The sequence below is a fragment of the Allokutzneria sp. NRRL B-24872 genome (assembly GCF_002155965.1).
Lineage (GTDB): Bacteria > Actinomycetota > Actinomycetes > Mycobacteriales > Pseudonocardiaceae > Allokutzneria.
Map to the genome: position 1 here is coordinate 1 of NZ_MUMH01000102.1, position 48,559 is coordinate 48,559.

Consider the following 48,559-nt stretch of genomic DNA (forward strand, 5'->3'; position numbering starts at 1 on the left):
GCAGCGGCGGCGTGGGGCGGAGCGGCGATCGGCTTGGCGCCGCTGCTGGTCGGAGTGCTCGTCGTCGGACTGCTGGCACTGGCCACGCGAGGCATGCACGTGGACGGGCTGGGCGATGTCGCGGACGGCTTGGGGTGCTACGGGCCGCCGGAGAAAGCGCTCAAGGTCATGCACGACCCGGCCGCCGGACCGTTCGCGGTGGTCGCGCTGATCGTGAACCTGGGCGCGCAGGCCGCCGCGATCAGCGCCCTCGTCGGCCAGAACCGTTGGGCCGCAATCGTGATCGCCGCCGTGGCGGGACGCGTGGCCTTCGGCTGGGGTTGCCGTCGCGGAGTGCCGCCCGCGCAGGAGAAGGGTCTCGGAGCGCTCGTCGCGGGCACGCAACACATAAGTGTCCCGATCGCCTGGACGGCGGCCCTCGCGGCAGCCTCAACACTCGCGCACCCGTGGTTGGGACCGCTCGCGGTGCTCGGCGCGACGGGCGCTGTGCTCGGCCTGCTGAAGCACACGACCAGGCGCTTCGGCGGCGTGAACGGTGACGTTCTCGGAGCCTGCTGCGAGGTCGCGACGACGGTGGTTCTCGTTGTCCTGTCGGTGAAACTGGATTTTTGAAGCACCGGCGCCATCGGTTATGAGTGATCAATGACCAAGCCGCTCATCGTGATCACCGGGGCAAGCTCCGGGATCGGCGCAGCGACGGCGCGGGCCTTCTCGGAGCTGGGCCACCCCCTGCTCCTGCTGGCCCGCCGCCTGGACCGCCTTGAAGACCTCAAGCTGCCCAACACCCTCTGCCGCGCCGTGGACGTGACCGACGCCCGAGCCGTCGCCGACGCGGTCACCGAGGCCGAGGACCAGCACGGACCCGTCGACGCCATCGTGAACAACGCGGGCGTCATGCTGCTCGGCCGCTTCGGCGACCAGCCGACCGACGAGTGGCGGACGATGTTCGACGTCAACGTGCACGGCCTGCTCAACGGCGTGCACGCGGTGCTCGCGGGCATGGTCGAGCGCGGCAGGGGCACGGTGATCAACGTCAGCTCGGTCGCGGGCCGCAAGGGGTTCCCGAACCACACGGTCTACTGCGGCACGAAGTTCGCGGTGCACGCGATGTCGGAGAACCTGCGCGAAGAGGTCGCCGCCAAGGGCGTGCGCGTCACCACGATCGCGCCCGGCGCGGTGGAGACCGAACTGCTCTCGCACACCAGTGACGAGGGCATCAAGGCCGACTACCAGGCGTGGAAGGAGGCCAACGACGTTCTGACCGCCGAGGACGTCGCCGCCGCCATCCGCTTCGCCTACGACCAGCCGCAGCGGGTGTGCGTCCGCGAGATCGTCGTGGCCGCCACCGGACAGCAGGCGTAACCAAAAACAGGGGCTCCGCCGACACCTCGGCGGAGCCCCTGTCCCGCAAACAGATCAGCCCAGGCGGGTCATCCACCGGTGGCCGTCCTCGAGCGCGCCGCGCTGGAGGTCGGTCAACCGCTTGCGCAGCTTCATGGTCAGCTCGCCGGAGCCGCCCTCGCCGATGGTGAACTCGCCGCCCGCGTGCTTGACCCGGCCGACCGGGGTGATCACCGCGGCGGTGCCGCAGGCGAAGACCTCGGTGATCTCACCGGAGGCCACGCCCTTCTCCCACTCGTCGGTGGAGATGCGGCGCTCCTCGACGGACAGGCCGAGGTCGGCGGCCAGCGCCAGCAGCGAGGCCCTGGTGATGCCGGGCAGCAGCGTGCCGGTCAGCTCGGGGGTGACCACGCGCGCGTCGGAGCCGGAGCCGAAGACGAAGCAGAGGTTCATCCCGCCCATCTCCTCCACCCAGCGCCGCTCCACCGCGTCGAGCCACACGACCTGGTCGCAGCCCTGCTCGGCGGCCTGGGCCTGGGCCAGCAGCGAGGCCGCGTAGTTGCCGGCGAACTTCGCCGCGCCGGTGCCGCCGGGGGCCGCGCGGACGTACTCGGTGCTCAGCCAGACGCTGACCGGCTTGATGCCACCGGCGAAGTACGCGCCAGCGGGCGAGGCGATCAGCAGGTAGCGGTACTGCGACGCCGGGCGCACGCCGAGCCCGGCCTCCGTGGAGATCATGAAGGGCCGCAGGTACAGCGACTCCTCACCACCGGCGGCGGGCACCCAGTCGCGGTCGATGTCGACCAGCTCGCGCAGCGACCCCAGGAACAGCTCGTCCGGCAGCTCCGGCATGGCCAGCCTGCGGGCCGACGCGCGGAAGCGCTCCGCGTTGGCGTCGGGCCGGAACGAGGCGATGGAGCCGTCCGGCTGCCGGTAGGCCTTCAGCCCCTCGAAGATCGCCTGGCCGTAGTGCAGCACCATCGCGGCCGGGTCGAGCGGGAAGCTGCCGTAGGGCACAACGGCCGCGTCGTGCCAGCCGCGCTCGCGGTCCCAGTCGACGGTGACCATGTGGTCGGTGAAGTACTGCCCGAAGCCGGGCTTGGCGAGTACCTGCGCCCGACGCTCCGCCGAAAGGGGGTTCGGGTTGGAGGTCCGGGAGAAGGGCGCTGTCGTCATGGCAGCACGATAAACCTTCGCGACCGCATCCGAACATCGTGATCCCGAACATCGGACGCCCGACTATTTCGCAGACCTGGATTCGGCCGCGTCGTGCATGCTCACCAGGCGTTGTGGAGCGGTGCGCCGCCACGCCTCGCGGACCAGTTCACCGATTTCCTTCGGATCGGCCAGGCGGAGATCGACGCTCACCCAGCCGTAGCGCCCGACGTAGTCAGCGGCCGCGTAGACCTCGGGCGCCGAGGTGACGAGCGCCTGCTGCTCCTCCGGCGTCGTCTTGACGGTGGCGCGGTGCCCGTCGCCGTCCATCGCGGCGAACATCTTGTCGCGGACGCGGAACGTCGGGTGCCCCCAGGTCTCCACCTCCTCGGCCTCCAGCAGGTTCAGTGCCACGTCTCGGAAGTCCTCGGCGGAGAGCACGTCAGCGTTCCTCCATCACCTCGTCGGGCAGCGTCGGCAGCGGCCAGCCGGGCTCCGGCCGGAACTCGCACCAGCTCCCATCGAAAGGGAAAAGTCCGGATTCGGCCAGACCGATCATCCGTTCGCCCTCCGCGCGCAGCCGGTCAAGCTGCTCCTGGGTGATCTTCCCTGCGGCCAGCGCCTCGACCGCCTCGTCCTCGTCCTTCCACGACCAGCTGCGGTCCGGTAGAACCTCGACGTCCAGCACGCCGTCCACCCGGCAGACCGAGGTGTCCGTGCGCCCCAGCGGGATCTCCAGGTTGACGTACCAGTTCAGGAACGTGCCGTCGGGCAGGAAGAACCACCAGACGCTGGACCACTCGTGCTCGAAGACCACCCGCACGGTGGACGAGCCGATCCAGGCCGAGCGCACGGGCACCCGGCCGAGCCGGAACCGCTGATCCAGCGGCACGTCGCGCGCGTGCACACCGCTCGGGGTCCTGGTGGCGCGCACGGGCGTGCCGTCAGGGACCCAGCAGACCAGCTGGTCCCCGTCGTCGGAGAGCACGCGGGCCGGGGCCACCGAGCCGAGGCTGCCGTCGATGCGCCGGAACGCGTAGAGGACCTCCTCGCCCGGCGCCCAGAGCCGTCCCGCCACTACTTGACGTTGGTCTGCACGAACGGCGGCTTCACGACCTCGCAGCGCAGCGAGCGACCGCGCACGTCGAGGGTGACCTCGTCGCCGATCTTCACCCCGGCCGAGGTGTCCAGCAGCGCCAGCGCGACACCGATCTTCAGCGTCGGCGAGAAGGTGCCGGAGGTGGACTCGCCGACCTTCTCTCCCGCCGCGTTCAGCACGTTCATGTGCGAGCGGGGCACACCGCGCTCCAGCGCGCGCAGGCCGAAGAGCTTGCGGGCCGGGCCGTTGGCCTTCTCCGCGCGCAGGGCCTCGTGGCCCCAGAAGGAGTCCTTCTTCCAGCCGACCGCCCAGCCGGAGCCCGCCTGGACCGGGCTGATCTCCAGCGACAGGTCCTGGCCGTGCAGCGGGTAGCCCATCTCGGTGCGCAGCGTGTCGCGCGCGCCGAGGCCGCAGGCGCGGCCGCCCAGCGGCTGCGCGGCGGTGAGCAGCGCCGACCACAGCGCGGGCGCGTCGTCCCACTTCGGCAGCAGCTCGAAGCCGTGCTCGCCGGTGTAGCCGGTGCGGCAGACCCGGACCGTGCGGCCCTCCCACTCCGCGTCGGCGAAGGCCATGTAGTCCAGCTTCGTCGGCAGGCCGAGCGCTTCCAGCAGCTCAGAGGCCTTCGGGCCCTGGACCGCCAGCACGCCGTAGTCCGCGTGCTGCTCGGTCACGGTGATGCCCTCGGGCGCGGCGGCGGCGAGCATCCGGCAGACCTCGGCCGTGTTGGACGCGTTGGGCACCAGGAAGACCTCGTCATCGCTGACCAGGTAGGCGATCAGGTCGTCGACCACGCCGCCGGACTCCACGCAGCACAGCGTGTACTGCGCCTGGCCCGCGCCGATCTTGCGCAGGTCGTTGGTCAGGCAGGAGTTGACGAACTCGGCCGCGCCCGGGCCCGCGACGAGGGCCTTGCCCAGGTGCGAGACGTCGAAGACGCCGACCGCCTCGCGGACCGCGGTGTGCTCCGCGACGACTCCGCCGCCGGTGTACTGGATCGGCATCTCCCACCCGCCGAACGGGGCGAACGTGGCGCCGAGCTCGGCGTGGGCAGCGGCAAGGGGGCTGGTGCGCAGCGTCTCCGTCACAACGCGAGAAACTACCGCCAACGGTGGGAAATCAAAGCCCCCGCGCACGAACCCGCAGCGAGCACGCCGAGCGTGGTGAGCAAGGTCATCGGCGGCAGGCTCATCGCGAGCATCACCGAGATCCCCAACCCGAAGCACGCCGTGCGCATCGGCCAGGTCCGCTCCTGCTCGACCAGCTCCACGCGGGTCGCCGCGTTCGCGAAGGCGTAGTGCACCAGCACGCAGCACGCCGCGAGGTGGACGGCGTCCGTCGTGGTTCCCAGCAGCGGCAGGGCGAGCGCGACGAACCCGCCGACGACCAGGTCGACCGGCCAGGTCCGGCCCGCGCGGGCGATCGTGGCCAGCGACGTCGCGACCTCACGCTCGATCGCCGCCTCCACCACCATCCGGCGCATCGCCGCGAGCACGAGCACCAGGCAGGACGCCAGCCCCACCCCGGCGCCGAACTCGACGAAGGGCACCATCACCGCCCCGTCAGCGGCGATCACCGCATCTCGGAGAGGCGTCGGGGAGAGCGCGAGCCGGGCCGGGCCGAGCTGGTGCAGCAGGGCGATCGCGAGCGCCCCGTAGAGCACCGTGGCGCTCGCGACGATCACCGGGATGGAGCGGCGCGTGGTGCGCCAGCCGTGCTGCGGCTCGTCCTTCGCGGGCGCGGTGACCCGCTCGAACCCGGCGAAGCCCAAGAACAGGATCGCAGCCGCCGTCATCAGGCTGCGCGGATCACTCGACGAAGGCAGCGCTGACGGTGCGGGTGGGGGCGGGACGGCCAGGCAGGCGGCGATCACGAGGACGAGCACAACCAGCACGACTCCGCCGATCAGCCACGCCAACCCGGTGCGCCACCGCAGCACTCCGCTCGCGTTTCCGATGACTGCCACGGCGAGCACCGCGAACGCGGCGACGCGCGGCTGCTCGGGCGCGACGTACTGGCCGAAGGTCGCCGCGAGCACGACCGCGAGGCAGCCCAGCGCGACGAACCGACCGGTGCCCGCGACACGCCCGGGCCAGCGGCCCATGTGCTCGCGGATCGAGGAGCGCTCAGACGTGGAGTACATCGCGCAGAGCGCGGCGAGAGCGGCGATCGGCAGTCCTGCCAGCAGCCACATGCCCGCACCGGCCGCCGCGGGGGCGAGGAGCAGGAAGGGGCCGAGGCCGATCATGGCGCCCAGCCCGAGCACGACGACGCCGGGCAACCGCGTCTTGGTGTTGGCGTGTTGGCGCGGCTCTAACACGCGCACAACCGTATGCCCCGCATCACGGTCACGCGCAGCCACCTGACAGCCGCGCGGGCATTGTTCGCGTTTACCATCCGGTAGCGAACACGGCCCTTCCAGTGATCGACTCGAAGCACCGACCAGGCTCGGCACCGGCGCCGGGCCACGACGAGGAGCAAGCGTGACCGTCCCCAAGCTAGCGCTGACCGACAGTGACCCCACCACCGCCGCGACCGACACCGTCGTCATCGGCACCGTGCAGGGGCCGGACGGCCTGGCGCTCGCCGACGGCGCGGCCGCGGTGGACGCCGCGTTCGACGGCAAGCTCGTCGAGCTGCTGGAGACCCTGGGCGCCACCGGCAAGGCCGAGGAGGTCGTGAAGCTGCCCTCGCTCGGCAAGCTCTCCGCCTCCCTCGTCGTCGCCGTCGGCCTCGGCGCCGCCAACGACGAGGGCGCGGTCACCGCCGAGCAGGTCCGCCGGGCCGCCGGCGCCGTCGCGCGCTCGCTCAACGGCACCGCTCGCGTGCTCAACACCCTCGGTTCGCTGGACCTGACCGCCGCGGTCGAGGGCCACGTTCTCGGCGGCTACACCTTCACCGAGTACAAGTCCGAGAAGTCCGAGGACAAGGCCGCCAAGGTCGAGTTCACCGCGGCCGCCGGTTCGAAGGACAAGGGCGCCAAGGCGAAGCTCAAGGCCGCGACCGCGATCGCCGAGGCCGTGATCACCGCGCGCGACTTCGTCAACACCCCGCCCAACGACCTGTTCCCCGAGTCCTTCGCCGAGCGCGCGAAGAAGCTCGGCGAGGCCGCAGGCCTGACCGTCGAGGTGCTCGACGAGAAGGCGCTGCGCAAGGGCGGCTACGGCGGCATCCTCGGCGTCGGCGGCGGTTCCTCCCGCAAGCCGCGCCTGGTCCGGCTCAGCTACAAGGGCCCGAAGGCGCGCAAGAAGGTCGCTCTCGTCGGCAAGGGCATCACCTTCGACACCGGCGGCATCTCCATCAAGCCCGCCGCCGAGATGCACCACATGACCAGCGACATGGCCGGCGCCGCCGCCGTCGTCGCGACCGTGGTCCTCGCCGCGAAGCTGAAGTACCCGCTGGAGGTCATCGCGACCGTGCCGATGGCCGAGAACATGCCCGGCGGCGAGTCCTACCGCCCCGGTGACGTGCTCACCTTCCTCGGCGGCAAGACCTGCGAGGTGCAGAACACCGACGCCGAGGGCCGCCTCATCCTCGCCGACGCCATGGTCCGCGCCTGCCAGGACGGCCCCGACTACCTCGTCGACACCGCCACCCTGACCGGCGCCCAGGTCGTCGCGCTCGGCAAGCGCACCGCAGGCGTCATGGGCACCGACGAGTTCCGCGACCGCGTCGCGTCGCTGGGCCGCAACGTCGGCGAGCACGCGTGGGCCATGCCGCTGCCCGAGGAGCTGCGCGCCGACCTCAACTCCAACGTCGCCGACCTCGCCAACATCACCGGCCACCGCTGGGGCGGCATGCTCTCCGCAGGCATCTTCCTGCGCGAGTTCGTCGCCGAGGGCGTCCAGTGGGCGCACGTCGACGTCGCCGGCCCCGCCTTCAACACCGGCGGCGCGTGGGGCTACACCACCAAGGGCGGCACCGGCACCCCCGTCCGCACCCTCGCCGCCGTCCTCGCCGACATCGCCGAGAACGGCTGATCACCCCACCACCTCAATGACTCGTTCATGTGGTTGAACGTGCTGAACGAGTCATTGAGTGCGTTCGTCTTGGCGAACGAGTCATTCAGGCTTCTCAACGTGCTGAACGGGTCATTCGGGTGCTTGCCTCCCGAACGACCCGTTCAGTGCTTTCGGCGTCCCGCGAACGCCTCGTTCGGTCCGCTCAACTCCCTCGCGAACGCCTCGTCCAGTGCGTTCAACCCCCTCAACGGCCCGTTCAGTGCATTCGCCGCCCCCGCCAACGCCTCGTTTGGTGCGCCCAACTCCCCGAACGACCCCTTCGGGTACCTCAACTCCCCCAACGACCCGTTCAGGTCCTCGGAGCGCCCCGAACCGCCCGTTCAGTGCGCTCGACGCCCGCCATGAACGCCTCGTTTGGTGCGCTCTCCGCACCCACCCAATGCCCCGTTGACGCACTCCGCCACCGCGCTCACCCCTGTAAACGCGCTCCCCGCTTGCCGCGAAAGCCCCGTTTGGTGCGCTCAACTCCCTGAATGACCCCTTCAGGTCCTCGGCGCGCACCAAATGGGTCGTTCAGTGCGTCTCAAGGACCCGAATGACCCGTTCAGTGCGTTGAAGTACCTGAATGACTCATTCAGCACGGTGAACCACATGAATGAGTCATTCAGGGGGTTCAACGGACCAAACGAGGCACTCGCGAGGCGGGCGGAGCACGGCGTGGGCCGGACAGCGACGCGGGCCGGGCCGCCACGCCGGAGTGCCAGGCCGAAGCGGCCGGAGCCGGAGTGCGGGGGGTCAGGTGAGGTCGTCGCGCTGGGCGCGCTTGCGCAGGGCGCGCTGCCGTTCGGTGTAGTCGCGCATCCGCTTGGGGTAGCCGACGAGCGCCACGTCGTAGACGGGGATGCCGAGCTTCTTGCCGAGCTTGCGCGCGCCCTCGGGGCCGTCGACGCGCCTGCGGGTCCACTCGCCGTCATGGGCGATGAGCACCACAGTGGTTTCCGTCACCGTGGTCTTGGGCTCGACGTAGGCCTCGACGCCGCGGCGCTGCTTGGCCCACGCGACGAGGTGCCCGGTGTCGTCGTTGGACGATCCCCGCAGCGTCCCCGGCTTCTGCCGCTTCCGGAACCGGTCGAAAAGACCCATCGCGACCCCTCCTTCACCTGGTCGTCAGATCTTGCCAGCAGGCGTGTGGGGCCGCCGTTGCGATCCATCGGTTGTCATCCGGAGGACGGCGAGGGGACTCGCTGACGGGCCGCGTCGCCAACAGAGCCGAACAGGTGACAAGATGGCGCTTGCCCACGCGCCGCAAACGCGCGCGCACGGGCGCACAGACCTTGAACACCGTGACTGAAACCGTTGCCTCCTCAGAGGAGATGCTGTGACCGACACCTCCGCCGACCTCGTGATCCTCGGCGGCGGCTCGGGCGGGTACGCCTGCGCGTTCCGCGCGGCCGAGCTCGGCCTGTCCGTCGTCCTGGTGGAGAAGGACAAGCTCGGGGGGACCTGCCTGCACCGAGGCTGCATCCCGACGAAGGCCCTTCTGCACGCGGCCGAGGTGGCCGACAACGCCCGCGAGGGTGACCAGTTCGGCGTGAAGAGCTCGCTCGCGGGCATCGACATGGCCGGGGTCAACTCGTACAAGGACGGCATCGTCGGCGGCCTGTACAAGGGACTGCAGGGCCTGGCCAAGGCCAACAAGGTCACCCTCGTCGAGGGCGCGGGCACCTTCGTCGGCCCGAACACCGTCGAGGTGAACGGCCAGCGCTACACCGGCAAGAACGTGGTGCTCGCGACCGGCTCCTACGCGAAGAGCCTGCCCGGCCTGGAGATCGGCGGCCGGATCATCACCAGTGACCAGGCGCTCAACCTCGACTACGTGCCGCAGAAGGCGGTCGTGCTCGGCGGCGGCGTGATCGGCGTGGAGTTCGCCAGCGTCTGGCGCTCCTTCGGCGCCGAGGTCACCATCATCGAGGCGCTGCCCCGCCTGGTCCCGTCCGAGGACGAGTGGGCCTCCAAGCAGCTGGAGCGCGCCTTCCGCAAGCGCGGCATCACCTTCAAGACCGGCGTGCGCTTCAGCGGCGCCACCCAGACCGACACCGGGGTCCAGGTCAGCCTGGAGTCCGGCGAGTCCCTCGAAGCCGACGTGCTGCTGGTCGCGGTCGGCCGCGGCCCCAACAGCGCGGGCCACGGCTACGAGGAGGCGGGCGTGCAGATGGAGCGCGGCTTCGTCCTCACCGACGAGCGCCTGCGCACCAACCTGCCGGGCGTCTACGCCGTCGGCGACCTGGTGCCCGGCCTGCAGCTGGCGCACCGCGGTTTCCAGCAGGGCATCTTCATCGCCGAGGACATCGCGGGCCAGAACCCCCGGGTCATCGACGAGGCGGGCATCCCGCGGGTGACCTACTGCAAGCCCGAGGTCGCCTCGGTCGGCCTCTCCGAGGCCCAGGCCAAGGAGAAGTACGGCGCCGGGGTGGAGACCTACCTCTACAACCTGGCGGGCAACGGCAAGAGCCAGATCCTCAAGACCGCGGGCGGCGTCAAGCTGGTCAAGGCCCCCGAGGGTCCCGTCGTCGGTATCACCCTGGTCGGCGAGCGCGTGGGCGAGCTCATCGGTGAGGCTCAGCTGATCTACAGCTGGGAGGCGTTCCCCGAGGACGTCGCCCCGCTCATCCACGCCCACCCGACCCAGAACGAAGCCCTTGGCGAGGCGTTCCTCGCCCTGGCCGGCAAGCCGCTGCACGTGCACGGCTGACGTCGGCACGAAGCGAAGTCAGCCACACGAGCCACGAAAGCGCGAGGAGTCAGCGAGAGATGGCCTTCTCAGTCCAGATGCCTGCCCTGGGGGAAAGTGTCACCGAAGGCACCGTCACCCGGTGGTTGAAGCAGGAGGGCGACCGGGTTGAGGTGGACGAGCCGTTGCTCGAAGTGTCCACCGACAAGGTCGACACCGAGATCCCCTCGCCAGCGGCGGGTGTGCTCCAGCGCATCGTCGTCGCCGAGGACGAGACCGTCGACGTGGGCGCCGAGCTCGCGGTGATCGGGGACGGCGACGGCGGGTCCGCCGAGTCCGCCCCGGAGCCGCAGGCGGCCTCCGCCCCGGAGCCCGAGTCCCAGCCTGAGCCGGAGCCCGCTCCCGCTCAGCAGGAGTCCGCCCCGGCCCCCGCCGCCCAGTCGGGCGGTTCGGCCGAGGGCACCGACGTGACCATGCCCGCGCTCGGTGAGAGCGTCACCGAGGGCACCGTCACCCGGTGGCTCAAGCAGGTCGGCGACACCGTCGCGGCCGACGAGCCGCTGCTGGAGGTCTCCACCGACAAGGTCGACACCGAGATCCCCTCGCCCGCCGCGGGGACCCTGCTGGAGATCGTCGTCGGCGAGGACGAGACCGTCGACGTGGGCGCGAAGCTCGCGGTGATCGGCAGCGCGGACGCCAAGCCTGCGGCCAAGGCCGAGGCCCCGGCGCCCACCCCGGCACCGGCCGCCCCGGAACCGGCCCCCAAGGCCGACGAGCCCAAGCCCGCTCCGGCGGCTCCGGCCCAGGCCCCCGCGCCTGCCGCCGCGCCCGCGCAGCAGGAGCAGGCCAGCACCAACGGTGACGGCGGCGGTTCGCCGTACGTCACGCCGCTGGTGCGCAAGCTGGCCGCGGAGCACCAGATCGACCTCAACGCCCTGAAGGGCACCGGGGTCGGCGGCCGCATCCGCAAGCAGGACGTGCTCGCGGCGGTCGAGGAGGCCAAGGCGGCGAAGGCGGCTCCGGCCCCCGCGCCCGCCGCGGCGGCCCCGAAGTCCGCTCCGGCGGCTGCCCAGCCGTCGGCGCAGGCGCAGGCCCTGCGCGGCAAGACGGAGAAGCTGTCCCGCCCGCGCCAGGTCATCGCGCGCCGGATGCGGGAGTCGCTGCAGGCGACCGCGCAGCTGACCACCGTGGTCGAGGTGGACGTCACCAAGATCGCGCGGCTGCGCCAGCGGGCGAAGGCCCAGTTCGAGGCCCGCGAGGGCGTCAAGCTGTCCTTCCTGCCGTTCTTCGCCAAGGCGGCCGTCGAGGCGCTGAAGCAGCACCCGGTGCTCAACGCCGAGATCAACGAAGAGGCGAAGGAGGTCACCTACCACGCGGAGGAGAACCTCGTCATCGCCGTGGACACCGAGAAGGGCCTGATGGTCCCGGTGATCCACAACGCCGGTGATCTGAACATCGCGGGTCTGGCCCGCAAGATCGCCGACGTCGCCGAGCGCACCCGGACCAACAAGATCGGCCCGGACGAGCTCAGCGGTGGCACCTTCACCCTCACCAACACCGGCAGCCGCGGCGCGTTGTTCGACACGCCGATCTTCATGCCGCCGCAGGTGGGCATCCTGGGCACCGGCGCGGTCGTCAAGCGCGCGGTCGTGGTGACCGACGAGTCGGGCGGCGACACCATCGCCATCCGCTCCATGGTCTACCTGGCCCTGTCCTACGACCACCGCCTGGTCGACGGTGCGGACGCCGCGCGCTTCCTCACCACGATCAAGCAGCGTCTCGAGGACGGTTCCTTCGAGGCCGACCTCGGCCTCTGATCACCCAGCACGACCGGAACGGCCCTCGGAGCACCAGCTCCGGGGGCCGTTCCCGTTCCTCCGTGGCGAGCTATCCGGCGACCAGCTCCAGGGGTGCGCTGCTGGTGATCGGGATGTCCTCCAGCACCTGCGCGGGCACGTCGAAGCCCTCGATCAGCGTGGTCATCCGCGGCGCGAGGTCCTCGAGCAGGGAGTTGACCGTCTCGTGCAGGCTGCCGACGAGCTCGGCGGTGATGTGGCCCTCCACCAGCAGTGCGCCGGTGTGCGCCCCCAGGTAGTCCAGTGCGAAGAGCGTGCAGAGCAGGCGCAGCAGGGTCCTGGCGGTCGGGTCTCCCACCTCGTCGGCGGCGGCGAGGAACGCGTCGGTGGCCAGCAGCCTGGCGTAGGCCTCCGTCGCCTCGGTGGCCGGGCCGACCGCTCCGTTCCACCGCCGCAACGAGTCACCGCGCCGTTCCCGCCGCAGCGCGGTGTGCGCGCGGGCGTGCCAGATCCGGCTGACCGCGGCGACCAGGTCGCGCAGGAACTCCGGGTCGGTCCACTCACCGGCGCCGGAGCGCTCGTGCTGGGCCGCCACCGTCGTGCGGTCGAACTCGAACATCATCTCGGCACTGGCCTTGACCCAGATGACGAGGTTGTCACCCTCTGCGGTGATGGCACCCTCCAGGTCGTTGGCGAGCTCGCCGAGCCGGTTGGCCAGGAACAGCCCCTGCGCACCACAGCGCTCACGGCACTGGTCGAGGATGGCGCGCGACTGCCAGGTGATCCAGCCCTTGGAGATCGCCGCGAGGCGTTCGGCCTCGGCCACCGACGCCGGGTCGCGCTCGGCCCAGCGGGTCTCGACCCACCGGTGCAGGAAGGTCATCGCGTACGCGGTGGCGACGCCCTTGAGGAGCGGGGCGTGGTGGCTGCGGATGTCCGCGAGCGGCACCCTGCTGCCGGTCTTCGACCCGGCGATGGTCCGCAGGGTGGCGTAGCGGACCGCGATCACCAGCCCGGCCCTGGTGCCGCCGAGCGCGCTGGCGGTGAGGCACAGCTTTCCGACGGTGACGCGGGAGATGCTGCGCAGCACCCGCTTGCGGAGGCTGCCGTGGTCGCTGTCGAAGGAACCGTCGTCGTCGATGCGGCCGTGCTCGCTCTCCAGCAGCGCCTCCCTCGGCAGGCGCACGTGCCCGAAGGAGGTCAGGCAGTGGTCGATCGGGCTGCCGACGCGCTCGGGCAGCGGCTGGACGTGCACCCCCGGCAGGAATCCGCGCTCGTCCGACAACGGCACCAGGAACAGGAAGACGCCGTGGTCCTGGTCGTCGATGATCAGCCGGGCCGCGACCACCGCGCTCTTGGGGCCGCCGATGAGGCTGGTGTTGGGCATGAACTTCCGCGCGCCTGGCGACGGCGTGTGCAGGACGAATTCCGCGGTGGTGCGGTCGTACTCGGCCGTGGTCTCCAGCGCGATCACGTCGTTGCCGTGCGCGACTTCGGTGCACAGGAAGGTGCCGGTCCGCCGCAGGCTGGTGAAGTCGGCGAGTTCGCGCTTCGGGTTCGTGTCGTGGTCGAGCAGGCTGCCGAGGAAGAGGTTGTAGTGGATACCGGCGATGGTGGAGGTCGCCGGGTCGACCACGGCGGTCCACTCGTGCATGCTCGCCAGCTGGCGCGGGTCCGCTGCCAGCTCGGCGCCGTGTCCGACGGACTCCTGCAACGCCCGCAACCGCTCGTAGGAGCGCGCGACGCGCTGGTCCGGGTCGAGGCCCTCCGCTCGACGGAACACCTCCGTGGTGATGATCCGCCGCCACGGCAGGTGGACGGTGTCCCGATCCGGACCGAACAGGGCTTCCGCGAGTGCGGAGGCGGTCGGATCGAGCGGGCTGTCGTTCACAGTTCTCCTTGGTGGGCACGAGGGCGGACAGGGGCGCGCCTGCGCATGCGAACGCGGCCGCCCTTCGCGGGCACGATGGTCACGGACATCAACCGCGCTCCTTCCAGCGGTCCCACCGGTTCCGGCACGGCGACCCGGAGGACCTTCCTGAGCACGGTCTCGATCTCCAGTTGGGCCATGGCGGTGCCGATGCAGCGCCGCACGCCGCCGCCGAACGGGGTGAGCGAGTAGGGCTGGGCGGTCGTGTCCAGGTGGCGTTGCGGGTGGAAGGACCCCGGATCGGGCCAGAGCTCGGGGTCGAGATGGGTGACGGAGAACAACGAGGCGACGAAGGCGTCCTTGGGCACCGGCCGCCCGCCCAGCTCGGTGTCCCGAGCGGCGGTGCGGATGGAGCTGTAGACCGCGGGCCGCAACCGCAGCGCCTCGGTGATGGTCGCCTTGAGCAGGGTGTCCGAGCCCGCGTCCAGATCGTCGATCAGGGCATCGCGCGCGACCGGGTTGTGCGCGAGGAAGTGGATCACCCAGGCGATCGTGGTCGCGGTGGTCTCGTACCCGGCCATCACCAGCCCGGCGAGCTCGTCCCTGACCTCCTCGTCGGTCAGCCCGACGCCGTGCTCGTCCCGTGCCTCCAGCAGCAGGGACAGCACGTCCTCCGCTCCGGGGTCGGCGCGGCGGGCGCTGATCTCGGCCAGCAGCAGCGCGTGCACCGCGGCCCGGAGCCGGACGAAGCGCCCGCCCGGCGAGTACCGGCCGAGGTCGCGCTGGAGAGGTTTCGGCAGAGACAGAACGGTGAGATTCCCCATTCCGACGAACTCGTTCAAAGTGGCGGTGAACACCGCGAGCCGCACCGGGTCGCTCACGCCGAAGACAACGCGCAGGATGACCTCGATGGTCAACCTCTGCGCCCACGGGCGCACGGGGCCGCCACCCTCACCGAGCAGTTCTGGCAATTCGGTCTCGACCGAAGTCTCAATTCGTTCCGACCACCGGGCTATGCGCTTGCCGTGAAAGGGCGGCAGCAGCAGCTTGCGGTTGCGCAGGTGCCGGGGCGGCGGGGTGCAGATCAGCGAGCCCGCGCCGACGGCCGGAGCGAGGAACGAGGCCGCATCACCGCCGACGAAACGGTCCTGATCAGTCAAAACGGCCTTGCTGCTCACCGGGTCGGTCGCGCACACCAGCGCGGCGCGGTAGGGGAACATGCGCAGCGAGAAAACCGGGCCGAGGCGTCGGCGCAACGAAAGTCCATATCCCTGCGGATTCGTCAGCATCCGCACCGTCTGAACAACACGTGGCGCACCGGCAGCCGGTGGAAAAATTTTCGGGTTCCATCTCGGCTCAAGCGCGAAAGCATCACTCATTCGTTCACCTTCTTCCAGCAACCCTGCCCCCCGGAATGCGCACAACGTAACCCTCTGACTCCCATTTCCGACACCAGGGAGGGGAAAATGCTTCACGTCATAAACGCCGTTCACACAATTCCCAGGCAACCGTGGTAGGACGGCTGGGCCGCCGGGCTCGCCGTGGCGGGTGCCGAGCCGGACATTCGATCTTGTGGGGTCGAGGTGTGCAAGGTGGTGGGTTGTTGGGGAACATCGGGGTATGCGCGTTGTGATCGCCGGTTCGTCCGGCCTGATCGGCTCGGCCCTGATCCCGGTGCTGCGGCAGGCCGGGCACGAGGTGCTGCGCCTGGTTCGCCGCAAGCCCACCGCCCCTGACGAGCGGGGGTGGGACCCCTACGCGGGCAAGCTGGACGAGGGCGCACTGGACGGCGTGGACGCGGTCGTGAACCTCTGCGGGGCAGGCATCGGCGAGCGGCGGTGGACCGAGGAGCGCAAGAAGGCGCTGCTCAGCAGTCGTGTCGAGCCGACCCGCCTGCTGGCCGAGGCCGTTGCTGAGCGCAAGGTGCCGGTGCTGGTGAACGGCTCGGCGGTGGGCTTCTACGGCGACACCGGCTCCCGCGTGGTCGACGAGACCGCGACCGCCGGTGAGGGCTTCCTCGCCGATCTGTGCGAGCAGTGGGAGCACACGGCGGAGCGCGCGCAGATCGGCGGCGCACGGGTGGCGATGGTGCGCACGGGCCTGGTGCTCTCGCCCTCCGGCGGACTGCTCGGCCAGCTGAAGCCGCTGTTCTCGATGATGCTCGGCGGTCGGCTGGGCAGCGGTCAGCAGTACATGCCGTGGATCTCGCTGGACGACGAGGTCGGCGCGATCCGCTTCGTGCTGGAGAACGAGTCGGTCAGCGGGCCGGTGAACCTCACGGGGCCGCTCCCGGTGACCAACGCGGAGTTCACCGCCGCGTTCGGCAAGGCGCTCGGTCGGCCCGCGCCGTGGGTGGTGCCCGGGTTCGCGCTGCGCCTGGCGCTGGGCGGTTTCGCCGACGAGGGCGCGTTGATCGGCCAGCGCGCCGTGCCCTCGGCGCTGGAGCGCGCGGGCTACGAGTTCCAGCACCCGACGCTCGACGCGGCCCTCGACGCAGCGGTGGACCGTTGACGGCTCCGTCCCGGCCCCTGCTCGCGACGGTCGGCGGAGTGCTCTTCGCCGCCTGCGTCGTCCTGGGCAGCCTGGTCGACACGCACCCGCCCAGCATCGACGTCTGGTTCGTCGAGGCGTTCCGCGGTGAGCACGACGAGCTGCTCGGCCGGATCATCAAGCCGGTCACCGACGTCTTCGGCCCCGCGCTCGCGTTGACGTTGATGGTCACGCTCGTCTTCGGCTTCGGCTACTACACGGGGGTCGGCGACCGCGCCCGCGCCGGAGTGGTCGTGCGCGCGGCGCTCGTGCTCGGGCTGTCGTGGGCGGTCGTGCAGCTCAAGGCCGTGTTCACGCGCACCCGGCCACGCGTCTTCCCGGGCGAGAGCTTCCCCAGCGGACACGTCACCGCCGTCACCGCCGTCGCAGTCACGGTCGTGGTGTTGATCGTGTGGAGCGGCCGCGAACTGGCGCGGTGGCTGCCCGGAGCACTGGCGTTCGTGGTGCTGCTGGCGGCCTCGTGCCGGGTGATGCTCGGCGTGCACTACCTGACCGACGTGATCGGCGCGTTCATGGGCGCGCTGGGCGTCGGGTTGCTCGTCTCAGCGGCCGTTTGGCCTCCTGGCAAGGGAGTACTGTCGAGGAGTGAGTCGTCCTGACATCTCCTGCCGCGCCACGAGCGCTCCCGTCGAGGTCCGCCACCTCGGGTTGATCGACTACGTCGAGGCGTGGGACCTGCAACGCGAACTCGCCGAGGCGCGCGCCAACGACGAGGGTCCGGACCAGCTGCTGCTGCTGGAGCACCACTCCGTCTACACGGCGGGCAAGCGCACGCAGCCGGAGGACCGCCCGGACGACGGCACCCCGGTCGTCGAGGTGGACCGCGGCGGCAAGATCACCTGGCACGGGCCGGGGCAGCTGGTCGGCTACCCGCTGATCCGGCTGACCGACCCCGTCGACGTCGTGAACTACGTGCGGCGGCTGGAGCAGGCGCTCATCGTGGTGTGCCGCGAGTCCTTCGGCCTCGACGTCGGCCGCGTCGAGGGGCGCAGCGGCGTCTGGCTGGCCGGGGACGCCACCCGTCAAGAGCGCAAGATCGCCGCGATCGGCATCCGGGTGCAGCGCGGCGTCACCATGCACGGCTTCTCGCTCAACTGCGAGCCCGACACCAAGGCCTTCGACCGGATCGTGCCGTGCGGCCTGACCGGCGTCGGCGTGACCTCGCTGTCGGAGGAGGTCGGCCGCCAGGTCACCGTCGCCGAGGCGCTGCCGCTGGCCGAGCGCGCCGTGCTGGCCGCCCTGGAAGGCGAGATCCAGGTCAGCGAGCTCAACATCGGCCGCACCGAGCCGACCGCTCCCGGCATCACCTTCGCGCTGCAGAACTAGACGCTGAGACACTCCCTCTCTACTATTCCGGAATTACGGAACAGTAGAGGGGGAGTTCGGCATGCTCAGCAGAAGACACCTGCTCGGCGCGGCGGCACTGGCCGTGCCCACGGCGCTCGTCCTGCCCGACCTCGCGCAGGCGGCACCGGGAGCGCCCGCAACGCCGGAAGCCTGGCTGGAGTGGTTGCGCGGCAACAGGACCAAGGTCGGCGCGCACCTCGACGACGGCAAGGGCGGCGTGGTCCGGCACCGCCAGGACGCAGCGCAGCCGCTGGCGTCGGCGATGAAGGTCGTGCACCTGGCCGCCTACGCCACCGCCGTCGCGGAGCGACGCCAGGACCCGAAGCGCTGCGTGCGGATCGCGGACTGGGAGTCCTACTACCTACCGAACATGGACGGCGGAGCGCATCCCGCCGCGCTGAAGCACCTGAAGATCCCACTGGACCCGAGCGGCCTCTACGCCGCCGACCCGCAGCGCGTGGTCAGCCTCGACGACCTCGCGCTCGCGATGATCACCTTCAGCGACAACGCCGCGACCGACTACCTGGCGGTGCTGCTCGGCGAGCCGGAGCTGCGCCGCGCCGCCGCCGTGGCGGGCTGGGCGCGCGCGGACATCCGCATGATCAGCGGCGAGATGCTGATCGCCTTGCACGGCAAGGACTCCGGCCCGCCCGAAGCCCCGCTCGCGGGGGCGAGCATGGACCCCGAGGCCCGCAAGGAGACCGGCAGCAAGCTCGCGCGGCGCTACGCAGGCGACCCGAAGTACCGCGAGTGGGTCATCACCGAGCTCTACCCGAAGATGCCGGGCTTCGAAGGGCTCGCGCCGTGGGCGGACCGCAGCTGGGCCGCTCCGGCGCGGGACCTGGCGAAGCTGCACCGCGCGCTGGCCACCGGGAACTACCGCCCCGCCCCGGCCGCGCCGCTGGCGAGGACCCACCTGGAGCGCTCGTTCGGCCCGAACCCCCGGCCCGGTTTCGAAGCGCTGGGCTTCAAGGGCGGATCGCTCTCCGGCGGCATCCTGACCTTCGGTTTCGGCGCCCGGCGCACCGATGGCACGGTCAGCTCGGGCGCGATCCTGTTCCGAGGACTCACGCTGGCGGAGTTCTCCCAGCAGCGCCCGCTGATCGACCTCGTGCTCAACGCGGCCTTCGACCCGGCGTGGCAGCGGAGGGTGGCCGAAGCGCTCGGGACGCGACCAGGCATTCTCGGGGGATGACCGAGACAACGCCGGGCGACGGCGACCTGGCCGCCCGGGTCGCCGAGCTGGAGCTCCGGGTCGCCGCGCTGGAGGGGCGCGCGGCGACGCCGGAGCCCGCTCGGGAGGACGGCGGCGGGGTGCTGGCCTACGAGGGCGCGGTGACGCTGCACCACGAGCTGGCCTGGAAGATCCGCGTCCAGCCGGAGCCGCTGCTCGGTCTGCCCGACGGCCCGCGCACCGAGGTCATCGCGGCGCTGGGCAATCCGGTGCGCGTCGCGGTGGTCCGGCTGCTCGCCTCGGCAGGCCCCCAGCCCGCGGCGGCGTTGCAGGCGGCTGCGGGGCTCGGCTCGACCGGTCAGCTCTACCACCACTTGAAGGCGCTCACCGGCGCCAGGATCGTGGAGCAGGATGGGCGCGGCAGCTACCGGCTCCGCCCACAGGCCACGGTCCCCGTCCTGATCGTGCTGGCCGCCGCGTCCGACATCGCTGGCCAGCTGCACTGACCCGCGCGGAACCATGGAGAGCTCGGATATGCGCCGCCTGACCTGGTCCATCCACAACCACAGCGAGTCACCGATGACGCTGGTGCTCGCGCGTTTGCCCGACACGCCAAGGCAAACCGTCGCGTCGTGCACCGTGGAGCCCGCTCCGCACGGCAGCACCGGCGACGCGTGGCTGGTGACCGTCCCACCCGGCAGCCGGGCAAGCATGCGCGCGGAAGTCCATGTGCACCAAGCAGATCCGGCGCGCGCGACGCCCGAACTGACCGAGGAGGAGCGCACCAGGTACACAGCGTCGACCGCGCTCGTCCCGCTGTCGGAGCCCATCCGTGCGGAGGCGCTGCGGCTCGCCGAGGACCGCGCCGACCCGGAGGAGATCGCGCGGGCGTTCTTCCACGAGCTGGTCAGCGACCGCTACAGCTACCGCTGGCCGACCGGTGACTTCGGCGCCGAGGCGATGCTGTGGGACAAGACCGGGGACTGCGGCGCGTTCGCGTTCCTCTTCGTCGCGTGGTGCCGCTCGCTGGGCATTCCGGCTCGCACGGTCTTCGGCACCTGGGCGAACGGGCGGCTCCAGGCGCACGCGTGGGCGGAGTTCCACGTGGCGGGCACGGGCTGGGTCCCGGTCGATCCGAGCTTCGCGTGGCTGAACGCGCACCAGCGCTGGCCCGCGAAGAGCCGCGAGGCGGTGGAGGACAACTTCGGCGACCTGCCCGGCGAGCGCATCGTCTTCAGCCACGACGCGGAGTTCCCGCTGCCCGACGGCATCGACCTGCCCGAGGCCGAGCTGGACGTGGACGGCGGGCGCAACAGCAAGCTGCGGTGGGACGGCACGATGCGCATGGCCGGGCGTCGCGTGCACTGGGGCGCGGAGTCGTTGGCGGGCAAGGTTCCCTACCTCCAGCCCGCGTACCCGCTCTACGCCGACGGCAACGCCGACCCGCGCGTCACGCTGGGCAGCTGGATGGTCGAGACGCCGCGCACGCGCCTGCTGGCCAAGACGGGGTACGTGCTGTGCGCGCTGGCCGTGCTGCTGTTGCCGTTCCTGGCCAAGGACACGGGCAAGCCGGCCGCGACGGTGCTCGCGGTCGGCGCGGTCGTGCTCTTCGAGGTCTGGCTGATCGCGTCGCGGCGGAGCCTGCTCCTCTCCGCCGCGACACTGGTCGGCCTGCTGGGCTTCATGACCCAGAGTCTCCTGACCTAGAACTGCGGGAAGACCTCGGTGGCGATCAGCTCGATCTGGTCCAGGTCATCGAGGTCCATCATCTGGAAGTAGACGCGGGTGATCCCGGTCTTGTCCTTCCACTGCCCGAGCCGGTCGACGACCTCGGCGGGCGATCCGGCGAGGCCGTTGCGCCGCAGCTCCTCGACCTCGCGGCCGATCGCCGCCGCGCGCTCGGCGAGCCTCGCCCCGTCCTTGGCGACGCAGCCGACGAGCGCGGCCGAGCGGACCACCGAGCGCGGGTCGCGGCCCTTCTCCGCGCAGGCCGCCGCGACGCGCTCGAACTGCGCGACGGCGGTGTCCATGTCGACGAAGGGCACGTTGAACTCGTCGGCGTAGCGCGCGGCCAGCTTCGGCGTGCGCTTGGCCCCGAGCCCGCCGATCAGCACGGGCGGGTGCGGGCGCTGCGCGGGTTTGGGCAGTGCGGGCGAGTCGGTGAGCTGGTAGTGCTCGCCCGCGTAGGAGAAGGTCTCGCCCTCCGGGGCCTGCCACAGCCCGGTGATCACCGCGAGCTGTTCGGCGTAGCGGTCGAAGCGCTCGCGCACGTCGGGGAACGGGATGCCGTAGGCGGTGTGCTCCTCGGCGTACCAGCCGGAGCCGATGCCGAACTCCACGCGCCCGCCGGACATGTGGTCGACCTGCGCGACGGAGATCGCCAGCGGCCCGGGGTGGCGGAAGGTGCCCGCCGTCATCAGGGTGCCGAGCCGGATGCGCGAGGTCTCCCGCGCCAGCCCGGCCAGCGTGATCCACGCGTCGGTCGGTCCGGGCAGCCCCGTGACCCCGCCCATCTTCAGGTAGTGGTCGGAGCGGAAGAACGCGTCGTACCCCGCGTCCTCCGCACAGCGAGCCACGCGCAACAGGTCGTCGTAGGTGGCCCCTTGCTGGGGCTCGGTGAAGATCCGGAAGTCCACGGACACCGAACCTAGTGGCGCACGCCACTCACTGCCCAGTGGTGGACCCGCCGCCAGCACCAACGGAGCAGTCCGTCCACCCGGTCTCCTTGAGCGCGCGCAGCCCGGTCACCACGCTCTCGATGCAGCGGCCGATCTCCTCGCTGGCCTTCTTCTGGTCCTCGGCCGCGACGATCATGGTCGCGCCGCCCGCGAGCGCGCCGAAGAGCAGCCGGGCCATCGGCTCCTCCGGCACCTCGCCGATCAGCCCGGAGTCGATCAGCCCGCTGACCGCGGTGCGCACCAGGCCGAAGCTGAAGCGCTCCTCGGCCTGCTTCCACGCCTCGTAGCCCATCACCACCGGGCCCTCGTGCAGCACGATCCGCTGGTAGGCCGGTTCGAGGCAGACCTGGAGGTAGGCGCGCAGGCCCTCCAGCGAGGTCTGCCACACGTCGCCGGGCTGCGCGACGATCTCCGCGAGCCGTCCGAGCATGTCCTGCTCCACCGCGTCGAACGCGGCCTCGAACAGGCCCTGCTTGCCGCTGAAGTGGTGGTAGAGCGCGCCCTTGGTGACCCGCGCCCGCTTGCACACCTCATCGAGGGAGGTGCCCGCGTAGCCGCGCTCGGTGAACAGCACCACGGCCCCGTTCACCAGGGCTTTCCTCGTAGATTCCGAGTAGTCCACCCGTCGCGGCCGCGCTGTCGCCATGCTCACAACACTACGACATACCGAGAGTACGTACCGATGGTATGGTGACCGTGTCGGCCATACCGACGGTATGGCGCAAACCGGGAGTATGACCGCGATCACGACTGGGAGGCAGGCCATGAGCTGGGACGACTTCTACCGTCGCCGCGACGCGCTGGACGCGGCAGTGACCACCGCCTGCGCCCGCCCGGACACCCGGCTGCCGATGGTCACCGAGGTCGACGACGTGCCCGCCGCGCTGCACTACCGCTGGACGCTGCTGCTGACCTCGCGCGTGGACCTCGCGCTGCTGGAGGCCGAGCGCACCGGCGGCGACCTCGTCGAGGCCGTCACCGCCGCGTGGCACCGCACCGCCGAGACCGAGCCCGCGCTGCGCCGGGTCCTCGACGCCAACCCCGCCCCGGCCGCCTCGCTCGCGCGGGAGCACCGCGTGCTCGCGCTCGCCGCCGGGCTGGCCGACGCGGGCGATTCGACCGAGGACATCGAGCGGATCGGCTCGGCCTTCCTCAGTCTCGTCCGCAGCGCGCCGAAGCCCGTCGCGCGCCGCTCCCCGCTCAGCGGACTGCTCCGCAAGCTCGCGCTGAGTGCCTGACCCCTGACAATCCGCACTGGCCGGACTGGCTACTCACAGGTAGGCATGAGACATGTCGAAGTGGACCGCCGCTGAGATCCCCGACCAGTCGGGCAGAACGATCCTGGTCACCGGGGCGAACTCGGGCCTGGGTCTGGCCAGCGCGACCGCGTTGGCGGCGCGGGGCGCGCGGGTGCTGCTCGCCTGCCGCTCCCCTGAACGAGGGACCTCGGCGCTCGCCCAGGTCAGCGAGGTGGCGACCGGTGAGCGCCCCGAACTCCTCCAGCTCGACCTCGCCGACCTCTCCTCCGTGCGCAAGGCCAGCGAGGCGATCCGCGAGCTGACCGGCGACCAGCTGCACGTGCTGATGAACAACGCGGGCGTGATGGGCCCGCCGCTGCGCAGGACCGCGGACGGCTTCGAGTCCCAGATCGGCACCAACCACCTCGGGCACGCGGCCCTGACCTGGCTGTTGATGCCCGCGATCACCGAGCGCGTCGTCACGGTGTCCTCGCTGGCGCACCGCAGGGGCGGGCTGCGCGTGGAGGACCTCAACTTCGAGCGCCGCCGCTACGACCCGATCACCGGCTACGGCCAGGCCAAGCTCGCCAACCTGCTGTTCGCCTTCGACCTCGACCGCAGGCTGACGAAGGCGGGTTCGACGGTGCTCAGCGTCGCGGCGCACCCCGGCTTCACCAAGAGCGAGCTGTCCACCAACATGGCCCGCACGCGCGGCAGCAAGGTCGTCCAGTTCGGCTCGGAGCTGGTCAACCGGGTGATCTCGCAGGAGACCGCCGTCGGCGCCCTGCCGCAGCTGTACGCGGCGACCATGCCCGACGTGCGCGGCGGCGAGTACTTCGGGCCGGGCGGGGCGTTCGAGCTGTTCGGCTCCCCCGCCCGCGCGCGCACCTCGACGGCCGCCCGCGACGAGGTGCTGGCCCGCAGGTTGTGGGTGGTGACGGCCGAGCTGACCGGAGTCACACCCGACCCCTCCTGATTTCCGGACGAACGGGCGTAGGCTGGGCACGTGACCGTGGTTCCTGAGGGCCGCAAGCTGCTGCGGCTGGAAGTTCGCAACAGCGAGACTCCCATCGAGAGAAAGCCCTCGTGGATCAAGACGAAGGCGAAGATGGGCCCGGAGTACTCCGAGCTCAAGAGCCTGGTCAAACGCGAGGGCCTGCACACGGTGTGCGAGGAGGCCGGCTGCCCCAACATCTACGAGTGCTGGGAAGACCGCGAGGCCACCTTCCTCATCGGTGGTGAGCAGTGCACCCGCCGCTGCGACTTCTGCCAGATCGACACGGGCAAGCCCGCCGCGCTCGACCGCGACGAGCCCCGCCGGGTCGCCGAGTCCGTCCAGGCCATGGGCCTGCGCTACTCGACGGTGACCGGGGTGGCCCGCGACGACCTCGAGGACGGCGGCGCCTGGCTCTACGCGGAGACCGTTCGCCAGATCCACGAGCTGAACCCCGGGACCGGCGTCGAGCTGCTGATCCCGGACTTCAACGCCGACCCCGAGCAGCTGGCCGAGGTCTTCGGCTCGCGCCCGGAGGTGCTGGCGCACAACCTGGAGACGGTGCCGCGCATCTTCAAGCGCATCCGCCCCGCCTTCCGCTACGAGCGCTCCCTCGAAGTGATCACCAGGGCCCGCGAGGCCGGACTGGTCACCAAGTCCAACCTGATCCTGGGCATGGGCGAGGAGCCGGAGGAGGTCACGGCCGCGCTGCACGACCTGCACGAGGCGGGCTGCGACATCATCACCATCACCCAGTACCTGCGGCCCAGCCCGAGGCACCACCCGGTGTCGCGCTGGGTGAAGCCGCAGGAGTTCGTGGACCACTCGAAGAAGGCCGAGGAGATCGGCTTCGCGGGTGTGATGGCCGGGCCGCTCGTGCGCTCCTCCTACCGCGCCGGGCGCCTGTTCACCCAGGCCGTCAAGCACCGCGGCGAGGAGGTCCCGGAGAACCTGCGCCACCTGAGCGAGCAGGGCACCGCGGCCCAGGAGGCCAGCGCCGTCCTCGCCCGCCAGTAGTACTCGTCCCGGAGGAAGGGGCCGCACCCGCTGGTGCGGCCCCTTTCGCTATCCGCAGGCGGTGACGCGCGCGGCGGCCAGGCGCAGTCCGCTGCGCCCGCCGTGCCGGTGCACCGCGTCGACCGCGAAGGCGCTGCACGAGACCGGCTGCGGGCACGCGATCGTGAACCGCGAGAGCAACGCCTGGTAGCCGCGCAGCGCGCCGAGGGCGAACCGCCTCGACACGGCACCGTCGCCGACCATGCGCGAAGCCGCCATCAGCAGCGCGGACGGCCTGGGCAGCAGCGTGAAGTTGCCGCCGCCACCACCGCCTCCGCCGTCACCGCCTCCCCCACCGCCGTCGCTACCGCCGCCCCCGTCCGCTCCGGAGGAGTTGCAGCCGCCTCCGCTGCCGTTGTTCGAGGAAGCGGCCCCGCTCCACCCGCCGTTGCCTTTGCGTCGTGCCATCGCGGACCCCTAACGATGCTTGAGTTGGCGCATCGGACAGTGTCGTGTTCCAGCTTTCATGTTCCCGGCTTCCGGAGGCTCACGCCAGGAACTCGTCAGCCCGGCGCAACTCCCCTCGGGAGCGGCCGTATCCTGGGGGCATGGCCCCCAAGCTGGACAAGGCAGCCGCCAAGGAAGCGAAGCTCGCACGCCGCAAGGCGTCCCGTGAGCGTCGCAAGCAGATCTTCGAGGCGTTCAAGATGCAGCGCCGCGAGGACCGCGGCCTGATCCCGTGGATGGTCGGCGCCTTCCTGGTGGTGGCGGGCGGCATCTTCGCCCTCGGCCTGATCTGGGGCATGCACTGGATCTTCCTCGCGCCCGGCATCGCCTTCGGCGTGCTCGCCGCCGTGGTCATCTTCGGCCGCCGCGTGCAGCGCAACGTCTTCACCAAGGCCGACGGCCAGCCCGGCGCGGCCGCGTGGGCGCTGGACAACATGCGTGGCAACTGGCGGGTCACCAAGGCCGTCGCGGGCACCACCCAGCTCGACGCCGTGCACCGCGTCGTCGGCCGCTGCGGTGTCGTGCTCGTCGGCGAGGGCGCTCCGCACCGGGTGAAGCCGTTGCTGGGCCAGGAGAAGAAGCGCATCGCCAGGGTGATCGGCCAGACCCCGATCTACGACCTGATCGTCGGCAACGAGGACGAGCAGGTCAAGCTCAAGGACCTCCAGCGGCACATGACCAAGCTGCCCCGCAACATCACCAAGGCGCAGGTCGACGTGATCGAGACCCGGCTCTCGGCGCTGGCCGCGCGCGGTGCCGCCATGCCGAAGGGCCCGCTGCCGCAGGGCGCGAAGATGCGCAACGTCCAGCGCGCAATGCGCCGCCGCTGACGCGGTCGCTGTCCCTCTTTCCGGGTGCGAGCTTTCACAGGGTTCACCCACTGTTTCCTGGCGTTTTCGCTGATCAGCAGTGTTTAAACCGTTTCAGCGGGGCACGGGCGCCGCTATACGTTCCGCCGGTGACGAACGCTAGCCCGCTGAACGAGGAAGAGATCCGGGACAAGGTCCGTGCCGCGATGCTCCTCGGCAAGCAACGCAAGGCCGAACTGAGGAACACGGCGCCCGCCCCGGTGGTGGAGTCCACCCCGGAGACGGTTCTGCTTCCCGTCCTGCGCAGCACTTCCCGCCACGTGCCGTTGCTGGACATGCCGTCCTTCTCGGTGATCCCCGGCGCGCTGAGCGCCACCCTCGCCGAGGTGTGGTGGACGCCGGAGAAGCGCATCAGGATGCGGCACATCACGCGCGCGATGCTCGGCGGCCGCGACTTCGACGCCTTGGCGGGCGAGGCCGTCCACAACCTGATGGACGCCGTCGGAGTCCGCGTCTCCGAGGACCCCGACCCCGACCCCGACAAGGTCATCAGCCTGGAACGCGCCGGGCTCGCCGCCTCCGCCGTGGCCGCCCCGTCCCTGCGCGGCTTCCTGACGACGACGCTCAAGTCGCAGGACGTCCTGATCGCGCTGCCCTGCCCGGACAAGTTCTTCGCCGCCCGTGCCGACTCGCGCTGGGCGGAGAGCATGCGGGAGATGGTGGTCGAGTCCGGTTACGAGCCGGACCCGCTGGTCCCGTCCCTGATCCGGATGGACGGCTCGGGAATGCGGGTGATCGCCCAGCGCCCCGGCGGCTAGCGGGTGGTGAGAACGGCGGTGCTGACGACCTTGTCGTGCAGCCCGCGCCCGTCGTCGTCGCTGACGACGGCGGGAACCACCAGGCACAGCAGCAGGGTCCGCACCAGCACGCGGCCCGGGTCGGGGCGGAGCCCGTCGATCTTCACCAGGCGCAGCCCCGCGACCGCGTAGCCCAGCGTCCTGCCGAACAGCGAGTGCGAGATGACCGTCACCGCCGCGAAGATCACGATCGCCGACAGCGAGGGGTTCGTGGTGAGGAAGTAGCCGACCGCCGCGGCGGGCAGCCAGTCCACGACCAGCGCGAGGACCCTGCGGCCGAAGCCCGACAGCGAGCCGGGGCCGTGCGCGGGGAAGCCGAACCGCGCTCCGGGGTGGGTGACGGACTCCGGTTCGGTGCTCACGCTGTCAAGGGTAAGACCGGGTGGACGCGCACCCCCGACCAGGTGGGTCAAGGCACCGGTCCGGGGTGCCGTTAACACTGAGGAAACACTGGGGTAGCGGTCGAGCAACACCGCGGTCCTAGCGTCAGGGTCGTGTCAGCGGCAATCCCGTGGCTGACGGACAAGCTCACGTGCGTGAAGGAGCCAACGAGGGTGTTCACCAATCCCGACGAGGTCCTGCGCTTCATTTCCGAAGAGGACGTGAAGTTCGTCGACGTCCGGTTCAGCGACTTGCCGGGCATCATGCAGCACTTCAACGTGCCCGCCAAGGCGTTCACCGCGGACGCGATCGCGGAAGGCATGGCCTTCGACGGCTCGTCGGTCCGTGGCTTCCAGCAGATCCACGAGTCCGACATGCTGCTGCTGCCCGACCTGGCGACCGCCCGCCTGGACCCGTTCCGCGCCGAGAAGACGCTGATCGTCAACTTCTTCGTGCACGACCCGCTGACCCGCGAGCCCTACAGCCGCGACCCGCGCAACATCGCCCGCAAGGCCGAGCAGTTCATCGCGGAGTCCGGCGTCGCCGACATCGCGTACTTCGCGCCCGAGGCCGAGTTCTACCTGTTCGACTCGATCCGCTTCTCCAACACCCAGAACTCGTCGTTCCACGAGATCGACTCCGAGTCGGGCTGGTGGAACACCGGGCGCGAGGAGGAGGGCGGTAACAAGGGCTACAAGGTCCGGTACAAGGGCGGCTACTTCCCCGTCTCCCCGACCGACCACTACGCCGACCTGCGCGACCAGATCTCGCTGAAGCTCGCCGACTCCGGCTTCGAGGTCGAGCGCGCGCACCACGAGGTCGGCACCGCCGGTCAGACCGAGATCAACTACAGGTTCAACACGCTGCTGCACGCCGCGGACGACCTGCAGCTGTTCAAGTACATCGTGAAGAACACCGCTTGGGCCGCTGGCAAGACCGCGACCTTCATGCCCAAGCCGCTCTTCGGTGACAACGGCTCCGGCATGCACTGCCACCAGTCGCTGTGGAAAGACGGCGCGCCGCTGTTCTACGACGAGTCCGGCTACGCCGGCCTGTCCGACACCGCGCGGCACTACATCGGCGGCATCCTGCACCACGCCCCGAGCCTGCTCGCCTTCACCAACCCGACGGTGAACTCCTACCACCGCCTGGTGCCCGGCTACGAGGCCCCCGTCAGCCTGGTGTACTCGCAGCGCAACCGCTCCGCGTGCGTGCGCATCCCGATCACCGGCAACAACCCCAAGGCCAAGCGCGTCGAGTTCCGCTGCCCCGACTCCTCGGGCAACCCGTACCTCGCCTTCGCCGCCATGCTGATGGCCGGTCTCGACGGCATCAAGAACAAGATCGAGCCGCCCGCGCCGATCGACAAGGACCTCTACGAGCTTCCCCCCGAGGAGGCCAAGGACGTCCAGCAGGTGCCCACCTCGCTGGAGGCGGCCCTGGACAACCTGGAGAAGGACCACGAGTTCCTGTTGGAGGGCGGCGTCTTCACCGAGGACGTGATCGAGACCTGGATCGCGCTCAAGCGCGAGCAGGAGATCGACCCGATCCGCCTCCGCCCGCACCCCTACGAGTTCGAGCTCTACTTCGACGTGTGACGCGTCAGCACGAAGGCCGAGGGCCGGGTGACCACACGGTCGCCCGGCCCTCGGCGTTTCAGCGTTCACGCACATAACACAAGTTCACCCGCCCTTCTCAAGAACATGCCAAGTCACCACGAAAGCGTGATAAAGAAGCCAGCACCCGGCATTCGCTTTCGCAATCGAGAAATCTCGCCTAACCTTCTCCCTGTCAGTTGAACCAGGGAGGGATTCACATGACAACGATCGGAAGATTCATGTCGTGGATTCGCGGCGAGAAGCTTGTCGCGCTGCGCGCCTATTCCACCCAGTACGGGGGAACCTGATCCAGCGAGGTGGGGCGCCAACATCGGTGGGCGCCCCACCTCTTGACATTTTCTTCGGGGAGGAAACTTGCTTTCTCGGCACCCTTCACTCTGGTCGTACATCGTCGAGTGGGATGCCTTGGCGACAGCTGGCAAGAAGTGGACGTGGCTCAACGAAAAGGAAGTTGTTCTACTCGACCCCGCTCTCGTCCTCGCCGTTCTCCACGACAGGGAGCAGAACTACGAGGATCAATCCGCCTTCTTTAGAACTTCCGCTCACTCCCCGCTGAGCCCACAACTACGCCGACAGATGTCCGGCGCCCTCATTCGCGTACTCACAGCGAGAGAGCATTGCCCGAGGAGGGTTCTCCCGAAGCTCCTTGGGACATCGCACCGAGTTCCAGGGCTGGGCGTTCGGCTGATCGCCACGATTTTCGCCGAGGAACTCGGGCTCCGCTTGAGCACCGCCGCCGAGGTCGTCGAGGAGTATCTTTCCAGGATCATCATCGAGCATGACCTCCGAGGTAGCCGACTAGTCCCGGTCACAAGCGTGTTCACCAGGCTGATCGCACGCTTGGCTGACTGGCTGGAGTTCGAGTACCGCCCGCAAAACCCACCGAGGAACGTCTTCGACATCGCTCTCTCCGGGCGCCCCGAGCTCAATTTCACCGAGGTCGCGGAGCTCTCTCTTCGCCTCGTCCTCTCCGTCACCGGCTTCACCGGAATCGCGCTCGAGTGGGCGCTCGTTCTGGGTGCGCGGGGGAACACGCTGCCCCGGCGCGGGGCGGACCACTTGCTCAAGGAGACACAGCGCCTGTTCCCGACAGCCTGGCGACTAGGTCGCCGAGCGCGCCTGGATCACACGCTCGGCGAACTGAAGATTCTAGCCGGAACCACCGTCATCCTTTCCACGGCAACCGGACAGCGCAGCGAGAACGAGTGGCATGACGCAAAGACCCTCTTCCCTCAGCGCTGGGACACGCCTACACGGGAGAGCTTCTACGCCCCCTTCGGCCAGGGAATGAACTCTTGCCCCGCAAAGGCCCTGGCACCTCGAATGCTCGGTCACATAATTGCCGCGACAACAGACAAGATGACTGTTTCGTACACACCACATCTGATCGGAAAAAAGCCCACGGTGGGCTCATTGCTCGGTCTTCCCAGAGGTAGGCTTACTTTCCATGTCCGTGCCACACACGCAGAGCGCTGACAATGAGCCAGGCACGTCACTGAAAGGACACCGGGACTTCCGGCGCCTGTGGGCCGCTGACGCGGTGAGCCAGACCGGGGCGCAGCTCGCGGACTTCGCGATTCCGGTTCTGGCGGTCGTCTCGCTCGGCGCGACGCCGTTTCAGGTCGGGCTGCTCGACGCGAGCCACACGATCGCCTTTCTGCTGATCAGCCTTCCGGCGGGCGCCTACCTGGACCGCATGCGCAAGCGACCGGTCATGCAGGCGGCGAACCTGATGCGCGCGCTGGCTCTGTTGCTCATTCCCATCGCCCACTTCGCCGGGTGCCTGTCCTTCGGCGTGCTTCTCGCATCAGCAACGGTCGTCGGGCTCACCTCGGTGCTGTTCGACACGAGCTACGCCGGATACCTGCTCCCGCTGGTCGGCTCGGAACGACTCACGGCCGCGAGTTCCCGTTTGCAGGCAACCAACTCGGTCGCCCAGATCGGTGGCCCGGCGATCGCGGCGCACTTGGTCAGGATCGTGGCGACACCGGTGATCCTCCTGTTCACCGCACTGTCCTTTGTGGTCTCAACGCTCTTCCTGTCTCGGATCGCGATGGTGGAGACGGTCAATCCGCCGAAGGACAAACAGAAGCTCTGGCCGGACATCGTCGCCGGGCTGAGCCTCATCAGGAAACAGCCGGTCATCAGGTCGATCACCGCGAGCACGTTCGTACTCAACGCGGTCATGGGTGCGGAGAGCGCGGTGCTGGCCATCTACGTCCTGCGCGATCTCGCGCTCGGCACCACCGCGCTCGGCGTGTTCCTCTCAGCGGGCGCGATCGGCGGTCTTCTCGGCGCGGCTTTCGCCAACCGCATCAGCGAAAAGGTCGGCTCCGCGCGGGTGGTCACGGCGTCCGCGCTCCTGTTCTCCCCCGCGTTCCTCCTGCTCGCGTTCGGCGGCAATACGGGTGGACTCGCCGTGGTTCTCGTTGGCGCGTCGCTGTTTGTGCGGAGCTTCGCCGTCGTGCTCTTCAACATCTGTTCGGGCGCGTTGCGTCAGCGCACGACGCCGAAAGACATGCTCAGTCGGGTCGCGGCGTCGAACCGGTTCATCACGTGGGGAATCATTCCGGTCGGGAGCCTCGTCGGCGGCGCGCTCGGCGAGAGTCTGGGCGCGCACGGCGTGCTGTGGGTCGCCGCTCTCGTCTCGGTGCTGATCCCGCTACCGATCCTCTTGTCCCCACTGCGAAAACTGCGGGTCTTCCCCAAGGAATGGGACGTCCACGCGAGCTAAGCCTCTTCGGGGTCGTGGCCGAGCACGGAGCGGCCGCCGTCGACGGGCAGCACGGAGCCGTTGACGAAACTGGCCGAATCGGAGAGCAAGTACGCGACGGCGGCGGCCACCTCGTCGGGTTGGCCGACGCGTCCCAGGGCATGCAAGCGCGCCATGTCGGCTTCGACGGATGCGGCGGCGGATGGCGTCTGCTCAGCCAAAAATGCGGTGTACCGCGCGGTCGCGATGGAGCCGAGCGAAACTGCGTTGGCGCGGATGCCGCGAGGCCCGTACTCAACGGCCAGAGCCCGAGTCAATCCTTCAACTGCGGATTTGGCTGTGGCATAAGGAAAAGCGCCACGCACAGGACGTTGAGCCTGATGCGACGACACGTTCACCAGGGCGCCCGAAACAGAATCGTCGAGCCAGCGGCGAATCGCGACTGCGGAACCGACAACGGCGGGCTCGAAGTTGAGCGCGATCAGGTCGAGCACTTCGCGAACAGGCGCGGAGTGCAACGCGGCATCGCGGAACACGGCGGCGTTGTTGACCCAACCGGAGAAGCGACCCATGTCCTGAGCGCGATCGGCAGCTTGCTCCGCGACGGACTCGTCAGCAGCACTGCCAACGACGAAGGCGACTTGCGGATGCGTCAGCGCAGAAGGAGAAAGGTCAAGCACGACAACGGAATGACCGTCACCGAGGAGCCGTTCGACGATCGCGTGCCCGACACCTCGGCCGCCACCGGTCACCACGTACGAACGCCTCACAACGACCTCCAGTTCGGGCGTGGCCCCCGCCCCCTCAACGGGGGCCACGTCGACTCAGCGCTGGCGCACTTCGACCACGCGAAGGCCGGGCGACGCCATGATGTCCTTCTCGCAGAACCGCTCGGTTACCCACTGCTTGCGCGAATACAGCTTGGTCTGGTCGCTGTAGTGCGGTGAAGCGGGGTTCATCGACTGCGAGTACGCCATCAACGTCGAACTGTCCGGGCAGGCGCTGTTGTTGAACGACAAGGCGTGCAGGTACGTGGCACCGTGCTGCATCTCGGAATAGCCCTTGGCCGGGTCCCACGGGCCGGAAACCGCGTTGAACACGCCCAAGTTGCCCGCCGCGCCACCGATCGGAATGCGCTCACCGTTGCGGACCACGTAGCTGTAGTCACCCCAAGGAGCATTGATCGGGATCTTCGCGGCACGAAGTTCGGCGACGGCGTCGGTCAGCGCCTTCGCAACGCCGGGCTGATCGGTGTTCAACGTGTTGGGCGTGGCAACGGGATTGGCCGCGTCGAACGGCACCTTCCACTGCGAAGCGCTGGGCACCGCAGTGCGCAACTTCGCCCAGAAGCGGTCGAAAAGGAGCGCGCCGCGGCTCCCGACGTCGTGCTTCTTGTCCCAAGTGGACAGCGTGTCGCACGCTTCCTTCACGTCGGCGGGCATTGTGCGGCACAGCCGGACGAGGTCGTCGACCGCAAGCTCCGCGAGGTGGTTGCGGTTGGCGAACATCAAGTCCTGCACCGCTTCCCTGGTGAACTTGCCCTTCGCCAGCTGCTCCTCAATGGCGGTCAAAGCGCTTCGAGTGCGCGGACTCCGCGAGGCGTTCGCAGTGCCGAAAATCCGAGAGAAGCCGGTGATCGGCTGGTGCGGATTGGTCAGCCAGTAGCTGTCGTTGGAGTTCTCGACGTAGTCAGGGCGGCTCAGTACGGGAAGGCTGTCCGGGCCGAAAGTGCCGGGCTGCACGGCATCGCGGTCCTGCCCCCAACCGCAGTTCGAACGCGAACCGTCGAACACGGCGATTCCACGGTCTGCGTAGGAACGCTTGCCCAGTTCGGTATTGCACTCAGCAGCTCGGGCGTCGGTCACGTTCGGCACGACGTGCAGTTGCCGATACGACGCGTCCCCACGCGAATCGGTCGCGAAGACGTTCATCCACGCCAGCCCTTGGGTTTCCTTGAGACCGCGCATGGCCTCGTCGGAAGTACGGGCCTGCATCAGCCGCAGCGTCGAGTTCCCCATCCGGATGTTCTGCGCGTTGGCGTCGGCGAAAGCGAACGCGGTCTCCGCGGTCCACGGCAGGGCCTGCTCGCCGACCTTCTGGACGATCGGGCCGTAGCGCGTCCACCACTGCGGCTTGGTCACCTTTTCCGTGCCACCACCGGGTTTCGCGACGGTGACCGTGATGTCCCGTCGCGTCATGGCTTCGGGTGTGCCGTCCACCAAGTACTTCGTCGGCGACCCCGGAACGAGCTTCAGCTCGAACAGCGTGAACGTCCTGGTGGTGTCAGCCGCCGTGCCGCCCCACGCCATCGACGCCGTGTGACCGAGCCACAACAGGGGCAGACCCACGATTGCCGCACCGCTGGCGTTCAGCTTCCCGGGAATCGTCAGGTGCGACTGCCACAACCGAAGATCCGGCGCATGCCAAGGAAGGTGTGGATTGGCGAGCGAGATCCCCTTGCCGGTCGCGGTCGCCGAGCTGCCGAAGGCGATCGCATTGCTGCCGAGGTCGAGGTCCACAGTGGACGCCGGAGCCGATGCGTTCACAATGCCCGCCGCAGCGGCGCCTTGCCCGAACGCCATTCCCGAGGCGTACATGTGCCGGTACACGTCGAGCTCGGTCATCGGCCGGAGCCAGGCCGCGCCCTTGCACCCCGGATCGGTGATCCGGTTCTCGCGGAGGAACTGAGTCACGCCCGCCGCGTAGCCGGCCACCGCGTCGCGGACCTCCGGCGCCGGGCCGAGCTTTCCCTGTTGTGCCACAAGGCGTTCGACGATGCCGGAGTCATTGATCCCCTGGTAGTACAGATCGCTCGCGAGGTTCGTCGGAGTCTGCGCGAGGATGCCCTTCGGCGCGGTCTCCCCACCCAAGTACTTCGAGCGGGTCGCCGAGGTCGTGAGCATGGTGTCGGCGAGCGCGCACACGTTGTCGGTCGCCGCCGCATAGCCCTGGCCGAAGCCGAGGTCGCGGTGGGAGTTCGCGACGATGTGCGGAATGCCGAACTCGGTGTAGCGAATGGTGGCCGAGAGGCCGCGCCCCTGGGGCTGGTCGGCGATCGCCACCGCGCCGCTCGTGGCGACGAGCCCCAGCGCGACCGAGATCGCCGCGAGTTTGCGTCTGGCTAACACGGATGTTCTCCTTCTCGGGGAGTTGCGTACTCGATAAGGCACGCCCATCGGGCGCGTTGTGCGTTTCTTCCGTCCGTGCCGCCGAGTGGCCGCTCGGCGGCACGGGTCCTTCACTTCCCGTCAGGATCGGGAAAGGCGATGAAGCGCACGAGTACCGCCCTGGCTTCGGGCGGCATGTCTTCCTGCGCGCGCCAGTAGCGCTTCAGGAGCGCCTTGTACTCGTCGAAGAACTGCGTGAACTCGGCTCGCGTGAGCCCCAACGTGCCCCGCGTGAACGCGACGGTGTCCGCCCACTCCGAGTCGCCGAACCGCTCCTCCTGGTCGTAGCGGTGCCACGAGGCGAGGTCTTCGGCGATCTCGGTGTTCCTGAGATCACCGAGCAGCTTCAGCGCTTCCGGGCTCAGCTCCCGCGCCGGCGGCACCCGCAGGTTCCGCGCGCGCCTGCGCCACCACCGCTCCTTTCCCTTGCCGAGCGCCGGGTCCTCCTCGACGAACCCGTGCCGCTCCAGCTCGCGCAGGTGGTAGCTCGTCACGCCGGTGTTGCGCTCCAACGCCGCCGCGAGCGTGGTCGCCGAGGCCGGACCGCGCCGGAGCTCGGCCAGGATGCGCCTTCGGAGCGGGTGCACGAGCGCCTTCAGCATGGCCGGATCGGCCATGTCCTCCGGCTGCGGCGGTGTGGTCACGAGGTGAGGCTAGCGTGCACAGAAACTTGTGCACAGACTTCTGTGCACAGTTCCGGGTTTCCCCTGAGGCCGGTCAGCCCAGCTCACGGGGTCGCCGCGAACCAGAAACGCTATCGTTCACAGGGTGTACGAGCTGCTCAGCGGGCTCACCGGCTTCGAACCGGCGCCACGCACCGACCTCAAGGCGCTCCGGGCCGCCTGCCACGACGCCGCGCGGAACACGGGCGGCCAGGTCGCCGACTTCACCGAGGCCCGGATCGCGATGAGCTACCACGTCGCCCTCATCGCCTACCGCGACGACACCGTGGCCGTGCTCGCGAACGCGTTCCACCCGCTCCTCGCCATCGCCGAGCCACCGCGCCCGCACGAGTTCCGCCCGCCGTTCCGCGAAGCCCCCGAACTCGTCACCGCCCTCGCGGCACACGAGCCGTTCCGCGTCCTGTCCACTTCGGACCTCGACCGCCCGCTGTCCACTGTGGACACGAGCCGCCTAACCAAGGCCGAACACCGCGAACTCCGCACCTGGAAGGCGAGCACCATCGGCGACGTCGTCTTCAACCACTGGGACTAACGGGGTAGGACAAGCGAATGCTTGCCCTCTGGAGGGTCTACGAGACCCGCCAGCCTGGCGGCTTCGCGGGCCAACTCCCGGCAGAATCTGGCGAACGCCGCTCCACCTCCCGGAAAGGGCGGCGAGGACAGCGAGATGTTCCCCGGATCGAGGTAGAGGAACAACGCGTACTGCCCGGTCCCCGGCTTCCGCCTCACCACGGGTCCCGAGGCAGGCCCAGGCGCGCACCACAGGTTGAAGCTCATCGCACGTCCCCTCTCGTCCGACGCAAGCTTACCCGTTTAAGGCTATATCCCTTAAACTGTCACCCGGGCGGCGGACATCAGAGGATCTGCTGCCGGTAGCGCAGCAGGCAGAGGTGACTGCCCTTCACCAGCACTGACACCTCGACCGGTCGCTGGTTCTCGGCGTGGACAACGCGGAACTGGCAGACCACCGGAACACCCGCCGGAAGGTCAAGTTCGATCATTTCCTCGCTGGTCGGCACGCGCACCGACACCTCGTCGACGAACTCGCGCTGCGGCAGGCCCAGTTCCTCCAGCACTCGTGGCGCACCACCTTTGATCTTGCGAGCACTCGCCAGCGCGGTTCCCCGAGCAAGATCAGCCGGGTAGTACGACCGCGACAGCTCAACCGGTTCGCCGTCGTGAAACAACACCCGACGACGCACGAACGCGGTATCCGAGGGCTCCAGGTCAAGCGCCTCAACAACGTTGGCAGGCGGGCGAAGCTCCTCAACGTCGGGCGCGCCGTAGGAATAGCCGTGTGGTGACGGGGAGAAGTACGCGCCGACATCGACGACGAGCGGCTCGCGTTCGCGCACGAAGACACCCTTGCCCCGGTGACCAACGAGAAAGCCCTCTTCCTTGAGAGCCGTCAGCGCCTGCTGGATCGTCGTCCCAGCGACGTCGAAGCGCGAAGCCAGCTCCTGCGTGATCGGGAGTTGTTGTCCGGGCGCGAGATCACCCGACATGATCTGAGCACGCAGCTCGGCAGCGATCTGGTGGTGCCGAGGCCGACCGTCTCCTCGCTTGACCACGAACTCCTCCTCAGACGGACAACTGATAGCGAAGGCGGCGTCCCACCGCGGTCATTCGCATGACGCTCACCTCGAATGCCTTTCCCGCGCACAGCGAACGGCGAACCAACTGGAGCACGGGCCCGCCATGCAGATCGAGCCGCTCACGTTCCTCGTCTGTCGGGTTGTGCGCGGAGACGTCCTCGATCACCTGCTCGACGCGATATCCCAGCTCGGCGAGCAGGGTCACCGCGCCGCCGCTAATCCTGCGCCGCTCGGCCAAGCCAGTGCCACGAGCCAGCGAGGCCGGGTAGAAGGAATCCGTCAGCTCAACGGGACGCTCGTCCAAGAGCATGACGCGGCGGCGGACCACCACTGGTGAACCGGACGGAATCTCAAGCGCCGCAGCGATATCGGAGTCCGCGGACAGCTCAACGACATCGACGAGGCGTTGCTTGCCCACAGCACCGTGCCGAGCGGCCTCGTCGGCCCACGGATCACCGTGTGGCCTCAGGTAGGGCGTCGAGACGCTGAGCCAGTCACCAGTCATGCTCCGCCCCCACCTTGTGCGGTTGTGCCACAAACCAGCCTACGGCTTGTAGCCTTCTCGCCGTGGGAATGGACGGCAATTACCTCCGGGTCACGCAGGAGGAGCTGGAGCGGGCGCTCGAGGACCCGAACGGCTTCCACGACGACACCCAGGACGTGCTCGACGAACTGGCGGACGCCGATCTCCCGCCGGAGCAGGCCCGCTACCTGACCACGCACAAGGCGTGGCACGCGATCGCCTTCCTCCTCGGCCGCGCGGAGTTCCACGTGGACGTCGTGCACGGCGAGGGCGAGATCGCCGAGGAGGAGGACTGGGGCTACGGCCCGCCCCGCTACCTCAGCGCGGACCAGGTCGAGTCGGCGGCGGAGGCGTTGGCGGTGCTCGACTTCGACGAACTGCTCGAGAGCACGGACCCGAACGACCTGACGGAGGCGGACGTCTACCCGCTCACGTGGGACGAGGAGGACGCGCTGGAGTGGGTCGGCCATTGGTTCAAGCCGCTCCCGGCGTTCTTTTCGGCGGCGGCCGAAAAGGGCGACTCGATGATCCTCTGGATCGCTTGAGCAGCGGTTATAACGCCGTGATCTGATGCGTCACGTTTCCGGGCTACGCATCATATGACCTACCTCTCCACGCGAGAGTTTTGCCCGAACTCGTCCCCCGAGTATCTTTCGCATGTCATGCGGGGAAACAATGCGGAAAGAGGACGAGTTGTACACCGGTGCCGTTGAGACGGACGTCACGAAACATTCCCTGGTCGGCGAACGACTCACCCTCGCCGCCTTCGACCAGCTCTCCGGGACGCTCTCCGGCTACCGCTTCGTCAAGCTGCTGGTGGACCGCGAACTGGGACTCATCCACTTCATCAACAACGGTGAGCACCAGTTCCACGCCGAGTACATCGCAGAGTGCATTCTGACAATCCCGTACGCCGAAATGCTCGGGACCATCGACGAGTACAACCAGACCTTTTACCACGAGCCGGACCGGCGCTTCTGCCTCGGACTTCTCTCGTTGCACGACCGCGACGGCGGGCGTTTCCTCGCACTGGAGACCGTCGAGGTCGACACCATGCCGGCGGAAATGATCAAGTTCTTCTTCGAGTTCGTCCGCGACAACGTGGACGCGGCGCTGCCGCTGGTCTTCAAGCCCGCCTCGCACCTCCAAGAGCGCCACCTGCTCGACATTCCCGCCGGTGAACTCCCCCGAATCCAGGCGCACGAGCTCTTCGCGAACAGCCGCTACGTGCCGCTGAACACCGGGACCACCCGGGGACGGCTCCGCGCGTTCCGCACGCAGGTCGAGTACCGCGCCGCCGCGGAGTCGCTGGAGTGGTTCGACATCATCGCGATGGACCGGGTCCCGGACGACATCCCCCGCCTGGCCGGAGTGATCAACAGCGAGCCGACCACGCCGCTGTCGCACACCAACGTCCTCGCATCGGGGTGGGGCATCCCCAACGCCGTGCAGCTCGGCGCGCTCGCGCTGATCGACGAGCGCGGCCTGGACGGCGAGTGGGTGGAGTACGGCGTCGACGCGAGCTCGACCGAGATCGTGCTCCAGCGCGCGGCAAAGCCGGCCGACATGCCGGAGCCCGCGTGGCGCAGCGCCCGGATCACGTTGGAGGAGCCGGAAACCGACGCGACGCCGATCGTCTCGCTGGACCGGCTGCGCATGCGCGACGGGCACCGCTACGGCACCAAGGCCGCCAACCTCGGCGAGCTGGGCCACGTCCTGGCGCACGGCTCGGAGCGGCTGCTCGGCTTCTACCAGGTCCCGCGCCCGCCAAGGGCGAACCTGCTGATGTACCCGGCGAAACTGCTCGGCGTCCCGGAGAGCGCGAACCTCAACCAGGCGGCGTGGCGGCTGCTCTCCGAGCACGTGAGCATCCCCAGGGGAATCGCCGTGCCGTTCTCGGTGCAGCGCCGGTTCCTGGAGTCCTCGCCGCGCATCCAGCAGGCCATCGGCAAGCTCAAGATGGCCTTGGAGCTGGGCGCCCGCGAGATCGACCCGCTGTGCATCGAGCTCCAGCGGCTGGTCAAGGCGACGAGGATGCCCGAGGACCTCCGCCAGGAGATCGACAGCGCGATCTTCGCCCACCTCGGCGGGGTGCGGCGCTTCGTGATCCGCAGCTCCTCCAACGCCGAGGACCTGGCCGGGTTCTCCGCGGCGGGCATCTACGAGTCGGTCAACCACGTCGTCACCGCCGACGAGATCTTCACCAGCGTGAAGCGGGTGTGGGCGTCGCTGTTCTCCTCGCGCAGCGTCCGGTTGCGGCAGCAGGCGGGCATCTCGCAGGACGACTCCTACATGGGCGTGATCGTGCAGGAGGAGGTCCAGGCCCCCATGGGCGGAGTTCTCGTCACCTGCAACCCGATGAGCCGCGCGGACTTCCGCAACGTCTACCTCAACGTGTCCCGGCAGTCGGTGGCCGACGTGGTCTCCGGCGACTCGGTGCCGTTGCAGTACCTCTACAACACGATCGAGGGCGGCGGCCGGACGGTCTCGCTGGGCGACGCGGCCGAGGACCTGGACGAGCGGAGCCGGAACCTGTTGCAGCACTTGGCGCTCGCGGGCCGGTTCCTGCAGTCGCACTTCTCGCCGGACTACACCTTCGCCACGCCGATGGACATCGAGTGGGTCGCTGACTCCGAGCGCGTGCACATCGTGCAGCTGCGCCCCTACGCGAACTGAGGTACGTGATGCCAAAGTCGCCGAAGATCCGCTTGCGGGATCGAGCATCGTCACAGCCGGTCATCCGGCTCATGATCGGGTTCCAGCTGTTCTTCGGGCTGCTGCTGTGGACCCCGATCTTCTTCGAGTACCAGCGCCAGCTGGGCATCTCCGTGGCCGACATCCTGGCCATCCAGAGCATCTACTACGTGGCGTTCTGCCTGCTGGAGATCCCGACCGGGATGATCGCCGACCGGATCGGCTACCGCCGCTGCATGCTCGCGGGCGGCGCGGTCCTGGTGGTGTCCAACGTGATGCCGGTGTCGGTGCCCTCGTACTGGGGCTTCCTGGTGCACTTCCTGCTGATCGCGCTCGCCCGCTCGCTGGTCTCGGGTGCCTCCAGCGCCTACCTGTACGAGTTCATGGCGGCCAACGGTGAGCGCGAGCAGTACAAGCAGGCCGAGGGCAGCGCGCGCTCCTACAGCCTGGTCGGCAAGGTCGTGGGCTGGCCGCTGGTCGGCTTGGCCATGCAGTGGGAGATGACGCTGCCGTACTGGCTCACCGCCGTGAGCGCGGTCCTGGCCGTGGTCATGGCCTACCGCCTGCCGCCGCTGCCGGACAGCGTCCGCAAGCCGACCGAAGATCCGCTTGCGGGATCGAGCATCAGCAGGGCTCCGGTGATCACCTCGGTGCGCGAGTCGCTGGGGCTGTTGCGCCGCACGCCGATGCTGCTGCTGTTCATGGCGCAGGGCGTCGCGGTCTTCACGCTCGGGCGGATCTGCCAGGTGAACCTCTTCCAGCCGATCCTCACCGCCGACAGCGTCCCGCTGGTCGCGCACGGCATGGTGATGTCGGCCATGAGCGTCTTCGAGGCGCTGGGCTCGGCGCGCCCCGGCATCATCCGCCGCTTCCTGACCGACTCCCGCGCGGTGTTCGTGCTGACGGTCGTCATGGCGGGCACCCTGGCGCTGACCGTGCCGGGCAACGGGGTCGCCACCATCGCGGCGCTGTGCGTGTTCGCGCTGGCCATGGGCCTGTCGTTCCCGATCCAGCGACAGCTGATCAACGACGCCATCCCGCCGACGCCCTACCGCGCCACGCTGCTGTCCATCGAGTCGATCATCGACCGCGGCGTGTGCGCCCTGGTCGCGCTGGCACTGGGCAGCTACCTCGCCGAGGGCGCGCTGGCCGAGTTCCTGTTGCTGTCGGCGGGCGCCTCGGTCGCGCTGATGGCGGTCCTGCTGGCCGTGCTGCCGCTGGTGCGGCGGCGGGTCACACGCGGTGGAGAAGCGGCCCAGGAGGTACTGTCCGCCCCGTGACCGAGGTCTACGAGGAACCCACCAGGATCGTCACCCACTACTTCGACAACCTGGCCGACGCCGTCGAGGCGCTGGAGGCCACCGAGCGGCTCAGCCTCGGGGTGCGGCTGCACAACCGCACCACGCCCGAGACCGAGCCGGACGGCACCGAGGTGCTCGCCGAGGAGTGGGTGGTCGAGGTCTACGACGCCCCGCCGATCGAGAGCGAGGACGACTCCGAGGACGACGAGGAGTCCTCGGACGACGAATGACGCGCGACGACTGAGCGAAGGGGCCGGGAACGGCCCCTTCTTCACGCGTAGAACAACTTCTCGACCGCTACCCTGGCGCGTCGCGTCGTCCGCCGGTAGGTGTCGGCGAACTCGCCAGGGTCCATCGAGGCCGGATACCCCAGCGCCCGCACGGTCGCGGCCAGCTCCCGGCCCTGCGCGGGAACCTGATCGGTCGGCTTGCCGCGAACCAGGGTCACGGCGTTGCGCGTGCGCGTGGCGAGTTTCCACGCCGCGTCAAGCACTTCGACGTCCTCCGGCCCGATGAGCCCCGCCGCCCCTGCGGCCGCCAGACCGTCCACAGTGGACGTCGTGCGCAGCTCGGGAACGCGGTGCGCGTGCTGGAGCTGGAGCAGCTGCAACGTCCACTCCACATCGGAGAGTCCGCCGCGGCCGAGCTTGGCGTTCATCTTCGGATCGGTCCCCTTGGGCATCCGCTCCGCCTCGACCCTGGCCTTGATCCGCCGGATCTTCACCACCTCGGCGTTGTCCAGGCCGCCATCGGGATAGCGCACCGGGTCGATCATCTCCCGGAACCGCTCGCCCAGCTCGGCATCGCCCGCGACGGGGCGCGCCCGCAGCAGTGCCTGGAACTCCCACGTTTCGCCCCACTGCGCGTAGTACGACCGGTAGGACTCCAAGGTCCTCGCCAGCGGCCCGTTCCGTCCCTCCGGCCGGAGGTCCGCGTCCACGTGCAGCGCCGGGTCCTGGCTCGGCGCGCTCAGCAGCTTCCGCACCTGCTCCGCGACGGCCGAGGCGTACTTCACCGCGGCGCTGTCGTCGAAGCCGTCCAACCGCTCGCACACGAAGAGCACGTCCGCGTCCGAGCCGTAGCCCAGCTCGTTCCCGCCGAGGCGCCCCATCCCGATCACCGCGAGCCGGGCAGCGCGCTCACCGCGCTCAGCGCACACCGCGCGCTCCGCCGCGTCGACGGCCGCGCCCAGCACCGCCGACCACACGCTGCTCAACGCCTGGCACACGACGGGAAGTTCAACCAGGCCAAGCAGATCCGCGCACGCGACGCGCAGCAGCTCGTGCCGCCGGAACGACCGCGCCGCGATCACCGCCTGGGCCGGGTCGGAGTGCCTGGCGACCGCGCTGCGCAAGGACTGCGCGACCTCGGCCGGATCGCGCTGGGCCAGCTCCTTGGTGTCGGCGAGCAGCCGCAGCACCTCGGGCGCGCGCACTAACAGGTCCGGGATGACCTTCGCCGTGCCGAGCAACGTGGCCAGCCGCTGCGCGACCGCGCCCTCGTCCCGCAGCAACCGCAGGTACCACGGCGTGTTCGCCAACGCCTCCGACACGCGCCGATACGCGAGCAGCCCACCGTCCGGATCTGGTGTGCTGGCAAGGAGATCCAGCAGCACCGGCAGCAGCGCGCCCTGGATCGCCGCGCGCCGGGTCATGCCCTCGGTGAGCGCCTGGATGTGCCGCAGCGCCCCCTCCGGCGAGGTGTAGCCGAGCGCCGCGAGCCGCTGACCGGCCGCCTTCGGCGTCAGCCGCAGCTCCTGCGTCGGCACCCGCGCCACGGCTTCGAGCAGCGGCCGGTAGAACAGCTTCTCGTGCAGCCGCCGAACCCTGTTGGCGTGCCTGCGGAACTCGGCGACGAGCACTTCGCCGCTGCTCCGCTTGCCATCCGCCCGGATACCGGAAGCCCTTGCCAGCCAACGCAACGCGGCGCGGTCGTCGTCGGCGGGGAACAGGTGGGTCCTGCGCAGCCGCTGGAGCTGCAAGCGGTGTTCGAGCAGCCGCAGGAACCGGTAGGAATCGCTCAGCTCCGCCACGTCGGCGCGCCCCACGTACCCGCCAGCGCCCAGCGCCGCCAACGCGTCCACAGTGGACTGTTCGCGCAGGTCCTCGTCCGTGCGACCGTGCACCATCTGGAGCAGCTGCACCGCGAACTCGACATCGCGCAGCCCGCCGCGGCCGAGCTTCAGCTCGCGCTCGCCGAGCCCGACCGGCACGTGCTCCTCGACCCGCCGCCGCATCGCCTGCACGTCGGCGACGAAGTCGTCGCGGTCGGCCGCCGTCCACACCATCGGCCGGACCGCGTCGACGTGCCGCTGGCCGAGCACAAGGTCCCCGGCGACCGGGCGCGCCTTCAGCAGCGCCTGGAACTCCCACGTCCTGGCCCACCGCTTGTAGTACGCGAGGTGGCCCTCCAACGTCCTGACGAGCGCGCCCGCTTTGCCCTCCGGCCGCAGCGCCGCGTCGACCTCGAAGCACGCGGCACCGGCGATCCGCATCATCGCGCTCGCGAGCCGGGTGGCCGGACCGAGTTCCGAATCGGGTTCAGCAACAAAAACAACATCAACATCACTGACGTAATTGAGCTCACGCGCGCCGCACTTGCCCATGGCGATCACCGCCAGCCCGCACCGCAGCGGACCGACCTCAGCGGCTCCGATCGCGAGCGCTGCTTGCAAAGCGGCCACCGCGAGGTCCGACAGACACGCGGTGACGGCCTCGTATTCGGGAATCGGAAGCGAGGTCTCCACGACGTGCGCCAAGTCGGCGGCGGCGATGCGCAGCAACCACACGCGGTAACGCGACTTGAGCACGCGAACCGCCTCAGCACTGGGCAAAGTCGCCACGGTGCCCTCAGGGGTCCCCGGGTTCCCCACCGCCGGATCGGCGCCGACCGCTGTGAGCAGATCCGCGATCAGGTCGTCCTGGCCCGGCAGCTCCGTGGGCATCCGCCCGTCCAGCTCCCGCCACAGGTCCGGGTTGGCAGCGAGGAAGTCGGTGAGCGCCGTCGAGGCCCCCAGCACTCCGAGCAATCGCCCGCGCAGCCCGGCCTCCGTCGTGACCGCCCGCTCCAACTCGGCCCAGTCCGCGCCGAGCGCGTCGTGCAGCCGGTCGAGCCCGCGCAGCGCCAGGTCCGGGTCAGGACTGCGCGACAGCGCTCCGAGCAGGTCGGCCGCGTGCTCGGCGGGTCCGCCCGCCAGCCACCAGCCGAACCCGCGGAGCAGTTCCTCGGCTCGCTGCTCGGTCAGTCCGAACCGCGCCGGCGACGTCGCCGCGTGTGCTCGATTGCTCATCGAGCACAACGGTAACGGTCACTACCCCAGGACGATGACGTACAGGCCGTAGAGCACGACCGCGACGCAGCCCGCGAACGCGAACGCCGCCGCGGTGGTGCCCCCGGCACCCGAGCCGCCCTTCGCCTTGGCCTCGCCCCTGCTGACCACGCCGCGGATGCCCGCGACGTAGAGCACCACGAGCACGAGCACCGCGGCCAGGCTGGCCACGAAGACCTCGGCCAGTCCGGCCCAGTTGATGTTCACGGTTCTCCCCGTCCTGCTGGGCGGATCAGGCGGCCGCGCGAGCGGCGTGCGGACCGGTCTCGCCGGCGATCTCGTCGACGACGTGCTCCGGGTGGATGGGCTTGCGGCGCGCGGCGAGGTACAGGCCGATGGAGACGCCGATCCCGGCCAGCGCCACGATGATCACGCCGACGGTGCCGAAGGAGGCGATCTCCCCGGCCAGCGCGCCGACCACCCCGGCGGCGGGCAGCGTGAGCAGCCACCCGGCGGCCATCCGGCCCGCGACGCCCCAGCGGATCTTGGCGCCCTTGCGGCCGAGGCCGGAGCCCATCACGCCGCCCGAGGCCACGTGCGTGGTCGACAGGGCGAACCCGACGTGCGAGGACGCGAGGATCACCGTGGCGGCGCTGGTCTGGGCGGCGAAGCCCTGCGGCGACTCGATCGTCGTCAGCCCCTTGCCCAGGGTCTGGGTGATCCGGCCGCCGCCGAGGTAGGTGCCCAGCGCGATCGCCACACCGGCGCTGACGATCACCCAGACCGGCGGGCCGGAACCGGCGGGCAGCGATCCCGCGGTGATCAGGGTCAGCGTGATGATGCCCATCGTCTTCTGGGCGTCGTTGGTGCCGTGCGCGAGCGAGACCAGCGAGGCCGAGATGACCTGGCCGATCTTGAACCCGGTGCCGACCACCTCGGGGGAGGTGGTGTTCCTGGTGAGCCGGTAGGTCAGGAACGTCGCCAGCCCGGCGATGATCCCCGCGACCAGCGGCGCGGCCACGGCGGGCACCAGCACCTTCTCGGCGACCTTGGCGAAGTGCACCGCGTCCATCCCCGACGCGACCCAGGTGGCGCCGATCAGCCCGCCGAACAGCGCGTGCGAGGAACTCGACGGCAGCCCGAAGTACCAGGTCACCAGGTTCCACATGATCGCGCCTATGAGGCCGCCGAAGATGATGGCCGGATCGATCAGCGCCTCGTCGACGATCCCGCCGGAGATGGTCTTGGCCACCTCGACCGAGAGGAACGCCCCGACCAGGTTCAGCACCGCCGACAGGGCGACCGCGGTCCGCGGTCGCAGCGCGCCGGTCGCGATGGAGGTCGCCATCGCGTTGGCGGTGTCGTGGAAGCCGTTGGTGAAGTCGAAGGCGAGCGCCGTGAGGACGACAACGATTACGAGTAGAGAGGCATCCACACTGATCCTCCGGCAGTGCTGACATCGTCGGACAAGACGCTACCGGGCCGAGGTGGGCGCGTTCGCGCCCACTCGGGTGTCACCTGCGCCTGGCTATGGACAACGGACACAAATCACACCAAAGGAAGGGTGCGGCCCAGACTTCCGGCGGGACGCGGGCCTTCCTGGGCCAGTCGAACGAACCGTTGCGCGAAGGGCTCCCACGTTTCCACCAGGTCCTGGTGGAGCTGGTCGAGCCCTTCCCTGGTGAAACCGCCGCGCGGGGCCAGCCGGGCAGCGTCCGGATCGGCCGCCGCCCAGTCCAGCACCATCTCGGTGGTGGTCTCGATGTGGAACTGCACGCCGTAGCCGCAGCTGCCCACCAGGAAGGCCTGGTTCTGGCAGCGCGGCGAGGACGCGAGCAGCTGCGCCCCCGCGGGGAGGCTGCTGATCTCGTCGTTGTGGAACTGCAGGACGTCCGGCGTCCACGGCAGATCCGCGAAGAGCGGGTCGGTGCCGACCGAGTCGCGCTTGGCGACCAGCCTGCCGCCGACCTCGGGCCCGTCCTCCATCGGCCGCACGATCCCGCCGGTGGCCATGGCCAGCAGCTGCGCGCCGAGGCAGATCGCCAGGGTCGGCAGGTTCCGCGTGACCGCGTCGGCCAGGAGCTTGCGCACCGAGGCCAGCCACGGGTGGCGCAGCTCGTCCAGCGCGCTCGCGTCGCCGCCGAGGCAGACCACGCCCTGGTAACCGTCGAGCGTGGCGGGCAGCGGCTGCTCCGGCGCCAGGACGACGTCGAGCTCCGCGCCGGCGCCGAGGAGCCAGTCGGCGAGCGTGCCGGGTGGGTTCGTCCGGCACAGCTGCACGACCAGGAGTCTGGTCGAGCGCGCCGGTTCGGGCGCTCCGCTGGCGGGATCGGGCGTGGACATGCCTAGAGCCTAGTTCCCTTGTCCCAAAAGGACATTCGCGGTGTCGTGCACGGGTTGATAACCAATGCGCTGGTAGATGGCGTTGGACACAGGATTGTCGATGACAGTGAAAAGAACCACACAGTCGGCCCCCGCCTCGCCCGCCCAGCGCGACATCGCCGCCGTGACAGCGGAGCCGTAGCCGTTGCCGCGCTGCTCGGGGGGTGTGTAGACGAAGCTCACCCTGCTCATCCCGCTCACCACCCCGCTGGCCTGGGCGCAGGACACGGGCTTCCCGTCGACCTCCCAGAGCAGGACCGTGGTTCCCATCTCAAGGGCCTGCCTGAGTCCGGCTTCAGCGGCGTCGATGTCCAGCTCAACGCCCAGCACACGTGAGAAATCCTTGCGCCACAACGAAACCAGCTCAACATCGGCTTCCGTCAGCACCCTGGCCGTGCCTCGCACGTCCGGCGGCACCAGCGTGGCCAGCCGATAGAGCCTTTCGCCCCGCTCCAGCCGCCACGGCCGCCCCGTCAGCTCCTGCCAGGCGTTCGCGAACGCTTCAGCGACCTCGACGGGGCCGTTGATCGTGTCCAGGTCCGGCGCCAGCGCGAGCACCTCGGCGGCAACAGCCCTCATCGCGGACGTGCGCAGGCCGCTCAGCCCGCTCAGTCCGAGCGGATAGGGCGGGGTGCGGAACACAGCTCCGGTGAGGACACCGTCCTCGTGAACGGTGATCAGCGGACCGACATCGTCCTGGTACGGAGTCCCCAGCCTCGGCACGACGGCCGCGAGCGGGATGGTGTGAGCGGCCGGGTCCGCGAGGTACAGCGACTGGGCGACGTCCCAGAACCCGGCGAGGTCGGTGTGCGTGCGCAGCTCCATGCGCATTTCCTACCCCAGACATGCCGATGGGGGAGACCGAATAAATCGGTCTCCCCCATCGGAAAGATTGTTCGGCGGCGTCCTACTCTCCCACACCCTCACGAGTGCAGTACCATCGGCGCTGGAGGGCTTAGCTTCCGGGTTCGGAATGGGACCGGGCGTTTCCCCTCCGCCATAACCACCGAAACACTATGGAATTCACAACCACACCGAACCAAGCCTCACCCTCATCGAGACCACCAGCCATACCGGCCTTCGGTCCCCACAAGAAGAGTGTCTTGGTTCCGGGGTTGTTCTCCCAGAACCG

General features: G+C 69.6%; 46 protein-coding genes and 1 rRNA gene. 24 read left to right on the plus strand and 23 right to left on the minus strand.

The genetic code is table 11. From position 1 onward, the window contains the following. A partial coding sequence (locus CCN37_RS24850; RefSeq protein ID WP_143261788.1) for an adenosylcobinamide-GDP ribazoletransferase occupies positions 1–612 on the plus strand: 612 nt, incomplete at its 5' end. Positions 613–642: 30 nt separating this feature from the next. Next, a complete protein-coding gene (locus CCN37_RS24855) occupies positions 643–1,362 on the plus strand; it encodes an SDR family oxidoreductase (RefSeq protein WP_086825235.1) in 720 nt (239 codons plus the stop codon). 54 nt (positions 1,363–1,416) lie between these two features. Here the strand turns inward: CCN37_RS24855 and CCN37_RS24860 are convergent, their stop codons facing one another. From CCN37_RS24860 to CCN37_RS24880, 5 genes are all read right to left on the minus strand, one after another. Beyond that, a complete protein-coding gene (locus CCN37_RS24860) occupies positions 1,417–2,517 on the minus strand; it encodes a branched-chain amino acid aminotransferase (RefSeq protein ID WP_086825237.1) in 1,101 nt (366 codons plus the stop codon). A 63-nt stretch (positions 2,518–2,580) separates the two neighbouring features. Then, positions 2,581–2,937 carry an MmcQ/YjbR family DNA-binding protein gene (locus CCN37_RS24865; protein ID WP_086825239.1) on the minus strand — a complete coding sequence of 119 codons (357 nt, stop codon included), beginning with the start codon at positions 2,935–2,937 and terminating at the stop codon, positions 2,581–2,583. Between the two features lies 1 nt (position 2,938). Further along, the gene (locus CCN37_RS24870; RefSeq protein ID WP_086825241.1) at positions 2,939–3,574 is read right to left on the minus strand and encodes a DUF402 domain-containing protein; all 636 of its coding nucleotides are present in this window, start codon (positions 3,572–3,574) and stop codon (positions 2,939–2,941) included. Next, positions 3,574–4,680: a glycine cleavage system aminomethyltransferase GcvT gene (gene gcvT / locus CCN37_RS24875; protein WP_086825243.1), complete on the minus strand. Its 1,107-nt coding sequence runs from the start codon at positions 4,678–4,680 to the stop codon at positions 3,574–3,576. The genes CCN37_RS24870 and gcvT overlap by 1 nt, the downstream gene beginning before the upstream one ends. A gap of 11 nt (positions 4,681–4,691) precedes the next feature. Continuing rightward, positions 4,692–5,912, minus strand: coding sequence for an APC family permease (locus CCN37_RS24880; RefSeq protein WP_143261789.1), 1,221 nt, complete (start codon positions 5,910–5,912; stop codon positions 4,692–4,694). Positions 5,913–6,075: 163 nt separating this feature from the next. Here CCN37_RS24880 and CCN37_RS24885 point away from each other — a divergent pair, with 163 nt between their 5' ends. Beyond that, positions 6,076–7,572: a leucyl aminopeptidase gene (locus CCN37_RS24885; RefSeq protein WP_086825246.1), complete on the plus strand. Its 1,497-nt coding sequence runs from the start codon at positions 6,076–6,078 to the stop codon at positions 7,570–7,572. A 777-nt stretch (positions 7,573–8,349) separates the two neighbouring features. Here the strand turns inward: CCN37_RS24885 and CCN37_RS24890 are convergent. Then, positions 8,350–8,697 (minus strand): oxidoreductase, encoded by a 348-nt coding sequence (locus CCN37_RS24890; protein WP_086825248.1) that lies wholly within the window; start codon positions 8,695–8,697, stop codon positions 8,350–8,352. 235 nt (positions 8,698–8,932) lie between these two features. On the opposite strand from CCN37_RS24890, the gene lpdA reads away from it, so the two are divergent. Further along, on the plus strand, positions 8,933–10,306 hold the full coding sequence (gene lpdA, locus CCN37_RS24895) for a dihydrolipoyl dehydrogenase (protein ID WP_086825250.1): 1,374 nt from the start codon (positions 8,933–8,935) through the stop codon (positions 10,304–10,306). 59 nt (positions 10,307–10,365) lie between these two features. Further along, a complete protein-coding gene (gene sucB, locus CCN37_RS24900; protein ID WP_086825252.1) occupies positions 10,366–12,102 on the plus strand; it encodes a 2-oxoglutarate dehydrogenase, E2 component, dihydrolipoamide succinyltransferase in 1,737 nt (578 codons plus the stop codon). Positions 12,103–12,172: 70 nt separating this feature from the next. On the opposite strand, the gene CCN37_RS24905 is transcribed toward sucB, so the two are convergent. Both CCN37_RS24905 and CCN37_RS24910 read right to left on the minus strand, forming a co-directional pair. Beyond that, positions 12,173–13,972, minus strand: a complete 1,800-nt coding sequence (locus tag CCN37_RS24905; RefSeq protein ID WP_086825254.1) for an acyl-CoA dehydrogenase — start codon at positions 13,970–13,972, stop codon at positions 12,173–12,175. Beyond that, positions 13,969–15,207, minus strand: a complete 1,239-nt coding sequence (locus tag CCN37_RS24910; RefSeq protein ID WP_210408185.1) for a cytochrome P450 — start codon at positions 15,205–15,207, stop codon at positions 13,969–13,971. The genes CCN37_RS24905 and CCN37_RS24910 overlap by 4 nt, the downstream gene beginning before the upstream one ends. Before the next feature lie 364 nt (positions 15,208–15,571). Here CCN37_RS24910 and CCN37_RS24915 point away from each other — a divergent pair, with 364 nt between their 5' ends. The 6 genes from CCN37_RS24915 (at position 15,572) to CCN37_RS24940 (ending at position 20,729) form a co-directional block, all read left to right on the plus strand. After that, a complete protein-coding gene (locus CCN37_RS24915) occupies positions 15,572–16,462 on the plus strand; it encodes a TIGR01777 family oxidoreductase (protein WP_086825258.1) in 891 nt (296 codons plus the stop codon). Further along, a complete protein-coding gene (locus CCN37_RS24920) occupies positions 16,459–17,100 on the plus strand; it encodes a phosphatase PAP2 family protein (protein WP_086825260.1) in 642 nt (213 codons plus the stop codon). Before CCN37_RS24915 ends, CCN37_RS24920 begins: the two co-directional genes overlap by 4 nt. After that, positions 17,087–17,827 carry a lipoyl(octanoyl) transferase LipB gene (gene lipB / locus CCN37_RS24925; RefSeq protein ID WP_086825262.1) on the plus strand — a complete coding sequence of 247 codons (741 nt, stop codon included), beginning with the start codon at positions 17,087–17,089 and terminating at the stop codon, positions 17,825–17,827. Before CCN37_RS24920 ends, lipB begins: the two co-directional genes overlap by 14 nt. A 61-nt stretch (positions 17,828–17,888) precedes the next feature. Then, positions 17,889–19,043, plus strand: a complete 1,155-nt coding sequence (locus CCN37_RS24930) for a serine hydrolase (RefSeq protein ID WP_086825264.1) — start codon at positions 17,889–17,891, stop codon at positions 19,041–19,043. Further along, positions 19,040–19,528 (plus strand): helix-turn-helix domain-containing protein, encoded by a 489-nt coding sequence (locus tag CCN37_RS24935; RefSeq protein WP_086825265.1) that lies wholly within the window; start codon positions 19,040–19,042, stop codon positions 19,526–19,528. Before CCN37_RS24930 ends, CCN37_RS24935 begins: the two co-directional genes overlap by 4 nt. Before the next feature lie 13 nt (positions 19,529–19,541). Continuing rightward, positions 19,542–20,729, plus strand: a complete 1,188-nt coding sequence (locus tag CCN37_RS24940) for a transglutaminase family protein (RefSeq protein WP_086825267.1) — start codon at positions 19,542–19,544, stop codon at positions 20,727–20,729. Here CCN37_RS24940 and CCN37_RS24945 read toward each other — a convergent pair. Continuing rightward, complete coding sequence (locus tag CCN37_RS24945) at positions 20,726–21,658, minus strand: LLM class F420-dependent oxidoreductase (RefSeq protein ID WP_086825325.1); 933 nt, start codon at positions 21,656–21,658, stop codon at positions 20,726–20,728. The genes CCN37_RS24940 and CCN37_RS24945 overlap by 4 nt on opposite strands. Positions 21,659–21,686: 28 nt before the next feature. After that, the gene (locus CCN37_RS24950) at positions 21,687–22,346 is read right to left on the minus strand and encodes a TetR/AcrR family transcriptional regulator (RefSeq protein WP_086825269.1); all 660 of its coding nucleotides are present in this window, start codon (positions 22,344–22,346) and stop codon (positions 21,687–21,689) included. Between the two features lie 118 nt (positions 22,347–22,464). On the opposite strand from CCN37_RS24950, the gene CCN37_RS24955 reads away from it, so the two are divergent. The 3 genes from CCN37_RS24955 to lipA are packed head-to-tail and all read left to right on the plus strand — an operon-like array spanning position 22,465 to position 24,949. After that, positions 22,465–22,938 carry a hypothetical protein gene (locus tag CCN37_RS24955; RefSeq protein WP_086825271.1) on the plus strand — a complete coding sequence of 158 codons (474 nt, stop codon included), beginning with the start codon at positions 22,465–22,467 and terminating at the stop codon, positions 22,936–22,938. A 52-nt stretch (positions 22,939–22,990) separates the two neighbouring features. Then, positions 22,991–23,914 (plus strand): oxidoreductase, encoded by a 924-nt coding sequence (locus CCN37_RS24960; RefSeq protein WP_086825273.1) that lies wholly within the window; start codon positions 22,991–22,993, stop codon positions 23,912–23,914. Between the two features lie 30 nt (positions 23,915–23,944). Beyond that, on the plus strand, positions 23,945–24,949 hold the full coding sequence (lipA, locus tag CCN37_RS24965) for a lipoyl synthase (RefSeq protein ID WP_086825275.1): 1,005 nt from the start codon (positions 23,945–23,947) through the stop codon (positions 24,947–24,949). Between the two features lie 48 nt (positions 24,950–24,997). Here lipA and yidD read toward each other — a convergent pair whose 3' ends face one another. Then, the gene (gene yidD / locus CCN37_RS40115) at positions 24,998–25,396 is read right to left on the minus strand and encodes a membrane protein insertion efficiency factor YidD (protein ID WP_168200846.1); all 399 of its coding nucleotides are present in this window, start codon (positions 25,394–25,396) and stop codon (positions 24,998–25,000) included. 140 nt (positions 25,397–25,536) lie between these two features. Between yidD and CCN37_RS24980 the strand changes: the two genes are divergently transcribed. Further along, complete coding sequence (locus tag CCN37_RS24980; RefSeq protein ID WP_086825281.1) at positions 25,537–26,265, plus strand: DUF4191 domain-containing protein; 729 nt, start codon at positions 25,537–25,539, stop codon at positions 26,263–26,265. Positions 26,266–26,393: 128 nt separating this feature from the next. Further along, complete coding sequence (locus CCN37_RS24985) at positions 26,394–27,062, plus strand: hypothetical protein (protein ID WP_086825283.1); 669 nt, start codon at positions 26,394–26,396, stop codon at positions 27,060–27,062. Here the strand turns inward: CCN37_RS24985 and CCN37_RS24990 are convergent. Then, positions 27,059–27,463 (minus strand): RDD family protein, encoded by a 405-nt coding sequence (locus CCN37_RS24990; protein WP_086825285.1) that lies wholly within the window; start codon positions 27,461–27,463, stop codon positions 27,059–27,061. The two genes, CCN37_RS24985 and CCN37_RS24990, sit on opposite strands and share 4 nt — an antisense overlap. 192 nt (positions 27,464–27,655) lie before the next feature. Here CCN37_RS24990 and glnA point away from each other — a divergent pair, with 192 nt between their 5' ends. The 3 genes from glnA (at position 27,656) to CCN37_RS25005 (ending at position 31,835) form a co-directional block, all read left to right on the plus strand. Beyond that, complete coding sequence (glnA, locus tag CCN37_RS24995) at positions 27,656–29,080, plus strand: type I glutamate--ammonia ligase (protein ID WP_086825287.1); 1,425 nt, start codon at positions 27,656–27,658, stop codon at positions 29,078–29,080. A 375-nt stretch (positions 29,081–29,455) separates the two neighbouring features. Beyond that, positions 29,456–30,577: a cytochrome P450 gene (locus CCN37_RS25000; protein WP_143261790.1), complete on the plus strand. Its 1,122-nt coding sequence runs from the start codon at positions 29,456–29,458 to the stop codon at positions 30,575–30,577. Further along, a complete protein-coding gene (locus tag CCN37_RS25005; RefSeq protein ID WP_086825291.1) occupies positions 30,549–31,835 on the plus strand; it encodes an MFS transporter in 1,287 nt (428 codons plus the stop codon). Before CCN37_RS25000 ends, CCN37_RS25005 begins: the two co-directional genes overlap by 29 nt. Here CCN37_RS25005 and CCN37_RS25010 read toward each other — a convergent pair. The 3 genes from CCN37_RS25010 to CCN37_RS25020 all read right to left on the minus strand — a co-directional run bounded on the left by CCN37_RS25010 (position 31,832) and on the right by CCN37_RS25020 (position 35,625). Then, positions 31,832–32,632, minus strand: a complete 801-nt coding sequence (locus tag CCN37_RS25010) for an SDR family NAD(P)-dependent oxidoreductase (RefSeq protein WP_246843283.1) — start codon at positions 32,630–32,632, stop codon at positions 31,832–31,834. The two genes, CCN37_RS25005 and CCN37_RS25010, sit on opposite strands and share 4 nt — an antisense overlap. A 6-nt stretch (positions 32,633–32,638) precedes the next feature. Then, positions 32,639–34,942, minus strand: coding sequence for a penicillin acylase family protein (locus CCN37_RS25015; protein WP_086825295.1), 2,304 nt, complete (start codon positions 34,940–34,942; stop codon positions 32,639–32,641). A 110-nt stretch (positions 34,943–35,052) separates the two neighbouring features. Then, positions 35,053–35,625, minus strand: a complete 573-nt coding sequence (locus tag CCN37_RS25020; RefSeq protein ID WP_086825297.1) for a helix-turn-helix domain-containing protein — start codon at positions 35,623–35,625, stop codon at positions 35,053–35,055. Between the two features lie 124 nt (positions 35,626–35,749). Between CCN37_RS25020 and CCN37_RS25025 the strand changes: the two genes are divergently transcribed. After that, entirely contained in the window at positions 35,750–36,196 is a 447-nt protein-coding gene (locus tag CCN37_RS25025) for a hypothetical protein (protein WP_086825298.1), read from the plus strand. 322 nt (positions 36,197–36,518) lie between these two features. On the opposite strand, the gene CCN37_RS25030 is transcribed toward CCN37_RS25025, so the two are convergent. Together CCN37_RS25030 and CCN37_RS25035 are read right to left on the minus strand one after the other, a co-directional pair. Beyond that, entirely contained in the window at positions 36,519–37,235 is a 717-nt protein-coding gene (locus CCN37_RS25030; RefSeq protein WP_086825300.1) for a GntR family transcriptional regulator, read from the minus strand. 10 nt (positions 37,236–37,245) lie between these two features. Continuing rightward, positions 37,246–37,764, minus strand: coding sequence for a UTRA domain-containing protein (locus tag CCN37_RS25035; RefSeq protein ID WP_086825302.1), 519 nt, complete (start codon positions 37,762–37,764; stop codon positions 37,246–37,248). A 68-nt stretch (positions 37,765–37,832) separates the two neighbouring features. Between CCN37_RS25035 and CCN37_RS25040 the strand changes: the two genes are divergently transcribed. The 4 genes from CCN37_RS25040 (at position 37,833) to CCN37_RS25055 (ending at position 42,007) form a co-directional block, all read left to right on the plus strand. Beyond that, positions 37,833–38,327, plus strand: coding sequence for a YfbM family protein (locus CCN37_RS25040; RefSeq protein WP_086825304.1), 495 nt, complete (start codon positions 37,833–37,835; stop codon positions 38,325–38,327). Positions 38,328–38,457: 130 nt separating this feature from the next. After that, entirely contained in the window at positions 38,458–40,458 is a 2,001-nt protein-coding gene (locus tag CCN37_RS25045) for a PEP/pyruvate-binding domain-containing protein (protein ID WP_086825306.1), read from the plus strand. Positions 40,459–40,466: 8 nt separating this feature from the next. Next, positions 40,467–41,756: an MFS transporter gene (locus CCN37_RS25050; protein WP_086825308.1), complete on the plus strand. Its 1,290-nt coding sequence runs from the start codon at positions 40,467–40,469 to the stop codon at positions 41,754–41,756. Further along, entirely contained in the window at positions 41,753–42,007 is a 255-nt protein-coding gene (locus tag CCN37_RS25055; RefSeq protein ID WP_086825310.1) for a hypothetical protein, read from the plus strand. Before CCN37_RS25050 ends, CCN37_RS25055 begins: the two co-directional genes overlap by 4 nt. A 41-nt stretch (positions 42,008–42,048) precedes the next feature. On the opposite strand, the gene CCN37_RS25060 is transcribed toward CCN37_RS25055, so the two are convergent. From CCN37_RS25060 to rrf, 6 genes are all read right to left on the minus strand, one after another. Continuing rightward, entirely contained in the window at positions 42,049–45,066 is a 3,018-nt protein-coding gene (locus CCN37_RS25060) for a bifunctional [glutamine synthetase] adenylyltransferase/[glutamine synthetase]-adenylyl-L-tyrosine phosphorylase (protein ID WP_086825313.1), read from the minus strand. A 21-nt stretch (positions 45,067–45,087) separates the two neighbouring features. Beyond that, a complete protein-coding gene (locus CCN37_RS25065; protein WP_086825315.1) occupies positions 45,088–45,312 on the minus strand; it encodes a hypothetical protein in 225 nt (74 codons plus the stop codon). A gap of 25 nt (positions 45,313–45,337) precedes the next feature. Next, complete coding sequence (locus tag CCN37_RS25070) at positions 45,338–46,480, minus strand: inorganic phosphate transporter (RefSeq protein WP_086825317.1); 1,143 nt, start codon at positions 46,478–46,480, stop codon at positions 45,338–45,340. Positions 46,481–46,593: 113 nt separating this feature from the next. Then, positions 46,594–47,388 (minus strand): type 1 glutamine amidotransferase, encoded by a 795-nt coding sequence (locus CCN37_RS25075; protein WP_086825319.1) that lies wholly within the window; start codon positions 47,386–47,388, stop codon positions 46,594–46,596. A 9-nt stretch (positions 47,389–47,397) separates the two neighbouring features. Further along, entirely contained in the window at positions 47,398–48,252 is an 855-nt protein-coding gene (locus tag CCN37_RS40120; RefSeq protein WP_168200847.1) for a GNAT family N-acetyltransferase, read from the minus strand. 69 nt (positions 48,253–48,321) lie between these two features. After that, positions 48,322–48,438: ribosomal RNA gene (gene rrf, locus CCN37_RS25085) — 5S ribosomal RNA — on the minus strand. Positions 48,439–48,559: the final 121 nt, after the last annotated feature.

Excerpts from the sequence above, each read along its gene's own strand:
- CCN37_RS24855 (WP_086825235.1), top strand. The coding sequence starts at position 643 with ATGACCAAGCCGCTCATCGTGATCACCGGGGCAAGCTCCGGGATCGGC.
- CCN37_RS24860 (WP_086825237.1), bottom strand. The coding sequence starts at position 2,517 with ATGACGACAGCGCCCTTCTCCCGGACCTCCAACCCGAACCCCCTTTCG.
- CCN37_RS24890 (WP_086825248.1), bottom strand. The coding sequence starts at position 8,697 with ATGGGTCTTTTCGACCGGTTCCGGAAGCGGCAGAAGCCGGGGACGCTG.
- sucB (WP_086825252.1), top strand. The coding sequence starts at position 10,366 with ATGGCCTTCTCAGTCCAGATGCCTGCCCTGGGGGAAAGTGTCACCGAA.
- CCN37_RS24915 (WP_086825258.1), top strand. The coding sequence starts at position 15,572 with ATGCGCGTTGTGATCGCCGGTTCGTCCGGCCTGATCGGCTCGGCCCTG.
- CCN37_RS24930 (WP_086825264.1), top strand. The coding sequence starts at position 17,889 with ATGCTCAGCAGAAGACACCTGCTCGGCGCGGCGGCACTGGCCGTGCCC.
- CCN37_RS24935 (WP_086825265.1), top strand. The coding sequence starts at position 19,040 with ATGACCGAGACAACGCCGGGCGACGGCGACCTGGCCGCCCGGGTCGCC.
- CCN37_RS24940 (WP_086825267.1), top strand. The coding sequence starts at position 19,542 with ATGGAGAGCTCGGATATGCGCCGCCTGACCTGGTCCATCCACAACCAC.
- CCN37_RS24950 (WP_086825269.1), bottom strand. The coding sequence starts at position 22,346 with ATGGCGACAGCGCGGCCGCGACGGGTGGACTACTCGGAATCTACGAGG.
- CCN37_RS24955 (WP_086825271.1), top strand. The coding sequence starts at position 22,465 with ATGAGCTGGGACGACTTCTACCGTCGCCGCGACGCGCTGGACGCGGCA.
- CCN37_RS24960 (WP_086825273.1), top strand. The coding sequence starts at position 22,991 with ATGTCGAAGTGGACCGCCGCTGAGATCCCCGACCAGTCGGGCAGAACG.
- yidD (WP_168200846.1), bottom strand. The coding sequence starts at position 25,396 with ATGGCACGACGCAAAGGCAACGGCGGGTGGAGCGGGGCCGCTTCCTCG.
- CCN37_RS24980 (WP_086825281.1), top strand. The coding sequence starts at position 25,537 with ATGGCCCCCAAGCTGGACAAGGCAGCCGCCAAGGAAGCGAAGCTCGCA.
- CCN37_RS25005 (WP_086825291.1), top strand. The coding sequence starts at position 30,549 with ATGTCCGTGCCACACACGCAGAGCGCTGACAATGAGCCAGGCACGTCA.
- CCN37_RS25035 (WP_086825302.1), bottom strand. The coding sequence starts at position 37,764 with ATGACTGGTGACTGGCTCAGCGTCTCGACGCCCTACCTGAGGCCACAC.
- CCN37_RS25040 (WP_086825304.1), top strand. The coding sequence starts at position 37,833 with ATGGACGGCAATTACCTCCGGGTCACGCAGGAGGAGCTGGAGCGGGCG.
- CCN37_RS25045 (WP_086825306.1), top strand. The coding sequence starts at position 38,458 with ATGCGGAAAGAGGACGAGTTGTACACCGGTGCCGTTGAGACGGACGTC.
- CCN37_RS25050 (WP_086825308.1), top strand. The coding sequence starts at position 40,467 with ATGCCAAAGTCGCCGAAGATCCGCTTGCGGGATCGAGCATCGTCACAG.
- CCN37_RS25060 (WP_086825313.1), bottom strand. The coding sequence starts at position 45,066 with ATGAGCAATCGAGCACACGCGGCGACGTCGCCGGCGCGGTTCGGACTG.
- CCN37_RS25075 (WP_086825319.1), bottom strand. The coding sequence starts at position 47,388 with ATGTCCACGCCCGATCCCGCCAGCGGAGCGCCCGAACCGGCGCGCTCG.
- CCN37_RS40120 (WP_168200847.1), bottom strand. The coding sequence starts at position 48,252 with ATGGAGCTGCGCACGCACACCGACCTCGCCGGGTTCTGGGACGTCGCC.